Here is a 56,656-nt window from a genome sequence, read left to right on the forward strand (position 1 = left end):
TCCTGCGGATGCGACCAGAGTGCCACCTTGTCGCCGCCGATGCCGATGGCCTGACCGGTGATGCCGCGGGCGGCCTCGGAGGCGAGGAAGGGGACGAGGGCGGCGCAGTCCTCGGGGGTGCCGAAGCCCTCGCCCTTGCGCAGGAAGTCCGGCAGCGGCTCGCCGTTCTTCATGGCCTCGACGTACGGGGCGAAGGCGGGGATGGTCTCGGTCATGGCGGTGGCGGCGACCGGCACGATCGCGTTCACGGTGATGCCGGCGCGGCCCAGCTCCATCGACCAGGTGCGGGCCATCGCGGCGATGCCGGCCTTGGCGGCGGCGTAGTTCGTCTGCCCGAAGTTGCCGCGCTGCCCGGCCGGGGAGCCGACCAGGATCAGGCTGCCGCCCTCGCCCTGCTCGCGCAGGCGGACCGCGGCGGCGCGGGCGCAGGTGAAGGTGCCCTTGAGGTGGGTGGTGAGCACCGCGTCGAAGTCGTCGTCGGTCATCTTCCACAGCACCTTGTCGCGCAGGATGCCCGCGTTGGTGACCAGGACGTCCAGCCGCCCGAACTCCTCGACCGCGCGGTTCACCAGCCGGTCCGCCGCCTCCGTGGTGCCGACCGCGACCACCTCGGCGACGGCCGTGCCGCCCGCCTCGGTGATGGACTTGACGGCCTGCTCGGCCACGGCCTCGTCGACGTCGTTGACCACCACGGACGCGCCGTGGGCGGCCAGGGCGTGCGCGTAGGCGAGGCCGAGGCCCCGGCCGCTGCCGGTGACGACGGCGACCTTGCCGGTGAGATCGATGCTGGACACGGGAGAGTCCCTTCACGAAGTGCTGCGTGCGATGCGGCCAGGTGCGGCCCGACTGCGGCTCGGTGCAGCCGACGGCGACCGGGTTGCAGCTGTTGCGGGTACGAGATCGAAGCTAAGAGCAATAATTGTTGACGTCAATAGTTGTTGCCGACCGACGGGGTGCGTCAGACTGGGGCCGGTAGCGCAGAACCGCCCCCGCCCGGGGCCTCGACCAGGGAGCCCGCCATCACCCGCCAGCACGCCACGAACCCCGTTTCCGTCGACGCGCAGGAGCCGTGGATGCGTACGCTGCACGCCGACACGGGCTATCTGCTGTACCGGCTGGGCCTGCGCTCGGGGCAGTTGTTCAACTCCTTCCTGCAGGAGTCGGGCCTGCGCCTGCGCCACTACGCGCTGCTGCGTTTCCTCGCCGCCGGCGACGGCGTCCTGCAGCGCGAGCTGAGCGAGCGGCTGGGATACGACCCGAGCGCGATCGTCGGCCTGGTCGACGACCTGGAGAAACTGGGCTTCGCCGAGCGCCGTCCCGCCCCGGACGACCGCCGCAGCCGGATCGTCGCACTGACCGAGGCCGGCCGCGCCTTCCTGCACGACACCGACGAGGCGAGTCTGCACGTCACCAACGAACTGCTGGCGCCCCTCGACCCGGCCGAGCGGGAGACCCTGCACGCCCTGCTCCAGCGGGCGGCGGAGGCGGGGCTCGGCGGAGAGACCCGGCCATGACCACCACGCGTTCCGCGCCCGACCGCCTGCTGTCGGTGCTGGCCGCGTTCGACCACGAGCACCCGGCGCTGTCCCTGACCGACATCAGCCGCCGGGCCGGACTGACGCTGACCACGGCGCACCGGCTGGTGGGCGCGCTCACCGAGTGGGGCGCGCTGGAACGGGACGCGACCGGCGTCTACACCGTCGGGCTCAGACTCTGGGAGATCGCGGCCCTCGCACCGCGCGGGCTCGCGCTGCGGCAGGTCGCTCTGCCGTACCTGGAGGACCTGTACGAGGCCACGCACGAGAATGTGCAACTGGCCGTGCGGGACGGATCGGACGTCGTCTACATCGAGTGGCTCTCCGGACGCTCGGCGGTCGGCGTCCACATCCGCGTCGGCGCGCGCTGGCCGCTGCACGCCACCGGCGTCGGGCTCGCGCTGCTGGCCCACGGCGAGCCGGAGTTCCAGGAACGGTACTGCGCGGGCCCGTTGGCGTCCTTCACGCCGTACACCCTCACCGATCCGGCACGGCTGCGCCGCGAGCTGGCCGAAGTACGGCACGCCGGAGTGGCGGTGAGCAACCGTCAGATCACCGACGACGCACTGTCGGTGGCGGCAGCGGTGCGCGGGCCGGCCGGTGCCGTGGCCGCCGCCGTGTCGGTCGTCGTTCCCCACGCCCACGCCCAGGTGGCGGTGTTGATACCGGCGGTACGGCTCGCGGCGCGCGGTATCTCACGGGCGCTCGGCTGGCGCCCGGACGCCCAGCAGCGGACCTGAACACGCCCGGCTCACCCTCACGACACCGATCGGCGCCAGGTCCGTACGGACGCCGCCGCCGGCCGGGGACGACGGCGGTCCCCGGCCGGCGGGCACGGCGAGCGACGCGGGCGACGCGGGCCGAGGCGCTCACTGCGCGTAGGTCAGCTGCTCCTGGTACCCGGTGACACGGACCTTCTTCCCGGACGGCGGCACCACGGCCATGGCCATCACCGACTCGGTGCGGGTGAGGTTCAGGATCGTGGTCCTGCCGTTCAGGTAGATCTTGGTGACGACGGGCAGGTCGTCGAGGTGCAGTTCGCTGCCGGGGCACTCGGCCTTCGTCCAGTTCTTGTAGACGAACCCGAAGTCGTAGAGGACGAGCGCGCCGCCGTCCTCGGTCTTCACGCCGTACGCCGCGTCCGCGCCGCCGGCGCCGGCCTCGTAGCTGCCGTCGACGCAGTCGTCCTTGAAGGACGCGCGGTGGGCGTAGGCCTTCTTCCAGGCCTTGACGGAGTCCGTGCCGGTGAAGGTACCGGCGGCCTTCTTGCCGCCGGTCACGTAGAAGTCCTGGGACAGCCCGACGAGGTCGCCCGGCGTCAAGGCGCCGACCTTGTCGGTCGCCGCGACCGGGGTGGCGAGCCCGTGGCCGTCCTCGGCGACGGCCGGCAGCCCGTCGGTGATCTCGCCGACGGCGACCGCCTTCCAGGTCTTGCCGCTCTTGGCCTTCTCGTCGACGACCTGCTTGAAGGCGAGCAGCCGGCGGCGGCCCTTCTCGATGCTCGCACCGGTGATCGGAGTGTCCACCATGAAAAAGTCGGCGGATCCCTTCGGCGGGATGTAGAAGTGGGCGTCCGCCACGGGATAGGAGAAGGGGGCCTCGGAGTCCGCCTGCTCCTTCTTCGTCCATGCCGGGTACTGCTGGAAGGACGCCTGGCTCTGCGACAGCAGCGCGCCGCTCTCCACGGTCGCCGTCTGCTCGGCGTCCTGCGTGGTGTTCGCCGCGTTGTTGACCTTCACGTAGGTGCGCAGGACGTTCTTCGCGTCCGCGAGCGAGATCACTCCGCCCGTGCCCGTGCCCTTGCCGTCCTTGGCCTCGGACGATCCTCCGTCGCCCGTGCCCGAGCAGGCGGTGAGGGCGACGGCGCAGAGGGCGGCGCAGACGGGCAGCAGACGGTTACGGCGCAGACTCATGGTTCCCCTGTCGTGGTCCGAGCGTGATCGCGACAGGTTAGCGAGTGCACACATCCTCACGGAAATCTCAGGTCGCAAACGGGTAATTCAAAGGATCGCCCCAGGTGGGAGTCGCAGGATGCACCCGCATACGTGGACATCTCAGGAAGGCGAACCGTGGGCGTCTCGCACATATCGAACCGGTCCGAGCAGTTGCCGGAGCGGTGGTCCCGGCGTGGGGTCCTCGCGATCCTCGGCGCCGTGTCGGGTGCCGCGCTGACCGGCTGCAGCAGCGGAACGGCGGACGCCTCGGAGGGGACGTCGGCGACCGCGAAGGCGGCGGCGACGAAGAAGCCGGTCGTCTCGGTCACGCCCGCCGACGGCACCAAGAAGGCCGGCTTCACCAGCCCCGTGGAAGTCACCGTGACCGACGGCACCCTCGCGGCCGTGACGGTCACCGGCAACGACGGCTCCACCCTGGCCGGGTCCTTCAACGACGCGAAGACCAGGTGGACCTCGGCGAAGAACCCGTACTCGGGCACCAAGTACACGGTTACGGCGCAGGCGCAGGGCGCCGCCGCCCGGACCACGACCTTCACCACCAAGTCGCCCGGGGAGACGTTCGTCGGCTACTTCACGCCCGAGGCGAACTCCACCTCCGGCGTCGGCATGCCCGTGTCGATCAACTTCACGCACGCGGTCGTGGACCGGGCCGCCGTCGAGAAGGCGATCACGGTGACCGCCGAGCCTGCCGTCGAGGTGGTCGGCCACTGGTTCAGCGACACCCGGCTCGACTTCCGGCCGGAGACGTACTGGGCGCCCGGCACGAAGATCACGCTCGGTCTGCGGTTGAAGGACGTCGAGGGAAAGGATGGTGTCTACGGTATTCAGTCGAAGGACGTCACCTTCCACATCGGCCGCGAGCAGATCACCACGGTCGACCTCTCCAGCAAGCAGATGACGGTGCAGAGGGACGGCGCGACCCTCGCCACCTACCCGGTCACCGGCGGCGACTCCGACCACACCACCTGGTCCGGGATCATGGTGATCAGCGAGCGGCTCAAGGAGACCCGCATGGAGTCCTCGACGGTCGGGCTCGGCGACGAGTACGACATCGCGGACGTCCCGCACGCCCAGCGCCTGACCACGTCCGGCACCTTCATCCACGGCAACTACTGGGCCTCCACGTCGGTGTTCGGCAGCGAGAACACCAGCCACGGCTGCGTCGGCCTGCACGACGCCAAGGGCGCGAACGACTCCTCCGTGGCGGGCTACGAGTTCTACGACAGCTCGATGCTCGGCGACGTGGTGATCGTGAAGAACTCGGGCGAGAGGACGGTCACCCCGTCCAACGGCCTCAACGGCTGGAACCTGTCATGGGCGGACTGGAAGGCGGGGAGCGCGCTCTAGCCCCTTCACGCGGTCGTACATTCACGCATTCACGCATTCAGGGGGTGAACTCCCCTGCGCCAGAAGGATTTTCTCGGTTTCACCTCTTGACGACCGGAGTGACAGGGAGCACATTGGCCGCACTTTGAGAGCGCTCTCAAGACTCCGGTTGCTCCAACTGCTCCAGCTGGAGCAACCGGACCAAGTGCACTCGCGCACTTCACTCCGTACCCGAGAGGCCCCCATGAGCGAAACCTCCGGCATACCTGGAAGACGGCGCCCCGTCCGGCGCGCCCTCGTCGCCGTGTTCGGCACCCTCGGCCTGGCGGCGGCCGCCGCCACGGTCGCCACCCTGCCCGCCAACGCCTCCGCGCCCACCCCGCCGTCGGGCTGGACGCAGGTCTTCCTCGACGACTTCAACGGCACCGCCGGCTCCGGCGTCAACACCGCCAACTGGCAGTACGACACCGGCACTTCGTATCCCGGCGGCCCCGCCAACTGGGGCACCGGCGAGATCGAGACGATGACGTCGAGCACGAACAACGTCTCGCTCGACGGCAGCGGCAACCTGCGCATCACCCCCGTGCGCGACTCCGCCGGCAACTGGACCTCGGGCCGCATCGAGACCACGCGGACCGACTTCCAGCCCCCGGCCGGCGGCAAGCTGCGCGTCGAGGCCCGCCTGCAGATGCCCGACGTCACCGGCACCGCCGCCGAGGGCTACTGGCCCGCGTTCTGGGCGCTCGGCGCGCCCTACCGTGGCAACTACCAGAACTGGCCGGGCGTCGGTGAGCTGGACATCATGGAGAACGTCCAGGGCCTGAACAAGGTCTGGGCCACCATGCACTGCGGCACCAACCCGGGCGGCCCGTGCAACGAGACCACCGGCATCGGCAACTCCGTCGCGTGCCCGAACACGACCTGCCAGTCCGGCTTTCACACCTACACCATGGAGTGGGACCGGTCGGTGAGCCCCGAGGCCATCCGCTTCTCCGTCGACGGCGTCAACTACCACACCGTCACCGCGAACCAGGTCGACGCGACGACCTGGGCCAACGCCACCAACCACGGCTACTTCCTCATCCTGAACGTGGCGATGGGCGGCGCCTTCCCGGACGCGTTCGGCGGCGGCCTGGACAGCGGCACCGAGTCCGGCCACCCGATGGTCGTGGACTACGTGCAGGTGCTCCGGTCGACGGGAAGTGGGAGCGGTACCACACCCCCGCCGTCCGGCAACCGCGACGCCTACAGCGCCATCCAGGCCGAGTCCTACGACAGCCAGTCCGGCACCAGCACCGAGACCACCACCGACACCGGCGGCGGCCAGGACATCGGCTCGCTCGCCAATGGTGACTGGGCGCTGTACAAGGGCGTCAACTTCGGCTCCACGGCGGCCACGCAGTTCTACGCCCGGGTCGCGAGCGGTGCCGGATCGGGCGTCAGCGGTCTGATCGAGGTACGCCTGGACAGCCGTACCAGCACACCCATAGGCAGCTTCGCGCTCGCCAACACCGGGGGCTGGCAGTCCTGGCGGACGGTCCCGGCGAACATCAGCTCCGTGACCGGCACCCATGACGTCTACCTGACCTTCACCAGCGGCCAGTCCGCGGACTTCGTGAACGTCAACTGGTTCGACTTCGGCCACTGACACAGATGTCGTGACCGACCGTCGGCGGCGCCGGACTGCTTGACCTTCACGTATGCGTCAGCCTCTGGCGTCGCCGGCATGAACACCTCTTCGTCCGCTTCCTCGACGCCGATCTGCCCGAGGTGTTCGCGTACTCGGCGTCGTGCGCCGCCGACCACGCCGTCGGCGCCCAGCGCGTCGCCGAGTGGGAGGAGCGGATCGCGGCCCTCAGCAGGATGCGCGACACGCTGGTGCGCCGGATGCCCTGGCTGGGCGGCCAGGTCGCTTCGCGGGAACTGTCGTAGGCGCCCCGCCCTAGCGCAGCTCCGCCCGGAACGCCGCCGGCGTCAGGTCCGTGTGCTGGTGGAAGAACTTGGAGAAGTTCGCCGCGTCCGGGAAGCCGACGGCCACGCCCACCCGGCCGATCGGCAGGTCGGTGTGGGCGAGCAGGCGCTTGGCCTCCAGGACGACACGCTTGTCGATGAAGCCCTTCGGGGTCTCGCCGGTGGCGGCGCGGACCGCGCGGACGAGGGTGCGGCGGGAGTAGCCGAGGGCGTCGGCGTAGGCGCTGACGCTGTGGTTGGTGGCGAAGTGCTGCTCGACCGCGTCCCGGAAGAGGGTGAAGGTGGTGTCGGCCTGGCGGCGCGCCGCCTCGGCGGAGCTCGCCGCGAGATGGGCCAGCCGCAGCAGGAACGCGGTCAGGGAGTGCCGCAGCACCGCCGTGTGCAGGCTCAGCGGCAGGGTCGCGGTGTCCTCGTACTCGCGCTCCAGCTGGGCCAGGGCGGCCCTGAGGCCGGCGAGCTGTGCCGCGTCGGGGCGGAGCAGGGGCGGCAGGTCGTAGCGGTAGAGGCCGGTGGCCTCGACGGTGGCGCGGGGCAGGAAGCCCGGCTGCATGGTCAGGACGGTTCCGCGGTACTCGCTCGTCCTGGAGAAGCGGTGGATCTGGCCGGGGCGGATCCACAGCACGTCGCCGGCCGCGGCCTCGTACTCGGCGAAGTCGATCATGTGGTGTACGGGGCCCTCGTCGAAGAGCATCACGACGTGGAAGTCGATGCGGTGGACGCGTTCGAGGGGCGCGTCGGCGTGCCAGGTGCGGTCGGTGCCCATCGGGCCGGTCTGCATGCCGACACCGCAGACGCTCAGATCGACCGGGAAGGGGAAGGTTCTGATCCCGTCATCGCCGCCGCCGCTGTCCGCGCCCCTGCCCTTGCCCCGGGTGCCTGCGCCTTGGGTGGTTGTGTCCGCCATGTCCTTCTCGTGCCGCCCTGGTCATGCTGCCTGTGTCCCACTTTCACCACAGGCTGGCACACCACCACCTTCCTTCGTAAAAGTCAGACTTTTAAGGTTCAACACATCAGACGATAGATACCGCTCCCATCGAGGATTTCTTGAAGATGAGCACGCAGACACCCGACAGCTTCGAGTGGACCGAACTCGACCGGCGTGCCGTCGACACCGCCCGCCTTCTGGCGGCGGATGCCGTACAGCGGGTCGGCAACGGCCATCCCGGCACCGCGATGAGCCTGGCGCCGGCCGCATACACGATCTTTCAGAAGGTGATGCGTCACGACCCGGCGGACCCCGAGTGGACCGGCCGTGACCGCTTCGTCCTGTCCCCCGGCCACACCTCACTGACCCTCTACACGCAGCTCTTCCTCTCCGGGTACGAGCTGGAGCTGGACGACCTGAAGGCGTTCCGCACGCAGGGCTCGAAGACGCCGGGTCACCCCGAGTACGGGCACACGGCCGGCGTCGAGACCACCACCGGCCCGCTGGGCCAGGGTGTCGCGAACGCCGTCGGCATGGCGATGGCGGCCCGCTACGAGCGCGGCCTGTTCGACCCGGACGCCCCCGAGGGTGAGTCTCCCTTCGACCACACCATCTGGGCGATCGTCTCCGACGGCGACCTCCAGGAGGGCGTCTCCGCGGAGGCCTCCTCCCTCGCCGGCCACCAGAAGCTCGGCAACCTGGTCTTCGTCTACGACGACAACCACATCTCCATCGAGGGCGACACCGCCACGGCGTTCTCCGAGGACGTGCTGAAGCGGTACGAGGCCTACGGCTGGCACGTACAGCGGATCGAGCCCACCGTCGACGGGGACATCGACGTCCACGCGTTGCACACGGCGCTGGTGGCGGCGCGGGCCGAGACCGGGCGCCCGTCGATCGTCGCGATGCGCACGATCATCGCCTGGCCGGCCCCGAACGCGCGGAACACCGAGGCCTCCCACGGCTCCGCCCTCGGCGCGGAGGAGGTCGCCGCCACCAAGCGCGTCCTCGGTTTCGACCCCGAGCAGTCCTTCCAGGTCGACGCGGACGTCCTCGCCCACACCCGTACGGCCCTCGACCGGGGCGCCGAGGCGCACGCCGCCTGGGACAAGCGGATCGAGGAGTGGCGCGGCACCGAACCGGAGCGCGCGCAGCTGTTCGACCGGATCGTCGCCGGTCAGCTGCCGGAGGGCTGGGAGGATGCCCTGCCGGTCTTCGAGGAAGGCAAGGCGGTCGCCACCCGCGCGGCCTCCGGCAAGGTGCTCCAGTCCCTCGGCGCCGTGCTCCCCGAGCTGTGGGGCGGCTCCGCCGACCTGGCCGGGTCGAACAACACCACCATCGACAAGACGTCGTCCTTCCTCCCCGCGGGCAATCCACTGCCGGAGGCGGACCCGTACGGCCGTACGATCCACTTCGGTATCCGCGAGTTCTCGATGGCCGCGGAGATGAACGGCATCGCCCTGCACGGCAACACGCGCGTCTACGGCGGCACCTTCCTGGTGTTCTCCGACTACATGCGCAACGCCGTCCGTATGTCCGCGCTGATGCAGCTGCCGGTGACGTACGTGTGGACGCACGACTCCATCGGCCTCGGCGAGGACGGCCCGACGCACCAGCCGGTCGAGCACCTGGCCTCGCTGCGCGCCATCCCGGGCCTGAACGTAGTCCGTCCGGCCGACGCCAACGAGACCGCGATCGCCTGGGCCGAGATCCTGCGGCGGCAGGGCAGCGAACCGGCCCCGCACGGGCTCGCGCTCACCCGTCAGGGTGTACCGACGTACGCGCCGAACCCGGACGCGGCGAAGGGCGGTTACGTCCTTCGGGAAGCGTCGACCGAGGCCCCTGACGTCATCCTCCTCGCCACCGGCTCCGAGGTCCATCTGGCCGTCGCCGCTCGCGAGTTGCTTGAGGCGGAGGGGATCGGCACCCGCGTGGTGTCGATGCCGTCCGTGGAATGGTTCGACGAGCAGCCGCGCGCGTATCGCGAGAGCGTCCTTCCGCCGTCCGTGCGGGCGCGGGTCGCGATCGAGGCGGGCATCGCTCTGACGTGGTACCGGTTCACAGGGGACGCAGGACGCATCGTCTCCCTCGACCACTTCGGCGCCTCCGCCGACGCGAAGACCCTCTTCGCCGCCTATGGCTTCACCCCCGAGAACGTCGCCGCAGCCGCCCGGGAATCCCTGGCCGCCGCGCGCGGTTGATCCGATCGCCAGAAAGAAGATGATCACAGTGACCGAAGCAACCGCGACCGCGGGAGCCCTTGAGCGCCTCAGCGAAGAAGGCGTCTCGATCTGGCTGGACGACCTCTCGCGCAGGCGGATCACGTCCGGCAACCTCGCCGGACTCGTCGAGAACAAGCACGTGGTGGGTGTCACCACCAACCCGTCGATCTTCCAGGCCGCCATCGGCTCCGGCGAGGGCTACGAGGAGCAGCTCGCCGACCTGGCCGTGCGGGGCGTCACCGTCGACGAGGCCGTACGGATGATGACGACCGCCGATGTGCGTGCAGCCGCCGATATTCTGCATTCTGTATACAGCGCGACCGGTGGCCGCGACGGCCGGGTCTCCATCGAGGTCGACCCCCGCCTCGCCCACGACACCCAGGCCACCATCGCCGAAGCCAAGCAGCTCGCCTGGCTGGTCGACCGCCCCAACGTCATGATCAAGATCCCGGCGACGAAGGCCGGCCTCCCGGCCATCACCGAGGTGATCGGCCTCGGCATCAGCGTCAACGTCACGCTGATCTTCTCGCTGGAGCGCTACCGCGAGGTCATGGACGCCTACCTCGCCGGCCTGGAGAAGGCCCAGGCGGCCGGCCTGGACCTGTCCACGATCCACTCCGTGGCCTCCTTCTTCGTCTCCCGCGTCGACAGCGAGATCGACAAGCGGCTGACGGTCATCGGCACGGACGAGGCCCTGGCGCTCAAGGGGAAGGCCGCGCTGGCCAACGCGCGGCTCGCCTACGAGGCGTACGAGGATGTCTTCAGCGGCGGCCGCTGGACCGCCCTCGGGGGCGCCAAGGCGAACAAGCAGCGCCCGCTGTGGGCCTCGACGGGTGTGAAGGACCCGGCGTACAAGGACACCCTGTACGTCGACGAGCTGGTCGCCCCCGGCACCGTCAACACCATGCCGGAGGCCACCCTCGACGCCACCGCCGAGCACGGTGACATCCACGGCGACTCGGTGACCGGCGGCTATGTCCAGGCCCGCGCCGACCTCGCCGCCGTCGAGCGGCTCGGGATCTCCTACGACGAGGTCGTCAAGCAGCTCGAGGACGAGGGCGTCGCCAAGTTCGAGGTGGCCTGGCAGGACCTGCTGGACGCCGTGACGAAGTCCCTGAACAGCAAGGGAGTTGACGCATAATGACCAGGACTCCTGACCAGGAGACCAAGGAGTCGGCACCGGCCGAGGTGCGGATCCCGGTCGTCCCGGCGTCGGAGTGGGTGAACCCGCTGCGTGACCCGCGCGACCGCCGCCTCCCGCGGATCGCCGGCCCGTCCGGGCTCGTCATCTTCGGCGTCACCGGCGACCTCTCCCGCAAGAAGCTGATGCCGGCCGTCTACGACCTCGCCAACCGCGGCCTGCTGCCGCCGGGCTTCTCGCTCGTCGGCTTCGCCCGCCGCGACTGGGAGGACCAGGACTTCGCCGAGGTCGTGCACGACGCGGTCCGCGAGCACGCCCGGACGGAGTTCCGCGAGGAGGTCTGGCAGCAGCTCGCCGAGGGCATGCGGTTCATCCCCGGCGACTTCGACGACGACACCGCGTTCAAGCAGCTGCGCGAGGCCGTCGAGGAGCTGAACGCCTCCCGGGGCACCGGCGGCAACTTCGCCTTCTACCTCTCCGTACCGCCGAAGTTCTTCCCGAAGGTCGTCCAGCAGCTGAAGAAGCACGGCCTCGCGAAGGCGCCGGAGGGCTCCTGGCGGCGCGCGGTCATCGAGAAGCCGTTCGGCCACGACCTGGCCAGCGCCCGCGAGCTCAACCGGGTCGTGCACGACGTGTTCGAGCCGGACCAGGTGTTCCGCATCGACCACTACCTGGGCAAGGAGACCGTCCAGAACATCCTGGCGCTGCGCTTCGCCAACCAGATGTACGAGCCGATCTGGAACCGGTCCTACGTCGACCACGTGCAGATCACCATGGCCGAGGACATCGGTATCGGCGGCCGCGCCGGCTACTACGACGGCATCGGCGCCGCCCGTGACGTCATCCAGAACCACCTGCTCCAGCTGATGGCCCTCACCGCCATGGAGGAGCCCATCGCCTTCGACGCCGAGGCGCTGCTCACCGAGAAGCTCAAGGTGCTGAAGTCGGTACGGCTGCCCGAGGACCTGGGCAGTCACACCGTCCGGGGGCAGTACGAGGAGGGCTGGCAGGGCGGCGAGAAGGTCATCGGCTACCTCCAGGAAGACGGCATCGACCCCAAGTCGAAGACCGACACGTACGCCGCGATCAAGCTGGAGATCGACAACCGCCGCTGGGCGGGGATCCCCTTCTACCTGCGCGCCGGCAAGCGCCTGGGCCGCCGGGTCACCGAGATCGCGGTCGTCTTCAAGCGCGCCCCGCACTCCCCCTTCGAATCCGCCGCCACCGAGGAACTCGGCCAGAACGCGATCGTCATCCGCGTCCAGCCCGACGAGGGCATGACGGTCCGGTTCGGCTCCAAGGTGCCGGGCACGTCGATGGAGATCCGGGACGTGACGATGGACTTCGCCTACGGCGAGTCGTTCACGCAGTCCAGCCCGGAGGCGTACGAGCGACTCATCCTGGACGTGCTGCTCGGCGACGCCAACCTGTTCCCCCGTCACCAGGAAGTGGAAGAGTCCTGGAAGATCCTCGACCCGATCGAGGAGTACTGGACGGAGCACGGCAGGCCGGCCCAGTACCGGTCGGGCAGCTGGGGACCCGAGGAAGCCGACGAGATGCTCGCACGAGACGGACGGAGCTGGCGCAGGCCATGAAGATCGACCTCACCGACACCACGGCAAGCAAGATCAACAAGGCGCTGGTGCAGGGCCGCCGCGCCATCGGCACCCCCGCCGTGGGCATGGTCCTGACGATGGTCATCGTCACGGACGAGGAGAACGCCTACGACTCGATCAGGGCGGCCGAGGAGGCCTCGCACGAGCACCCCTCGCGCACCCTGGTCGTCATCAAGCGGCACGCTCGCACCCCGCGCGACCGCACCAACTCCCGCCTCGACGCCGAGGTCCGGGTGGGCGCCGACGCCGGCACCGGCGAGACGGTCGTGCTGCGCACCTACGGCGAGGTGTCCGACCACGCCGGCTCGGTGGTGCTGCCGCTGCTGCTGCCGGACGCCCCGGTCGTCGTGTGGTGGCCGGTGGACGCGCCCGAGAACCCCGCGAAGGATCCGCTGGGCGCGCTGGCCCAGCGCCGGATCACCGACCTGTACGCCGTCGAGCACCCGCTTCAGGTACTGGAGACGCGCGTGAAGTCCTACGCGCCCGGCGACACCGACCTCGCCTGGACCCGGCTCACCCCGTGGCGCTCGATGCTGGCCGCGGCCCTGGACCAGGCCCGGGCGAAGATCACCTCGGCGGCCGTGGAGAGCGAGGCCGACAACCCCAGCGCCGAGCTGCTCGCCCGCTGGCTGGAGGCCCGGCTGAAGGTCAAGGTCGACCGCGTGGTCAGCGGCGGTCCGGTCGTCACGGCCGTGCGGCTCGGCACCGCGGCCGGCGAGATCGTCATCGACCGCCCCGAGGGCCCGCTGGCCACGCTGACCCTGCCGGGCCAGCCGTCGCGCACCCTCGCCCTGAAGGTCCGCTCCACCTCCGAACTCATCGCCGAGGAGCTGCGCCGCCTCGACGCCGACGAGATGTACGCCGTCGCCCTGCGGGGCGAGGGCACCAAGGAGACACCCTCACATGTCTGACTCCCCCAGGCTCACCCGGCGCCCGGAGTGGACGGCGCTCGCCGACCACCGCGCCGAGTGGCAGCCGCATACGCACCTGCGTGAGCTGTTCGCCACGGATCCCGGGCGAGCAGAGCGCTACGTGGTGCGCGTGGGCGATCTGCGGATCGACTACTCCAAGCACCTCATCACCGACGAGACCCTCGCCCTGCTCCAGGAACTGGCCGCCGCCACCGACGTGTTCGGACTGCGGGACGCCATGTTCCGCGGCGAGAAGATCAACGTCACGGAGCGGCGGGCCGTGCTGCACACCGCGCTGCGGGCGCCTCGGGACGCGGTGGTCGAGGTCGACGGCACGAACGTGGTCCCGCAGGTCCACGCGGTCCTCGACAAGATGAGCGACTTCGCGAACCGCGTCCGCTCGGGCGAGTGGACCGGCCACACCGGCCGGCGGATCCGCAACGTCGTCAACATCGGCATCGGCGGCTCCGACCTCGGTCCGGCGATGGCGTACGAGGCGCTGCGTGCCTACACCGACCGCGATCTGACCGTGCGTTTCGTCTCCAACGTGGACGGCGCCGACCTGCACGAGGCGGTACGGGACCTGGACCCGGCCGAGACGCTGTTCATCGTCGCGTCCAAGACGTTCACCACGATCGAGACCATCACCAACGCCACCTCGGCCCGGTCCTGGCTGCTCAGGGGGCTCGGCGGGGAGGACAAGGCGGTCGCGAAGCACTTCGTCGCCCTGTCGACGAACGCCGGGAAGGTCACCGAGTTCGGCATCGACCCGGACAACATGTTCGAGTTCTGGGACTGGGTCGGCGGCCGCTACTCCTTCGACTCCGCGATCGGCCTCTCCCTGATGATCGCCATCGGCCCGGACCGGTTCCGCGAGATGCTCGACGGCTTCCACCTCGTCGACGAGCACTTCCGCACCGCCCCCGCCGAGGCCAACGCCCCCTTGCTGCTCGGCCTGCTGGGCATCTGGTACGGCGACTTCTTCGACGCCCAGTCGCACGCGGTGCTCCCCTACTCGCACTACCTCTCGAAGTTCACCGCCTACCTGCAGCAGCTGGACATGGAGTCCAACGGCAAGTCGGTGGACCGCGACGGCAACCCGGTGGACTGGCAGACCGGACCGGTGGTCTGGGGCACGCCCGGCACCAACGGGCAGCACGCCTACTACCAGTTGCTGCACCAGGGCACGAAGCTGATCCCTGCCGACTTCATCGGCTTCGCGCGACCTGTGGACGAGCTGAGCGGCGAACTCAAGGCGCAGCACGACCTGTTGATGGCCAACTTCTTCGCCCAGACCCAGGCGCTCGCCTTCGGCAAGACCGCCGAGGAGGTCCGCGCGGAGGGCGTGTCCGAGGAGCAGGTCCCGCACCGCACCTTCAAGGGCAACAAGCCCACCACGACCATCCTGGCGCGCGAGCTGACCCCGTCGGTCCTCGGCCAGCTGATCGCGCTCTACGAGCACAAGGTGTTCGTCCAGGGCGCGGTGTGGAACATCGACTCCTTCGACCAGTGGGGCGTCGAGCTCGGCAAGGTCCTCGCCAAGCGCGTCGAACCCGCCCTGACCGAGGGCGCGGACGTGCCCGGTCTGGACCCCTCCACCACGGCCCTCGTCGCGGCCTACCGCACGCTTAGGAAGTGAACTGACATGCAGCTCGGTCTGATCGGTCTCGGCAAGATGGGCGGCAACATGCGCGAGCGGATCCGCCGCGCGGGCCACACCGTCATCGGCTACGACCGCAACCCCGAAGTCTCCGACGTGAGCAGCCTGGCCGAACTCGTCGACCGGCTCGAAGCGCCGCGCACCGTCTGGGTGATGGTCCCGGCCGGCGTCGCCACCCAGTCCGTCGTCGACGAGCTCGGCGGCCTGCTGGAGGCCGGCGACACGGTCGTCGACGGCGGCAACTCCCGCTGGACGGACGACGAGAAGCACGCCACGGAGCTCGGCGCCAAGGGCATCGGCTTCGTCGACGCGGGCGTCTCCGGCGGCGTGTGGGGCCTGGAGAACGGCTACGCCCTGATGGTCGGCGGCGACAAGAAGCACGTCGACCGTCTCCAGCCGATCTTCGAGGCGCTCAAGCCGGAGGGCCCGTACGGCTACGTCCACGCGGGCAAGGTGGGCGCCGGCCACTTCTCCAAGATGGTCCACAACGGCATCGAGTACGCCATGATGCAGGCCTACGCCGAGGGCTGGGAGCTCCTGGAGGCCGTGGACTCGGTGACGGACGTCCGCGAGGTGTTCCGCTCCTGGCAGGAGGGCACGGTCATCCGTTCCTGGCTGCTGGACCTGGCCGTGAACGCCCTCGACGAGGACGAGCACCTGGACAAGCTGCGCGGCTACGCGGAGGACTCCGGGGAGGGCCGCTGGACCGTCGAGGCGGCCATCGACAACGCCGTACCGTTGCCGGCGATCACCGCCTCCCTCTTCGCGCGGTTCGCGTCCCGCCAGGACGACTCCCCGCAGATGAAGATGATCGCCGCCCTGCGCAACCAGTTCGGCGGTCACGCCGTCGAGTCGGCGAAGTAGGCCCGGCCGTGGGGGATCTCCTGCTGGTCCGCCACGGCGAGACGGAGTGGAGCGTGTCGGGACAGCACACCAGCTACACCGACCTGCCCCTCACCGAGCACGGTGAGGAACAGGCCAAGTCCCTCGCTCCCCTCCTCTCCGTCCGGACCTACGCACTCGCACTCACCAGCCCGCTGTACCGCGCGCAGCGCACCGCCGAACTCGCCGGTGTGACCGGGTCCGTCCCCGACCCCGACCTGCACGAGTGGGACTACGGCGGCTACGAGGGCATCACCACCGTCGAGATACACCGCACCCGCCCCGACTGGTACCTGTGGACCGACGGGGTCCCGCCCGGCCCCGAAGGCCACCCGGGCGAGTCGCCCGAGGAGGTCGGCCGGCGCGCCGACCGGCTGCTGTCCCGGGTCGACGCGGCACTCGCGAGCGGCGACGGCGACGTGATCCTCGTCGCCCACGCCCATTTCCTCCGGGCCCTGACGGCCCGTCGGCTGGGACTGGCCCCGGCGGACGGCCGGCTGTTCCAGCTGGCGACGGGAACGGTCAGCCGGTTGTCGACGGAGCACGGGCGTCCGGTGATCGCGGAGTGGAACACCAGGCCGTAGTGCCATGAGCCATGGCCCGGTCCGTTCGGTGAACGGACCGGGCCATGGCCGTACTTGGTTGACAGTCGGCGCGGGTCACGTCAGAGTCCCCGCTGATGGAGATCAACGATCTGACGGCGGCCGAGGAGCGGGTATGGCGGGCGTTCGCCACGGGCGCGGGGGTCGACTTCCGCGAGGGAGCCGAGGGGGACGCGGCGCAGGGTGACGGCTGGGGGCCCGAACGGACCGTCCGTGCCGCCGTGTTGCGGGCTCTTCTGCTCAACGGACCCCAGGAACAGGGCGAGATAGCCGCACTGAAGCTGGCGGGTGCGCGCATCACCGGTGTACTGGACCTTCGGTACGCGACGACCGACCACGCCGTGCGCCTGAGCCACTGCTTCTTCGACGACGTCCCCCAGCTGTACGGCTGCCGGATCCGGCAGCTCAACCTGAGCGACTCGGTGCTGCCCGGGCTGACCGCCGCCACGCTGCGGGTGGACGGCGTCCTGCGGATGACGGGCTGTCGGTTTCACGGTCCCGTACGGCTCGGCGGGGCGCGGATCTCCGGGGCGCTGTTCATGGACCGGGCTCAGGTCACGGCGCCGGACGCTGCGGAGCCGGCGCTCCAGCTCAACCAGGTCACGACAGGCGACGACCTGTGGGCGCCGGAGCTACGCGTGTACGGCGAAGTACGGCTGACCGGCGCCGGCATCACCGGGGCGGTGAACCTTCACGAAGCCGAGTTGTACCGCCCTGGCGGCACTGCCCTCAGCGCGGAGGCCCTCGACGTGGGAGCCGATCTGGTGCTGCGCAAGGCACGTACACGGGGTCTGCTGGAGCTGCAGGGCGCCCGTGTCGCAGGGCGTCTCGTCCTGTCGCGCTCCCGTCTGTCGAACCCCCACGGCACTGCTCTGCACGCCACCAGCTGCACCATCGCGGAACTGTGGCTCCGCAAAGGGACTCCGGTGGAGGGAGCCGTCAACCTGCGTCGCTCCCAGATCGAAGTCCTTTACCTGGAGCCCGAGATGGTGCCGGGCCAGGTCCGCCTCAACAGCCTGACCTACACGGCGCTCACCCCGCACGAGCCCGCCGAGCGCCGCCTGCCCATGCTGGAACGGGACGGCGACGGCTACGTCCCGCACGCCTACGAGCAGCTGGCGGCCGCCTACCGCCGCATCGGCGACGACCAGGCCGCCCGGCTCGTCCAGCTCGCCAAGCAGCGCCGCCACCGCACCACGCTCCCCTGGTACGGCCGCCTGTGGGGCCACCTCCAGGACGTGGCCGTCGGTTACGGGTTCCGTCCGCTGCGCGCCGCCGTCTGGCTGCTGTCGCTGCTCGCCGTCGGTTCGGTCACGTACGCCCTGCACCACCCGCGCCCGCTCAAGGCGGCCGAGACGCCCCACTTCAACCCGGTGTTCTACACGTTGGACCTGCTGCTGCCGGTGATCTCCTTCGGACAGGAAGGCGCCTTCGCGCCGGACGGCTGGTACCAGACGCTGTCCTACGTCCTCATCATCACCGGCTGGATCCTGGCCACGACGGTCGTCGCGGGCGTGACCAGGTCCGTCAGCCGTCAGTGAGTGACCGTCGCCGTCACCGCGCGGTGTGCTGCGCGGCCAGGCGCACGGGGGCGTTCTGGGCGCCGTAACCGCGGTAGCCGCCGTCGCGCTGGACGAGTTCGAAGAAGACACGGCCGACGGTGCGGGTGTAACAGTGGCGGAAGACGCCGTGGGCGTCTCGGTCGTAGAGGATGCCGAGGTCGCGGTAGGTGGCCAGCTCGTCGGCGGGGAGGTCGTGGCGGGCGGCCAGGTCGTCGTAGTAGTTGGCGGGGACCGGCAGCAGGCGGCCGCCGGCCGCGCGGAAGCGGCGGGCCGCGGCGACCACGTCCGCGGTGGCCAGCGCGATGTGCTGGGCGCGGACCTCGTCCTCCGCGGGGGCCGGGCCGACGGCGAGGGCGATACGGACACTGCCGTCGGTGTTGGTGACGGCGCGGCTGCGGAAGAGACCGTAGGGGTCGGCGACGTCGACGCTCTCCTGTGCGTGCAGGCCGAGGACGCTGCGGTGGAAGAGGGCGGCCTCGTCGAAGTGGTGCCAGGGCTGGGTGAGGGCGAGGTGGTCGATGCGGGTGATGTCGGTGGCGGTCGGGCGCCGGCCGGTGTTCTCGAAGTCGGCGCGCCAGCTGGGGAGTTCGGGGTGGTCCGTCGCGCAGAAGAAGAGTTCCGTGCCGTCGGGAGCCGCGACCGCGTCGAGTGGTGCGTCCTGCGGGGCGCGGCGGCGCGGCAGTACGGGTGCGAGCAGGGCCTCGGCGCGGCGGGCGGCGCCGGCCGGGTCGGGTGACTCCAGACCGATCGCGGCGAGCCCGGTGCCGTCGCGGCGTGCGGCCGGTCCGGTGTTGACCAGGAGACGGGCCTCGCCCTGCTGCCACAGGTCCACTGGTTTGCTGCGGTGGCGGGCGGTGCGGGCGAAGCCGAGGGCGCCCAGGAGCGCCGCGACGGGTTCGGCGTCGGGGGTGAGCAGTTCGGCGAAGGCGACGCCGGTGGGGACGACCGGGGCGGGTGGGCTGGTCAGGCCGACGGTTTCCTGAAGGACGCGCAGGGAGCGCTGGGCGTCCACCGCCGTCGGGCCCGCCTCGGCCTGCCGGAAGACGTCGTTGAAGACCTCCAGGGAGAGCGGGCCGTCGTAGCCGGTGCGCAGCACGTGCCGGACGAGTCCGGCGACGTCGAAGCCGCCCTGGCCGGGGAAGCAGCGGTAGTGGCGGCTCCATTGGAGGACGTCCATGGCGAGGAGCGGCGCGTCGGCCAGCTGGAGGAAGAAGATCTTCTCGCCGGGGATGTCCTCGATGCCTTTGGGGTCGGAGCCCCGGGAGAGGATGTGGAAGCTGTCCAGGCAGGTGCCGAGGGCCGGGTGGCCGGCCGTCTCCACGATGCGCCAGGCGTGGTCGTAGGTGCTGACGTGGCGGCCCCAGGCGAGCGCCTCGTAGGCGACGCGGATGCCGAAGTCCTGGGCGAGATCCGCGAGTCGGCTCAGCTGCCCGGCGGCGAGCGCGTCGTCGTCCGCGGCGCGGGGGGAGACGCTGGAGCAGACGAGGACGGTGTCGGCGCCGAGTCGGCGCATCAGCTCGAACTTGTGCCGGGCCCGGCGCAGGTTGCGGGCGAACTCGTCCTCGGGCACGGCCTCGATGTCGCGCATCGGCTGGTAGAGGTCGATTCCGAGGCCGAGGTCGGCGCAGCGGGTGCGGATCTCCTCGGGGGTGAGGGGGCTGGCGAGCAGGTCGTTCTCGAAGATCTCGACGCCGTCGAAGCCGGCCCGGGCGGCGGCCGTGAGCTTCTCGGTGAGGGATCCGCTGAGGGAGACGGTGGCGATGGAGGTACGCATCCGGGTGCCTCTCTACTTCGGTGCGACTACGGCGTCGGCCAGCTCGGCGATGTCCGCGAGCATCCGTGCGCTGTCGGGTTCCCGCCCGGTGAACAGGCGGAACGCGTCCACGGCCTGGAAGGCGGCCATGCCGGCTCCGTCGAGGGTGGCGCAGCCAAGCGCGCGGCCGGTGCGCAGCAGTTCGGTCTCCAGCGGCCGGTAGACGACCTCGGCGACCCAGAGACCGGGGTGCAGGAGTTCGGCGGGGAAGGGCAGGCCGGGGTGGGCGGCCATGCCGGTGGGGGTCGCGTGCACAACGCCGCCGATGCCGTCGGCGTGCGCGAGCAGCTCCGGCAGCCGGTCCGGGGTGGCGCAGGCGGCCCGGCCGTCGCCGAAGTGGCGGTTGAGGGAGTCCGCGAGCGCGGCCGACCGCTCGGGCATGGCGTCGACGAGGGTGACCCGCCCGGCGCCGAGGGTGAGCGTGGCGTGCGCGACAGCCGCGCCCGCGCCGCCGGCGCCCAGCTGCACGACCCGCTCCAGCGGGGCGTCGGGCAGCCCACGTGCGAAGGAGGCGGCGAAGCCGGTGACGTCGGTGTTGTGCCCGACCGCGCGGCCGTCCTCGAAGACGACGGTGTTGACCGCGCCGAGAGCCTCGGCCTGCGGGGCGAGCGCGTCGAGATGGGGGATGACGAGCTGTTTGCACGGGTGCGTGATGTTGAGCCCGTCGAAACCCAGGTCGCGCGCGGCCCGCACCAGATCGCCCACCGCCTCCGGCGGTACGCCGAGGGTGTCGATGTCGATCAGCCGGTACAGGTAACGCAGGCCCTGGCGGTCGGCCTCCCGCTCGTGCAGGGCCGGGCTGAGCGAGGGGCCGATGCCGGAACCGATCAGTCCGACGAGAAACGAGTCCTTGGTCACGACGGACCTCCTGAGCGGCGCATGGTGACGAGAAGCAGATACGAGAAGCAGATGCGAGAAGCAGAACGCTAATGTACGAACTAGTACGTTAGCTATATCAGCTCGACGGGTTCCCGGGAAGACCCCGGCCGCGGCGCCCGGCCCTGCTTCTAGAATCACCGGCACTGGCCCTACGCCCGAAGGAACCCGATGACCAGCGTCGACGAACCGGCACGACCCAACGGGCGCATCCGCGACGCCGCCCGGACCCAGGCCGAGATCCTCGACGTCGCCACGCAGGAGTTCGCCCGGGCCGGCTACGACGGCGCCCGCGTCGACGAGATCGCCGCCCGCACCCGCACCACGAAGCGGATGATCTACTACTACTTCGGTGGCAAGGAGCAGCTGTTCACGGCCGTCCTGGAGCGGGCGTACGGCGTGATCCGCGAGGCCGAGCAGGAACTCGACGTCGAGCATCTGGACCCGGTGGCGGCCATCCGGCGGCTGGCGGAGGTCACCTTCGACCACCACGAGCAGCACCCCGACTTCATCCGCCTGGTGAGCATCGAGAACATCCACGGAGCCGAGCACATCGCGGCCTCCGAGAAGCTGGGGAAGATCGGTTCGCCCGCGCTGGACGTGATCCGCCGCATCCTGGCCTCGGGGCAGGAGTCCGGCCTGTTCACGGCCGACGTCGACGCGGTCGACCTGCACGCGATGATCAGCTCCTTCTGCTTCTTCCGGGTCTCCAACCGGCACACCTTCGGCGCCCTGTTCGGCCGCGACCTGGTGGATCCGGCCCGGCGCGGGCACTACCGCGCCATGCTCGGCGACATGGTGATCGCCTATCTGACGGCGGAGCGCACCGCGGACTGAGCACGACGCGACGGCCACGGAGGGAGGGTCGTCCGGGGAGCCTCGGCGAGATCCATCGGGAGATCCCTCGGCGCGACCTCTTGACACCCGGGAAACGTGGGCGCAACATCCGTAGCCAACCGCTACTAACTATCCAGTGGGTTAATTAGCCGGGTAGCGCCCGGTGCAGCCGACCCGTCACCCCAGGGATCCGGCACTTCTCCCCTTCCGCTCACTCCACCTACGTTGGAGTCCCCCCGAAGGAGCAAGCCGTGTCCGTCCCCGCCACGCCCAGCGACTCCGCCGCACCGCCCGGCCAGCCGAAGAAGGCCGCCACCGCCGCCTGGATCGGCAGCGCCCTGGAGTACTACGACTTCTTCATCTACGGCAGCGCGGCCGCGCTGATCTTCCCGAAGATCTTCTTCGACGAGTCCGACCCGGCGACCGCGACCCTGCTGTCGCTGGCCACGTTCGGTGTCGCCTACGCCGCCCGTCCGGTCGGCGCGCTCTTCCTCGGCCACTTCGGCGACCGGCTCGGCCGCAAGAAGATCATGGTCTTCACGCTGATCCTGATGGGCCTGTCGACGTTCCTCATCGGCTGTCTGCCCACCCGGGCCCAGGTCGGCGGGCTCGCGCCGGTCCTGCTGGTGCTGTGCCGGGTCCTGCAGGGCATCTCCGCGGCGGGAGAGCAGGCCAGCGCCAGCTCGATGACGCTGGAGCACGCGCCGCCGGGCCGGCGCGGCTTCTTCACCAGCTTCACCCTCAGCGGCACCCAGGGTGGCCAGCTGATCGCCACCCTGGTCTTCATCCCGGTTGCCGCGCTCCCCGAGGACCAGCTGCTGTCCTGGGGCTGGCGGCTGCCGTTCTGGCTGAGCGTCGCGGTCGCCGTCGTCGGCTACGTCATCCGCCGCAAGCTCCAGGAGACGCCGGCCTTCGCCCAGCAGGCCGCCGGCGAGGGCGTCGCGAAGCTGCCGCTGGCGGTGCTGATGCGCGAGCACTGGGCGGACGTGCTGCGGGTGATCGCGGGCGCGCTCGTCGCCTCGGTCAGCACGATCTTCACGGTGTGGGCGCTGGCGTACGCGACCAGTGACGCGGTCGGGATGAGCCGCTCCTCCATGTTGTGGGTGGGCGCGCTGGCCAACCTGGTCGCGCTGGCGGCCATCCCCCTGTGGGCCACGCTCTCGGACCGCGTCGGCCGCCGCCCGGTGTACCTGATCGGCGCCGCCGGCAGCGCCGTGATGATGTTCGCGTACCTGTGGGCGATCTCCACCGGCTCCTACCCGCTGATCCTGGTGCTCGGCATCGTCGCCTTCGGTGTCGTCTACAGTGCCGCGAACGGCGTGTGGCCCGCCTTCTACGGCGAGATGTTCTCCACCCGGGTCCGCCTGTCCGGCATGGCCATCGGCACGCAGATCGGCTTCGCCGTGGCCGGGTTCGCCGTCACCTTCGCCGCGCAGATCGCCGGCCCGGACGGCGACGACTGGTCGTCGGTGGGCCTGTTCACCGCCGCCCTGTGCGTCCCGCCGGTGATCGCCGCCCTCTCGGCCCGCGAGACCCACCGGGTGCCGACGGAACTCCTCGGCGAGCGCTCCCGCATGGAGGCGTCACAGCCGGAGACCGTGACGGCCTGACGATCGCACGCGAGGGCGGGGCGCCGGACACCGCGGCCCGTCCTCGCGCGCGTCGACCTCGCGCACGTCCACCTCGGCGACCAGGGCTCGGTGGACCACTCCCCCGCCGCGCTCGACATGCCGATGTCGCTGGGCTCCGCACCCCGGCACACCGGCCCCCGACGGTCCCGCGCGCCCGACGGACCGGCAACCGGCCCCGAAGGTCCGTGCACCCGACCGCCGGCCCGGCCACGACTTGAACCTGACACCAGTGTCAGGGTCGAGCCTACGGGCATGCGAAGCCGAACTCACCTCGCCGGCCGGTCGCCCGTCACGGCGGCCGAGAACCTCCGACTCCCTCTCCCCGCCCTGCTCGCGCTCGCCACCGCCGTGTTCGTCACCAGCCTCACCGAGACCCTTCCCGCGGGGCTGCTCCCCGCGATGAGCGCCGGTCTCGGTGTCGGCGAGTCCGCGGCGGGACAGTCGGTGACCGTCTACGCGGCCGGTACGGCGCTCATCGCGATCCCCCTGTCCACGGTCACGGCCACCTGGCCGCGCAAGCGACTGCTGCTGGCGGCGACAGCGGGGTTCGCCGTCGCCAACACGGTGACGACGGCCTCGCACAGCTACCCGCTGACCATGGCGGCCCGCTTCGTGGCGGGCGTGGCCGCCGGGCTCGCCTGGGCGCTGCTGGCCGGGTACGCCCGGCGGCTGGTGCCGGTGCCTCTCCAGGGCCGGGCGGTGGCGGTGGTCATGACCGGGATTCCGGTCGCGTTGTCGCTGGGGGTGCCCGCGGGGACGTACCTGGGCGGACTGCTGGGCTGGCGGGCGGCGTTCGCGCTGATGACGGTGGTCGCCGTGGTGCTGCTCGGCTGGATCGGGCTCGCGGTACCGGAGCGGCCAGGGCAGCCGGGCGGCGAACGGTCCCCGATGCTGCGGGCGCTGTCCGTTCCCGGTGTCGTGCCCGTCCTGTTCGTGACCCTGGTCCTCGTCCTGGCGCACACGGTCCTGTACGCCTACATCGCCACGTTCCTGGACCGGTCCGGCATGGGCGGCTCGGCGGACCTGGTGCTCCTGGTGTTCGGCGCCGCCTCCCTGGCCGGCGTGTGGGGCGTAGGGGCCCGCATCGACCGTGCGCTGCGCGCGCTCACCCTGGCGAGCACGTCACTGGTGGGTGCGGGGGCGGGCCTGCTGGCCCTCTTCGCGGGCAGCCCGGCCCTCGTGTTCGTGGCGGCGGCGCTGTGGGGACTCGGCTGGGGAGGTGTGCCCACACTGCTCCAGACCGCCGTGGCCGACGCGGGCGGGGCCCGCGCGGACGCCGCGCAGGCCATGCTGGTCACCCTGTGGAACGCGGCGATGGCGGTCGGGGGCGTGGCGGGCGGAGTCCTGCTGGACACGTTCGGCGCGCGGGCGTTCCCCTGGACGGTGCTGGTGCTGCTCGTACCCGTGCTGGCGGTGGTGACGAGCGCCCGCGCGCACGGGTTCCCGGTTCGACGGGTCGGGGCATGACCGGCGGGGGACGACCGCCGGACATCGGGCGCCGGACATCGGGCGCCGGACATCGGGCGCCGGGGCGTGGGCCTCCGGCCCACGGGCGTCCGGCTCCCGGCTCCCGGCGCTCCCCGGCACTAACGCCGGAGGACCCCGTACGCCCGCTCCACCCGAAGCCGCAGTACGAGCCGGAGGTCGCGGACCATGGCCGCCCGGTAGTCGTCCCAGTCGGGGTGCTCGCCCTGGACGTCGCGGTAGAGGCGGATGAGCTCCTCGACCGTGTCGTCGTGGGGGTCCTTCGCGACGGGCGACAGATCGGCCGCGCCCTCGGCGACCGTGTAGGCCCACCGGTCGTCGCTGGTCACGTGGTAGGAGGCGCGCGGATCCCGGCGCAGATTGCGGGTCTTGGCGCGGTCGTCGGTGATCGAGACCCGGATGATGCGCTCGTCGGGGTAGTAGAAGTGGGTGACGTTCGACAACTGCGGGCGGCCGTCGCGCTTGAGGGTGACCAGTACCCCGCCGTGGCTCTCGGAGAGCAACTTGAGCAGTGCGTCCTGCGTCGCGTCCTGAGTCATGCCTCCGTAACCGCACTCTTTGAGCGGGGTATTCCCGGACGGGCGACACGTCGGACCGGTGCTGGGCGTGGCCGGGGCGGTGGCGGGACGTGCGCTGCCCGCGTTCCGTAACGGCGGCCGTCGAACATCGCGCCGAGGGGCTCCGTTCTCGTATTTCTACGCGACCATGATGAATGAGGTGGTCGAGGCCGGGTATGCCCGACGGCACCTCGAACGCGCGCGACGGAGGAGAGCGATGGCACAGCTGCGACAAGAGGTCGACCCGGTTGAGGCCGGACTGGATCCGAAGGTGCTGGACCGGCTCGACCGGCACTTCGCCCACCACGTCGACGAAGGGCATCTGCCCGGCTACCTCGTGGCGGTCTCCCGCGGCGGCCGCGTCGCCCACCTCACGACGTACGGTCACCGCGATGTCGCCGCCGGTCTGCCCGTCGAGCCCGACACCCTGTACCGGATCTACTCGATGACCAAGCCGGTCACCACGGTCGCCGCGCTGCTGCTGGTGGAGGAGGGCCGGCTGTCGCTCGACGACCCGGTCGCCCGCCACCTGCCCGCCTTCGCCGACCCGCAGGTGTACGTCGGCGGCGACGGCGAGGAGATCAGAACCCGGCCGGCCGCCGGGCCGATCCTGATCCGGCACCTGCTCACCCACACCGCGGGACTGACCTTCGCGTTCTACCACTCCCACCCGGTCGACGCCCTCTACCGCGCGGCCGGCCTGGAGTCGTCGGTGCCGCCGGGCGCGGACCTGGCGGAGACGATCGACGTGTACGCGAGCCTGCCGTTGCAGTTCGAGCCGGGCACGGAGTGGAACTACTCGGTCGCCACCAACGTCCTGGGCCGGGTGATCGAGGTGGTGTCGGGGCAGCCGCTCGACGCGTTCTTCGCCGAGCGGATCTTCGGTCCGCTCGGCATGACGGACGCCGGGTTCTGTGTCACCGACGAACAGGCGGGCCGGCTGGCCGAGTTGTACGGCGAGGCCGACGACGGCCGTATCGAGCCGATCGCGGGGCTGCCGCTGCACGGCCGGCCCCGGTTCCTGTCCGGCAGCGGCGGCATGGTGGCGAGCGCGTACGACGTCCACCGCTTCATGGAGCTGCTGCGCCACCGCGGTGAACTCGACGGCACCCGCCTGCTCGCCCCCGAGACCGTGGACCTCATGACCACGAACCACCTTCCCGGCGGCGTCGACATGCGCACCTTCGGCAGCCGGCCGGCCCATGACGAGCCCGGCAACGAGGGCGTCGGCTTCGGCCTCGGTGTCTCGGTGGTGATCGACCCGGCCCGTACCAAGGCCGCGACCGGTCTCGGCACGTACGGCTGGAGCGGGGTGGCGACGACGACGTTCTGGGTCGACCCGAGCCGCGATCTGACCGTGCAGTTCCTGACGCAGGTACGGCCGCGGACCTCGCACACGCTCTTCCAGGACCTGAAGCGGCTCGTGCACGAGGCCGTCGCGGACTGAGGCGCCCGGGCAGGACTCAGCTGTCGACGCGCAGGGTGAAGTCGACCCCTTCCCGCGCGAGTTCACCCAGCCATTCGTCCGACCGCACGGCCGTCTCGGCGGCCCGGTTCAGGCCCGTCGGCAGGGAACCGTCCAGGATGTGGCGGACGCCGAGGGCGAGGGGGCGGGAGACGCAGCGGGCCATCGCGCTCTCCTCGGCGTCCCCGACGAGGTCGAGGAGGTAGCGGCCGGACCAGGTCCGCCCGGCGCCGCTCACGTCCAGCGACACCGCGAGGACCACGCGGTCCCGGTCGGCGTCCGTGGTGGGGTAGGTCTGCGCCAGCTCCCGTGCCAGGGCGGCGATACGGGCATCGTCGCCGCCCTTGAGCTCCTCGAACACGGCGTCCCAGGCGTGCAGCCAGCCGTCCAGGCGCAGGGTGCCGCGTACGAAGGTCCGCGGCTGCCAGGCGGCCGGCAGGCCGTACTGCTCGACGAAGGGGACGCTGTCCCGGTTGGGGTAGACCTCGAAGGTCTCGCCGTCGACGACGTGCCGCCGGGTGACCTCCCAGGGGCGCTCGGCGGTCGTCTCGGCGCCGTCCTCGATGTAACGGGCCGGTGAGCGCAAGGCGCCCAGGACTCCGGCGGGAGCCCAGCTGAAGCGGTACCGGAAGTCGTTCGGGACCGCCGGGACGCCTCCGCAGTACGAGGTGAGGGTGTACGAGGCGGCCGTGGTGTCACCGATCGCCTCCCGGGCGCGGGCCACGAGGCTGTGCGCGAAGAGGTGGTCGATGCCCGGGTCGAGCCCGGCCTCGGTGAGGACGACGAGGCCCGCCTTCTCGGCCGCCGGGACCTGCTCCAGCACCGCGTCCGACACATAGCTGGAGCAGGCGAAGTGGGCCTGCCCGCGCACGCACTCCGCCAGCAGCGCCGGGTGCTCGGGCGCGGGCAGCATCGACACCACGACGTCGCCGGGGGCCAGCTCCGCGGTCAGCGCCGGAAGCGTGTACGCACGGGGTTCGGCCCGGCCGGTCAGGCCCAGCCGGGCGAGGGCGTCGGCCGCGCGGTCCTCGGTGCGGTGCCACAGACGTACCCGGTCGGTCGCCTCGCACAGCGCGGCCAGTCCGCTGCCGGTGGACAGACCGGCGCCGACCCAGTGGACCGTACCGCTCGCGGGAGCCAGTTCAGGCACGACGGAAATCCCCCTCTGTGATGCCGAGTTCACGGCAGGCCTGGTGGAACCGGTCCAGACAGCGCCCCCACGGCCCGCCGGTGGAGAACTCCAGCAGTTGGGGCAGCAGGGCCGCGGAGAAGTCGGTACTGGACTCGCGCGGCAGCAAGGAAGGCAGGTTGTCGATGGCGATGAGGTCGAACGGGGGCTCCTTGCGCAGCCGGCGCACCGGATCCGTCCAGTCGGTGGTGCGGTCGTAGACGGGCAGGACGTTCAGTGGGGAGCCCACGTCGCAGGTGACGTCGCAGACCGTGCGCAGCCGCCGGGAGGTGTCGTCCAGGTCCTGTTCGCGCAGGAAGGGCGGGACGGGGGTGGTGGCGAGGACGGCGTTCACCATCAGGTCGTGGTGCAGCAGGGCCCGGCGGTCCAGGTCGCGGGTCTCGGCGAGGTCCCAGTTCGTGGGCTCGATCCCGGCGGCGTGGAAGGCCGTGCGGGCGCCCCGGCCGCTGCGGCCCAGGGCGCCGACGACCAGTGCGGTGAACTCCTCGTCCCCGGCGGCCGGTCGCAGCGTCTCGTCCAGCTCCTCCTTCTCCGTGGGCCGCAGCGGTGCGGCGAGCCGGCCCCGCTGGTGCAGCACCGCCAGGGCCGCGCCCAGATAGCCGGCCCAGAAGCCGAAGGCGGCGAGCCGGCGTCCGTCGTCGTCCACCAGGTACTCGAGGTCGAGCAGCACCCCTCCCCCGGCGGCGAACCGCCGGAGCAGTTCGGCGGCCCCCGGCTGCCGTTTGTAGGCATGCCCGAAGGAGATGTGACGGTGAATCAGTTCACCGGGCTCGTCGGGGAGTTCCTTCAGTCCGATCACCACGGCGTCGCGCGGCGCCTGCGACACCCAGGAGCCCGTGGGCGCGACCCGGCAGCCGGCCGCCTCGTACTCCTCGATCGGGAAGATCCGCTGCGGGGACTCCTCGACGGTCAGGCGCACGCCGCTGTCCACCAGCCGGCGGGCGTCCGTCGGCACGATCGGGGTGCGCCGTTCGGTGGTGCGGACCTCGTGGCGCAGCCACAGGTGGAGTTCCCCGAGATTCTCGAGTCTCCTTGCTTCCTGGGGTTCCTGGGGTTCCGTCATACGCAGTTGACCTCCGGGCGCGGCGCGTCGGCCGCGAAACGGCCGGCGCTCAGGGGACCGACGTCCACGAAGGGTACGCGGCCCAGGTACAGGTCGCGCATGACCTCGCCGACGGCTGGTCCCTGCAGGAATCCGTGCCCGGAGAAGCCGGTCGCGTACAGGAAGCGGGAGGGCCCGGGCGCCTCGCCGATCAGTGCGTTGTGGTCGGGGGTGATCTCGTACAGGCCCGCCCAGCCGCCGGTGCGGCGCAGCTCGGTCAGGGCCGGGGCGCGCCGCTCCATCGCCGCGTACAGCCGGGGGATCCAGCGGTCGTGAGTGTCGGTGGCGAAGCCGGGGCGCTCGTCGGGGTCGGACATGCCGATGAGCAGGCCGGGGCCCTCGGCGTGGAAGTAGAGGGTGCTGCTGAAGTCGATCGTCATGGGCAGGTCGGGCGGCAGTGCGGTGACCGGTTCGGTGACCGCGATCTGGCGGCGCAGGGGTCGTACCGGCAGGTCCACGCCGACCATCGCGCCGACCGCCCGCGACCAGGCGCCGGCCGCGCAGATCACGGTGTCGGTGGTGATCCGGCCCAGCGTGGTCGTCACGGCCGCGATGGTGTCGCCGTGCAGTTCGATGCCGGTCACCTCGGTGTGCCGCAGGATGCGCACGCCGTGGCCGCGGGCGGCGGCCGCGTAGCCGTGGACGACGGCTTCGGGGGTGCAGTGCCCGTCGTCGGGCGAGAAGGCCGCCGCCGACAGCCCGTCGGTGCTGATCAACGGGGAGAGCCGCCGGGCCTCCGCCGGATCGATCATGCGGCTGGGCACGCCGAGGGAGTTCTGCAGGCGCACGCCCGCCTCGAACGCGTCCACCTCCTCGGGTGTGGACAGCAGGAAGAGATAGCCGACTCGATGCAGCCCGATGTCGTACCCGATCTCCTCGCCGAACCGGCCGAACGCCTCCAGGCTGCGCGCCCCGAGCTGCACGTTGAGCTCGTCGGAGAACTGCGCCCGCACTCCGCCGGCGGCCTTCGACGTCGAGCCGGAGGCGAGTTCGTCGCGTTCGAGGAGGACGACGTCGCGGACACCGGCGGCGGCCAGGTGGTAGGCGATGCTCGTGCCCATCACTCCGCCGCCGATGACGACGACCGAGGCATGCGTGTTCAAGGCTGCGGCTCCTTTTGACGGGCGGCCCCGGCGGGGGAAGCCGGGGCCGTTGCCGACGCTGGACCTGTCGCTGTCGCTGTCGTATCAGGACACCGCCTGGAGCGCGCGGTCAGGACCAGTGCGCCACCGCGTCCAGGTGGGGCAGATGGTGGTCGAGACGCTCCCGCTTGGTCCTGAGATAGGTGATGTTGTTCTCGCACGGCGGGATCAACAGCGGTACCTGCTCGGCGACTTCGATGCCGTGTCGCAGCAGGTCCTCACGCTTGCGCGGGTTGTTGGACATCAGCCGGACCGAGCGCACACCCAGGTCACGCAGGATCCCGGCGGCCACGCCGTAGTCACGGGCGTCCACCGGCAGGCCCAGCGCGAGGTTCGCCTCGACCGTGTCCAGGCCCTCCGCCTGCAGGGCCATCGCACGCAGCTTGGCGAGCAGGCCGATGCCCCGGCCCTCATGCCCCCTCAAGTAGACGACGATGCCGCGCCCTTCGGCGGCCACGGCGCGCAGCGCGGAGGCGAGCTGGTCGCCGCACTCGCAGTGCTGGGAGCCGAAGGCGTCACCGGTCAGGCACTCCGAGTGCAGCCGGGTGAGGACGTCCTCGCTGCCGATGTCGCCGTGGACCAGGGCCACTTGTTCGTCGCCGCGGTCGTGGTCGAGGTAACCGATCGCCTGGAATTTCCCGTACACGGTGGGCAGCGGGGCATTCACAACGCGTTCCACGCCCGTGCGCTGTGGGGACTTCTTGCCGAGTACGCCGATTTTTTCTGTCATGATCTGATTCCTAAGCAGAGACGAAAGGCCGTGAAGAAATGAGTGGTTCGGGCGCGCGTACGGCGGCATACGGTCTGGTGCCGGCGGACACTACGGAAGACGTACGGACGCGGGGGGCGGGCGTCTCAACGCAGGTCGCCGTTCTTCCCGTCGGCAGCTTCGAGCAGCACGGTCCGTTCCTGCCGCTGGCGACCGACACCCTGGTCGCCTGTGCCGTGGCCCGGGAGATCGCCGACGCGTACCCGGTGCACCTCCTTCCTCCGGTGACGATCTCCTGCTCGCACGAGCACGCGGCCTGGCCGGGAACCGTCAGCATCTCCTCCGTGACCCTTCACGCGGTGGTACGGGACATCGCCGAGTCGCTGCGCCGGTCGGGCGTGGACGCCCTGGTGGTGGTCAACGGACACGGCGGAAACTACGTCCTGGGCAACGTCGTTCAGGAGTCCTCCGCGCGCGGTGAGCGGATGGCGCTGTTCCCGGCCGCCGAGGACTGGGAAGCGGCGCGGGAGCAGGCCGGGGTGCGCACCTCGCTGCTCACCGACATGCACGCGGGGGAAATCGAGACCTCCATCCTGCTGCACGCTCATCCCGAATTGATCCGTCCTGGTTACGAGTCCGCGGATTTCGTCGCGGACGACCGGCGTCAGCTGCTCACCACGGGAATGTCCGCCTATACCGATTCGGGCGTCATCGGCCGTCCTTCCCTGGGGTCCGCGGAAAAGGGAAAGGCACTGCTGGCCAGCCTGACCGATTCCTTCGGCGCGTATTTCACGCTGCTCGGGGAGGCGGAAGGGAAAGCGGACGGGCGCGAGTAGTGCCCGTCGGGTGAGCGGGCGGCTGCCGGGTCCGCTACGACGGCCCCGGTGGCCCGCACGCCCTGGTACCAGCGGGCGACCAGGACCAGCGCACCGGGCAGCGCGGCCACGAAGCTGAGCACCCCGTACACGACGGCGACGGCCAGCCCGGTGCTCGCGCCGAGTCCGGCGGCGCCGAACGCCCAGACGGTGACGCCCTCACGGGGGCCGAATCCGCCGATGTTCAGCGGCAGGCCCATGGCGAGCAGGGCGAGGACGGCCAGCGGCAGCAGCACGAGGACGGGGGCGCCGGACCCGGCGACGCGGGCGGCCAGCACGAACATCGCGAGATGACCTGCCAGTACGACCACGGAGGACACCGCGACACCCGGCCCGTTCCGGCGGGACAGCAGCCCCTCGCGTGCCTCGGTCAGCGTCGCCCGCAGCGCCCGCCCGCGGCGGGAGGCGGAGGGCGCGCGGTTCATGCGCACGGCGAGGACGACGGCCAGCGCGCCCAGCGTCGCAAGGGCGGCGAGCGGCACGAGGTGCCGGGTCTCGGCCATGACCGGGGACGGCAACGTGAGCAGGACCGTCACTCCGGCCACGGCGAGCGCGATCTGCCCCGCGACCCGCTCCAGCACCACCGCCCGTACACCGCGGCCGACGTCACCGGCGCTCTGCCCGTGCCGTACGGCCCGGTGCACATCGCCGAGGACGCCGCCGGGCAGGGCCGCGTTCAGGAACAGTGCGCGGTAGTAGTCGGCCACCGCCGGGCCGAGCGGCAGCCCTATGCGCAGGCCCCTGGCGACGAGCGCCCAGCGCCACGCGCTGAACACCGTCGTGACCGCGCCGATCCCGACCGCCGCCAGCAGCGTCACCGCGTCGATCCGCCGCAGCCCGTCCAGAAAGACACCGGTGCCGAGCCGCCACAGCAGGATGGCGAGGATGACGACTCCGGCGACGGTACCCAAGTGGGTGCGGGCCGCACGGGAGTTGAGCCGGGAGAGGACGGTGCGGGCGCGCTTCGGGGTGGCGCAGGCCTCGGGGGCGGCGGGGGTGGACACGGCGAGGACGGCCGGGTCGGCTGGGGCGGCCGATCCAACGGCCTCGACGCCGGCACCCGCCCCCGCCCCGGAAGAAGCGGCCCTGCCCGGCGCCTCGGACACGATCACCCCGATGCGGGTCCGGGACACGGCCACGGCGGCCCGCGTCGTCGGACGGCGCGCGCCGGTCCGGATCGCCGGCGTCGCCGGCTTCGTCTCCGCGGCGGCGAGCTGCGCGCTCACCGTCTCAGCGCTCACCGTCTCGGCGCTCATCGTCTCCGCGCTCATGTCGACGCTCCGCCCGTCGGCCGGGCCAGCGCCAGCAGGTCGCTGTGGTGGACGACGACGCGCAGCTCGCCGGCGGCGCAGGCGGCCAGCCGCGCCGCGAGGTACCTCTCGGCGCGTGCCGCCAGTTCGGGGCGCTCCTCGACGGCGGCGCCGACCCAGCCGCGCAGCCACTGGGCCGTCAGCGCGGACTCCTCGGGGCCGAGCCGCCAGGCGCTCGGGTGCAGCTTCACCGTCGCGCCGTGCTCGGCGAAGGCCTCGCACGCCGCGGTGACGGCGTCGGGGCCGAGCAGGCCCCCTCGCCTTTGGTGGGCGTTGAAGGCCGCGGTGATCTCCGCGTCCAGCGGGTCGCCGGGGGTGAGTTCGACGCGTCCGGCGACGGAGAGCGTCAGCAGGGCCGGGCAGCCGGCGCCCGCGCAGGCTGCGGCGAGGGTGTCGATCTCCTCGCGGGTGAGGACGTCCAGCAGTGCCGAGGCCGTCACCAGCGAGGCACCGGCGAGGGCGTCCGGGGTCAGCCGGGCGACGTCGCCGCGCCGGGTCTCGACGGTGACCCGGCTGCCGTCGGCGGCGGAGCGCGGGGAGGCCACGGCGGCGAAGTGGAGGAGGTAGGGGTCGCGGTCGTGCAGGATCCAGTGCTGGGCGCCGTCGAGGCGAGGGGCGAGCCAGCGGCCCATCGAACCGGTGCCGCAGCCCAGGTCGTGGATGACCAGCCCGGCCCGTCCGGGCAGGTTGGCGAGCCGGATGCGCAGCGGGTCCAGAAGGGCCGACGACCGCGCGTCGGCGTCGGCGCTCTCGCGCAACTCCAGCCACTCGGGGGCGTAACGAGGCGGTTCGTCGGGCCCGGTCTCCCGCAGCCGCACGGTGGCCCGCTCCCCCGGCCGGCCGACGGGCCCGGCACCCGCGATCACGACGTGCGACACATCTGCTGCATCTGTCACATCTCCCGTATCGGTCGTGTCCGCCGTGCCCGCCGCTTCCCGCGGCCCGGGTTGTGCGGGGATGACCCCCCTGCCGCGCCGTGCCAGGTCCGCCGGTGTCGCCGTCGTCTTCCTCATGCCGCCCTCCGGGGTTCGCTGGGGAGCCGGCCCAGTACGCCGGCGAGGCTCCTGGCAGTGGCCGCCCAGCCGCCGAGTGCGGCCCGTCGGCCGCGGGCGGCGGCCTTGAGGCGGCGCCGTACGTCCGCCTCCCCGAACCAGCCGCGCAGTTCGGCGGCGAGGGCGGCGGGGTCCTCCGGCGGGACGAGGATGCCGGGGACGCCGCCGTCGGGGGCGCGACCCACCGCCTCCGGGAGGCCGCCGACGTCGGTCGCCAGCACGGGGATGCCGCGCGCGAGCGCCTCCGTCACCGCCATGCCGTACGTCTCCGCGTAGGAGGTGAGGACCATCAGGTCGGCGGCGGCGTAGCTGGCGTCGAGTTCGGCGCCGGCCTGCGGTCCGGCGAGGTGGAGGCGGTCCTCGAGTCCGTGCTGACGGATCAGCGTCCGCAGATGGGCGACGTACTCGGGGTCCTGGCCGAGCCCGCCGACGCACACGCAGCTCCACGGCAGGTCGGCCGCCGCGGCGAGGGCCTCGACCAGCCGGTGCTGGCCCTTGCGCGGGGTGACCGCGGCGACACACAGCAGTCGTGACACGCCGTCGGTGCCGGAGGCGAGGGGGGCGATGTCGGCGCCTGGCGCGGCGACGTGGACCCGGTCGGGGGCGAGGCCGTGGTGGGAGACGAGGCGGCGGACCGCCCAGTCGCTGGTGGCGATCACCGCGGGGACCGCCCGCAGGACCGTGCGTTCACGGGCGTCCAGGTCGGCGGCCACGTCGGGCGCGAGCCCCGTCTCGTCGCCGAGCGGGAGGTGGACGAGGACGGCGAGCCGCAGGCGTGAGGCCTCCGGGACGACGATCTCGGGGACGCCGCAGGCGACGATCCCGTCCAGGAGGACGACGGACCCGTCGGGCAACTGGCTGAGGGTGCGGGCCAGTTCCGTGCGGGCAGTCGCCCCGGGCCGGGGCCAGCCGCCGTCCACGGCGTGCTGGTGGACCTGCCAGCCGAAGCCGGGCAGGTCCAGGCTGACCCGCCGGTCGTAGGCGTTGCCGCCGCTCGGCGTGGCCGGGTCGTCGACGCCGCCCGGCAGCACGAAGTGCACGGAGCGCAGGGACATGGGGATGATCTCGCCGTTCTTCCGGGCCGCGGACTGCAGGGGCACGTAGGCGAGGGGTGCCCGGTCGATGGTCGTGTCGGTCACAGCGCACGCTCGTAACTCGCCCAGGCGACGTGCGACTCGTGCAGGGTGACGGAGATGCCCGTCAGGCCCCGGGCGCCCTCGCCCAGCGCGCCCTTGTGAACCCGCTCGGCGAGCCGGTCGGCGATGACCTTCGCCAGGAACTCCGTCGAGGTGTTGACCCCGGCGAAGTCGGGCTCGTTGTCGAGGTTTCTGAAGTTCAGCTCGCTGACGACGGCGCGGAGTTCCTGGGTGGCCAGCCCGATGTCGACGACGATGTTGTCGTCATCCAGCTCTTCGCGCCGGAAGGTGGCGTCCACCAGGAACGTCGCCCCGTGCAGGCGCTGCGCGGGTCCGAAGACCTCACCGCGGAAGCTGTGGGCGATCATGATGTGATCGCGGACGGTGACACTGAACAACGGACGACCCTCCAGGTGCGGCGCGTCTGGTCCCCGGCCCATGCTCGCCGGAGATGCCGTGTAGTACGGCTCTTCGCTTCCCCGTGTTCAGCGCTGTCTCACTCTTTTCTCAGGTCAGGCGCTCTTGTCGTAGCGGATCCGGTGACACAGGGCCGGAATCTCCCCGGAGGCGAGCTTCGGCATCACCTCCGGGAGGTCCTCGAAGGCCGACTCCCCGGTGACGAGCGCGTCCAGCGCCGGGTCGGCGAGCAGGTCGAGGGCGAGGGCGAGCCGGTCGGCGTAGGTGCGGCCCGCGCGGGCCGGGGAGACGGTTCCGACCTGGCTGCTGCGGATGACGAGCCGCCGGGAGTGGAAGGCCTCGCCGAGCGGGAGGGTGACCTTCCGGTCGCCGTACCAGCTCAGTTCGACGACCGTGCCCTCGGCGGTGAGCAGTTCCAGCGACCGGGCGAGGCCCTGCTCGGTGGCGCTGGCATGGACGACGAGGTCGCATTCGCCGAGTGCCCGCTCGGGCGTGGCGAAGGCGATGCCGAGTGCCTCGGCCACCGCGGCCCGCGCCGGGTCGGCGTCGACGAGCTGGACGCGTACGCCCGGGAACCGGGCGAGCAGAGCGGCCACCGAGCAGCCGACCATGCCGCCGCCGACCACGGCGATGCGGTCGCCGACCAGCGGTGCCGCGTCCCACAGCGCGTTCACGGCGGTCTCCACCGTGCCGGCGAGCACGGCCCGTTCGGCGGGCACGTCGTCCGGCACCGGAGTCACGGCGTTCACCGGAACGACGTAGCGCGTCTGATGCGGATAGAGGCAGAAGACCGTACGGCCGATCAGCGCATCCGGTCCCTGCTCCACCACGCCGACGTTGAGGTAGCCGTACTTCACCGGCCCCGGAAAGTCGCCCTCCTGGAACGGCGCCCGCATGGCCGTGTGCTGGCTGACCGGGACGCCGCCGCGGAAGACGAGCGTCTCCGTGCCGCGACTGACCCCGGACCACAGCGAACGCACCGTCACCTCGTCCTCGGCGGGCTCCGGAAGGGTGACGTCGCGCAGCTCGCCGTGGCCCGGCGAGCGGAGCCAGAACGCGCGGGCGGAACGGTTCATCGGCATCCTCCTGAACGATCGACACGTGGTTCACGTACCGAGATGTGCACAGGCCGCGCACAGTACGCGGCGTTGATCGACTCTGTCACTCGGCCGGAGGATGTGCGGTGGCCCTGAACAACACTTACGACGCGAGGCTGGTCCAGCAGGAGACCGCTGTGGGAGCGGGCGTGCAGATCCTGTTGCTGGCCCTGCTCGGTACGGCGATCGGGATGGGGCCGGCCGGCTGGCTGACCGGCCTCGCTTTCGCGATCGCCACCTGGGCGGTGCTGTCGCGGGCCCTGCACCGCTCCCGGCTGCGTTCCTTCGGCCCGGCCAACCGGGTCACCCTCGGCCGGGCGACCCTGGTCGGCGGGGTGACCGCGCTGGTCGCGGACTCCTTCGAGAGTTCGCCGCCGGTCACCCTGCTCGTCGGCCTGACGGCCGTGGCCCTGATCCTGGACGGCGTCGACGGCAAGGTGGCGCGCCGCACGGGCACGTCGACCGCGCTGGGCGCCCGGTTCGACATGGAGGTCGACGCGTTCCTGATCCTGGTGCTCAGCGTCTACGTCTCCACGCAACTCGGCCCCTGGGTGCTGCTCATCGGCGGTATGCGCTACGCCTTCGTGGCCGCGGCCCGGGTGTGGCCGTGGCTGAACGCCGCGCTGCCGCCGAGCACCGCCCGCAAGACGGTCGCCGCGCTCCAGGGCATCTGCCTGCTGCTGGCCGGCGCCGAACTGCTGCCGCACATGGCCAGCTTCGGGGTGGCGGTGCTGGCGCTGGGGCTGCTGGTGTGGTCGTTCGGCCGGGACGTGCGCTGGCTGTGGCGGACCTCCCGCAGGACCGAGCGGACCGCTCCGGCCGCTCCGGCCGCTCCGGCCGCTCCGGCCGCAAAGGTGCTGGAGCCGGCCGCACGCTGACCCGTCCGGACCGACGGACGGACGGATGACCGAAGGGCCCGGACCACTGGTGGTGGTCCGGGCCCTTCGGCTTCGGTCGCTAGGAATCCGCCTTGCGCGTGCGTACGACCGCGAAGGCCGCCGCGGCCAGCCCGAGCACGCCGACGACCAGCCCGACGGTGCCCAGACCGCGGGCGGTGGAGTCACTGGCGGAGACCGCCTGGGCGGAGTTCTTCGTGGAGCTCTTCGCGGCAGGTGCCGGGGTGCTGTCGCCGCTCGCCGTCAGCTTGAGCACCGGCGCCGGGTTCTCCGTCTCCTCGCCGCCCGACTCGGCCTCCTCGATCCAGCGGGCGACATGGCCGTCGGAGTAGGTCTGGAGCGTCTTGAAGGTCAGTTCGTCGGCGTCGTCGGGCAGTTGACCGAAGGCGACGTCGAAGTCCTCGAACTGGCCGGCGCCGATCTTCCCGCCGGTCCAGGTGATCTCGGAGACGGCATCGGTGATGGTGCCGTCGTCGGTCTTGACCGGCGTCTTGAGCTTGGTGGTGGTCACCTTCGCGGTCCAGCCGTCGTGCGGGCTGACGAGCACGCCGAGGACGGGATGGTCGGTCGGCAGGTACACCTGCACCTTGGTGGTGCTCGCGGTGTCCTCCTCGTTGGGGACGCGGAAGGTGAGCACACCGTCCGTGGCGCCCTTGGCGTAGCTCTCGGGGTGGACGGTGACGTGCGCGGAGGCGGCGCCGGCCGCCACGAGGACTCCGGCGGCGGCGAGCACGGTCACGAAGCCGGCGCGGCGCAGGGTGGTGCGTGTGGACATGGGTGAGTGGATCTCCGTACAGGAAGGATGTGTTGGGGAGTCAGATCGCGTACGGGATCCGGGTGGGCGGCCCGCGACGGCTCACCGCGTGCCGGAGCAGCAGCGTCCGGGGCGGTACCGCGTCTGCCGGCGCGCGGCCGGCGGCGGGCAGGGGAAGCGGGGCGAGTGGGTCGCGCCACCAGGCCGCGAGTCCGGGCAGGAACGCGGCCGCCCAGCGCAGCAGCGACCAGAGGGCGGCCTCCCCGCGCCGCAGCCACCAGGAGGCGACGAGCGCGGCGAGGACGTGGGCGCCGACGGCGTGCGGGGTCATGGCGTGGGTGTGGGCGGCGACCGCGTGCGCGGTCATGGTGTGCGTCTGGGCGACGGCGTGGCCGTGCATGTGCGCCATGTGCATGGCGGGCCCGGCAGTGGTGGTCCGGGAGAACGCGACGTGCAGCCCCGCCTGGGTGGCGAGCATGGCCGCGCCGATGCCAGGCAGGGTCCGTTCGCGGCCGCCGAGCAGCCATCCGGTCGCGAAGACGGCCAGGAATCCCACGCCGTCCGCCCACAGCGGCGGGACGTGCCCCGTCCCGAGGCCGTGTCCGGCGACGGCCAGCAGCACGCACACCGCGGCGAACACCGCGGCGCGCAGGCTCCGTACCGCCGGGGACGCGCTCATGGTGAGGGATCCTCCCACGGACGACTCATACGCGTGGCGCCGATCCCGCGTTCAGTCGCGGCGCGGCAGGAGCCCGATCACGAGGACAACTACGGCGGCCAGGACCAGCCAGGGGACGGCGGGCGGCAGTCCGCTGTCGAGGGGGGCACCGGTCGCCGCACTACCGGCCGGCACGACGAAGCCGGAGACCGAGGAGAGCGCCCCGGTGTACAGGCCGAGCCGGCCCTTCTCGGCGCGGTCGGGCACCCAGGCGCAGGCGGCGGGCGCGAAGAGCATCTGGACACGGTCCGCACGTCCCTCCCGTACGACTACGACCTGATCGCCTCCCTGGCCGCCGAACTCTGGGACGACACAGCCGACTTCACCACAACCAGACCCCTCCAGTCCGAGCAGAAGCGGGGTCAGCTCCTGCGCGCCCTCGTCGGCGACGCCATCCGCGGCAGCCTGGAGCGCCACTTCGGCGTGACTCTGGGCTGAGCCGCCTCAGGCCCGATCGCCCGTGCTCAGGAACGCGGCGGTCGTCGACGTGAACTGCTCGGCGTCGTCGCGCCACGGAAAGTGCCCGGCGCCGGGCTGGAGGACGAACTCGGTGTTCGGGAACAGCTTCGTGTACTCCCGCAGGGCACATGGTGGCCCGGCCAGGTCCGCCTCTCCTACGAGTACGAGAACCGGCGACGGAAACCTGGCGAGGGCGAAGCGGGTGGCGTCCGGAGCGAAGGCGCCTTCGGCCGCGTAGCGGGACGCCGCCTCGGGGTTCCTCTGCTGGGCGCCGGCCGCGTCGAAGGCACGGGCCGCCTCGTCCCAGCGGCGGTGGTAGAAGGGGGCGACGGCCTGCCAGGAGTCGGCCGTCGCCCTCCCGGCGGTGATCTCCTCCAGCGCCACGTACGCGGGGCCGAACCACGGCTCCTGCCGGCGGAGTCGGGCGGTCGACAGGCGGTCCTCGGCGGTGACCTCGATGCCGACCGCGTAGACGCTCGGGGTGACCAGCACGAGCCGGGACACACGCTCCGGGTGGCGGGCGGCGTACAGGACGGCCAGGTTCGCCCCGGCGGAGTGCGCGAGCAGGTCGATCCGGTCGAGACCGAGGTGCTCGCGCAGGGCTTCCACGTCGTCGACCTGGCGGTCGCAGCGGTACGTCGCGGAGTCCGCCGGGATCTCCGAGTCGCCCGTGCCCCGGAGGTCCAGGGCGATCAGGCGGCGGTGTGCGCCGAGGCCACCTAGGTCGCCCAGGTAGGCCGAGGACTGCATGGGGCCGCCGGGGAGACAGACCAGGGGTGGCCCCTCTCCCGTCTCCTGGTAGGCGAGGCGGGTTCCGTCGGGGGCGGCGAAGGTCGGCATGGGGCGAGCGTCGCAGCGTGCGGGGCGGCGGGCAACCGGATTCCCGGAGCGACGATCCGAGGTCGGACGGAGCCGAGGACTCCGCCCGACGACCGGGAGCCTGCCCTGAGACCTTCTGCTCCAGCCGAGAACAAAGCCTCTCGACGGTGGCGAGGAATGCGACGACACCGACGAGTTCACCTACAACGACTGCGACGCCCGCACACCGACCGCCCGACGCCGCGACGGCTTTCAGAGGCCCGTCCGCGCCAGCAGCACCGGCAGGGCCTCCGGCTTCACCTTCTGCACCGACCGCACCTGTCTGAGGCCCAGTTCGTCGCGGCTCACCGGTTCGCGGTACAGCGCCTTCGTCGCCTCGGGCAGCAGGGTCACGGCGACCAGATACGAGACGTCGGGGTCCTCCGGGTCCTCCCAGGGCTCCTCGTCGACCTCGGCCACCGCGGCGACCGCCGACTCCGGGCGGGTGAAGAAGAACCAGAGGCGGTCGCCCGGCTGCATGCGGTTGCGGCGGCTGAGCCACAGCTCCAGTTCCGGCTCCTCTTCGGCCAGTTGGCGCATCGTCTCCTTGTCGGACGGCTCCCCGTCCAACGTGTCCTTGTCGGGATCGAGGATGTAGATCCAGTCCGCCACGGCTTTCCCCTCGGTCAGGACACTCGGCCCGCGAAAACACAGCTCGGTGCAGCGCCTCATCGTGCCAGGCTCCCGGGACACGCGCGTACACATTTTCGAGTATGCGAGGGCGAGTCGACTTCTGCCGGTGCTCACAAGCATCCCTCAGGCCTGTTGCGCGAACACGCGCAGCGCCTGCCACAGCTGGTCCTCCCCCTCGCGAAGTCACCAGGTGTCCTGGCCGCAACTTGCTGTCGTGCTTGACACACGAGGGGCAGCACCTGCGCCTTCGCGGCGGGCGCGGGTCCCGTGCCCACGCCCACCGCAGGGGTTCAGGGCCTCAGGCGGCCCGGCGCGCCTCCTCCCGGTGACTCCGGATGATCTCCGCGTAGTGGTGGCCGGTGCCCTTGATGGTGCGGGCCTGGGTGCGGTAGTCGACGTGGACGAGGCCGAAGCGCTTGTCGTAGCCGTACGCCCACTCGAAGTTGTCCAGGAGCGACCAGGCGAAGTAGCCGGCCAGCGGGGCGCCCTTGCGGACGGCCGAGGCCACAGCGGCCAGGTGCTCGACCAGATAGTCCTGGCGCTCGGGGTCGTCGACGGTCCCGTCGGGGCGTACGACGTCCGGGTAGGCCGAGCCGTTCTCGGTGACGTACAGCTTGCGCGCGCCGTACTCATGGGTCAGGCGGAGCAGCAGGGTCTCGATGCCGCTCGCGTCGATCTCCCAGTCCATGCCGGTGCGCGGGACGTCCGGGCGGCGGACCGAACGGACGCGGGGGGCCGGGCCGTCCGGGTCGTCGGCCACGTACGCCGGGAAGTAGTAGTTCAGGCCCAGCCAGTCCAGCGGGGCCGCGATCGTCTCCAAGTCGCCCGGTTTCTCGGGGAGTTCGGCGCCGTAGGCCTCACGCATGTCGGCCGGGAAGCCGCGGCCGTGGACGGGGTCCAGCCACCAGCGGTTGACGTGCCCGTCGTGGCGGCGGGCGGCGGCCTCGTCCTCGGGGCGGTCGGTGGCGGCGTACACGGTGGAGAGGTTGTTGACGATGCCGACCTCGGTGTCCGGCGCGGCGGCACGGATCGCCCGGACGGCGAGGCCGTGGCCGAGGAGCAGGTGGTAGGAGGCACGGACGGCTGCGGTCAGGTCGGTGAAACCGGGGGCCATCTTGCCCTCGAGGTGGCCGATCCAGGCCGAGCAGGACGGCTCGTTGAGGGTGGCCCAGTGGGTGACGCGGTCGCCGAGGCGTGCGGCGACGGTGGAGGCGTACGCGGCGAAGTGTTCGGCGGTGTCCCGCTCGGGCCAGCCGCCGCGGTCCTGGAGTGCCTGGGGCAGGTCCCAGTGGTAGAGGGTGACGGACGGGGTGATGCCCGCCTCCAGCAGGCCGTCGACCAACTCGTCGTAGAAGGCGAGGCCCTTGGGGTTGACCGGGCCGTCGCCGCCGGGCAGCACGCGCGGCCAGGCGATCGACAACCGGTAGGCGTTGGTGCCGAGTCGGCGCATCAGGCCGATGTCGTCGCGCCAGCGGTGATAGTGGTCGCAGGCGATGTCGCCGTGGTCGCCGTTGTCGATCTTTCCGGGGGTGTGCGAGAAGGTGTCCCAGATCGACGGGGCGCGGCCGTCCTCGGCGACGGCTCCCTCGATCTGGTACGCCGCTGTGGCCGTGCCCCACAGGAAGTCGTGCGGGAGCGCGGCGAGGTCGATACGGTCGGACACGGAAGTCCCTTCGGAACGGGGGAAGTCGATCACTTGACGGCGCCCGCCGTCAGCCCGGCGACGAGGTAGCGCTGGAGCAGCAGGAAACCGGCGACCACGGGAACGCTGACGACGAGCGAGGCGGCCATGATCTGGTTCCAGTACACGTCGTTGAGCGTGGAGTAGCCCTGGAGCCCGACGGCGAGCGTTCGGGTGGTGTCGTTGGTCATCACCGACGCGAACAGCACCTCGCCCCAGGCGGTCATGAAGGCATACACGGCGACCGCGACGATGCCCGGGATCGCGGCCGGGACCACGACCCGCAGCAGTGCGCCGAGCGGGCCGCAGCCGTCCACGAGAGCCGCCTCGTCGAGTTCACGCGGCACCGAGTCGAAGTACCCGATCAGCATCCAGATCGAGAACGGGAGGGAGAAGGTGAGATACGTGAGGATCAGGCCGCCCCGCGAGCCGAACAGGGCGATGCCGGTGGCGTTGCCGATGTTGACGTAGAGGAGGAACAGCGGAAGGAGGAAGAGGATGCCGGGGAACATCTGCGTCGACAGGACGGTGACCGTGAACACGCGCTTGCCGCGGAACTCGTAGCGGCTGACCGCGTACGCGGAGAAGACGGCGATCACCACCGAACAGACGGTGGCCGCGCCCGCCACGATCAGTGAGTTCACGAAGTACCTGGCGAGCGGGACGGTCGACCAGATGTCGATGTATGGGCGGATCGTCAGGCCGCTCGGCAGCCAGCGGAACTCTCCGGTGACGTCCGCGAGCGGCTTCAGGGAGCTGGAGACCATCACGTAGACCGGCACCAGCACGAACCCGGTGAGCAGGGTGAGGAAGACCCGCCGGGTCCAGAGGAACGAACTCGGCCGGGCCATCGGGGAGTTACGCATCGGCAGTCCTCCGTCCGCGTGAGGTGGCGGCGAGGTACACGCCGGTGACGAACAGCAGGAAGAGCAGGAGGAGAACGGACATCGCGGATCCGGTGCCGAAGTTCCAGGTGACGAAGGAGGCCTGGTAGATGTGGACCGAGATGAGGTCCGCGGCCTCGGGGGCGGCCTTGCCGAACAGGACGTACGGCGTGTTGAAGTCGTTGAACGTCCACAGGAACAGCACCAGGACCAGCACCTGGTTGACGGGGCGCAGCGACGGCAGGGTGATGCGGCGGATCTGCTGCCACACGCCGGCGCCGTCGAGGGCGGCCGCCTCGTACAGCTCCCCGGGGATGTTCTGCAGGCCGGCCATGACGATCAGGAAGGCGAACGGCCAGCCCTTCCAGACGGACACGGTGAGCAGCGCGTAGAAGCTGTTGTCGCCGATCAGCCAGAAGGACGGCTTGTCGGTGAGGTGCAGTTGGTCGTGCAGGACGTGGTTCACCAGGCCGTTGTCGTGCTGGAACATGAACACCCAGGTGATGACGGCCGCGTAGACCGGCAGCGCGTACGGGACCAGGAAGAGCGCCCTCAGCAGGCCGCGGCCGCGGAAGGTGTCCTGCATGCAGATCGCGGCGGCCGTGCCGATCAGCCAGCACAGGCCGACCGACAACAGGGTGAAGGCGACGGTGACGAGGAAGGAGTGCAGCAGCGCCTCGCCGACGGGCGCGTCGAAGTCGACCGACACCTTGTAATTGTCGACGCCGGACCAGGGCGCGGCGCCCCAGTCGCGGATGAAGAACTGGGTGAGCTCCTTGAAGCTCATCACGATACCGATCACCATCGGCACCAGGTGGACCAGGAGTTCGAGGACCAGCGCCGGCAGGAGCAGGAGGTACGGAAGGCCGACGCGCCGGATCCGCCCGGTGCGGCGGCGGGGGTCGCGTGCCGACGCACCGGTGGCGTCCTTGCGCACGGTCCGCCCGCCGGCCTCCGTGGAGACAGTGGTCGTCATCGTGCTCACTTCGCCGGCATCTGCTGCTGGGCCTTTTCGAGCTTGGCCTTCACCGAGTCGGCGGTGACCGGGCGTCCGGCGGCCGCGTCGGCGAACAGGTCCTTGATCGCCGTACCCACGGCCGTCTCGAACTGGGACTCGTCGGCGACCTGTGGCAGCGCGGCGGCGCTTTCCGCGAGGGTGTCCTTCAGGACGGCGTTGGCGGGGGTGTTGAAGGCGGCGTCCGCCTGCGCGGTGGCGACCGGCGGGATGGAGCTGTACGCGGTGTTGAGGACCTTCTGTTCCGCGTCGCTCGTCATGAACTTCACGAACTCGGTGGCGCCGTCGAGGTTGTCGGTGTTCTTGAAGACGGCCAGGTTGATGCCGGCGACCATCGAGTTGACGTTCGTGCCCGCGCCGGGCGTCCCGGACTGCACGGGCACCGGGGCGATGCCGTAGTCGTCCTCACTCATGCCCTGCGACGTGAGGTTGGCGGACGCCGACTGCCACAGCAGCATCGCGTTCTTGCCCTTGGCGAAGTCGCTGACGGACTGGTTCTGGGCGTACTCGGCGTTGCCCGGCGCGATGATCTTGTCGGTCGCCATCAGGTCGACGTACTGCTTGACGGCGGTGACCACGCCGTCGGAGGTGAAGTCGGGCTTGCCGTCGGCGGTGAAGAAGTCGGCGCCGTGCTGCTTGGCGAAGACGAAGGCGTGATGGATGTTCTCCGACAGGTTCGAACCCTCCGCGCCGATGCCCCACTTGCCGCCCTTGGAGAGCATCTTGCCGTCGGCGATCAGCTCGTCCCAGGTGGCCGGCGGCTTCGCGATGCCGGCGTCGGCGAACATCTTCTTGTTGTAGTAGAGCGCGTACGCCATCGAGTAGAGCGGCACCGCGGCAGGGTCCTTGCCCTGTGCGCCCGTCGAGCCGAGCGCCGAGCCGACGAAGCGGTCCTTGCCGCCGATCTTCTCGAAGTTCTTCGCGTCCCACGGCAGCAGCGCCCCGGTGGCCTGGAGCGAGGCGCTCCAGGTGTTGCCGATGTTGAGGACGTCGGGGCCCTGGCCGGAGGTGGTGGCGGTGAGGATCCGGTTCAGCAGGTCCGACCAGGGGACGACCTCCAGTTTCACCTTGATTCCGGTCCGCTTCTCGAACTTGTCGAGTTCGGGCTGGAGGACCTTCTTGTCCACCTCGATGCTGGCGCCCTGGTTGGAGGCCCAGTAAGTGAGCGTCTTCGGCGAGTCGTTGGACCCGCCGCCCGTCGCCGATCCGCCTCCGCAGGCCGAGGCGGCAAGGGCGAGTGACATGGTGACGGCGCCTACGGCCGCGGCTCGGATGCTACGCATGGCTCCTGGTGTCCCTTTCCTGGAGTCGTGACCCCGAGGCAGACCGCGGAAGCGACACCCCGTTCGACTCCCGAAGCCCCTCATGGCTTAATTTAGGACGTGAGTTAAACCTCGGGAGACAGGCGCGTCAAGACATCCGGCAGGGTCGCCCGAGGGAGGCAGCGCACAACGAGGGGGCCGGGCGGGGGCGCGCACCGGCCGGACAGTCTGTGACCTGCGAGGGGAGGGCCGCGGGGGCCCTGTGCAACGGTTGTATTTCACTCGTCACGACGACGCGCCGCCGTACCGTTCGGCGGCGCGTGATGCGCTGTGAGTGCGGGGAGCGCCGCGACGCCGGGTCACGCGGTTTTCTCGCACCGCCGACCAGGCACCGCCGACCAGGCACCGTCAACCGGCAGCCGCGTAGAAGTGCGCCCGCACCCGTCGCAGCCATGCGTCGGCCGCCGCCTCGTCCGGCTGCTCCGGCAGCACGCTGCGGGTCTCCTGGAAGTCCTCCTCGAACCGGCGCAACAGGGGCAGGGCGGTCACGGGGTCGGCCGCGGCCTGCTCGCCGAAGCGGTGGTAGCTCTCGGGGTCCTCGACCCGGATGCTCAACCGGCCGGTCGCGTAGAGCTCGTAACCCTGTGCGCACAGTCGTTTCAGGTGGCGGGCGTGCTTGGCGGTCCGTTTGCGGGTGTCGGAGGAGAACGATCCGTCGCCGCGGCTCTGCAGCTTCCTGAACTGCTGGGTGGCGTAGCCGAGGTAGGCGTCGCGGACCCGTCGGGCGCTCAGGAACGACGCGCGGATCGCGATGAGTTCGTCCCCCAGCGGGGTGCGGACCTCGTACAACTCGTCGGGCAGCCAGGCGAGTTCCATCACGGTCGGATTGCCGCCGAGGGCCAACCGGCACCACTTGGCGGCCTCGTGCAGCGTGCGGTCCGGTGCCGTGCTGACGTGGGACTCCTTCGGTGTGCGCAGGCCGTGCAGGTCATCGGTGGGGGTCGCGAACAGGCCCAGCCGGTCCACGTCGGAGCCCTCGCGGGCGAGTCCGTACGCGGTCGAGCCGACGACGCCGGACAGCAGGATGTTCGTCACGGTCACAGGAGCCCCCGGTGGTGGTCGTGTCTCCGACGCAGGCCGTGCGTGCGGCCACGGGCGCCGTCCCGTGTCCCGCCCCGGGTGCCAGGGCGGCGGGACAGCCATGATGCCGTGCCACGGCCGCCTGTCACCTCGGAATTTCCGGCGCGGCCAGGCGCCTCACGGCCTGCGGGGGCCCTGTGTCCGGCCCTCGTCGTGCCGGCCGGCGTCGGCGAGCAACCGCTCCAGCCGGTCGAAACGCTCGTGCAGGGCGCGCGCGGCCTCGTCCGCCACGCGGTGCGCGCGTCCCCGACGGTCCCGCTCACGGCGGACGAACCAGGTCGCGAGCGCCGCGGTGACCATTCCGTACGTCGTGATCCCGACGATCATCACCACCGAGCCGACGACCCGCCCCCACGGTGTCACGGGGAAGAAGTCGCCGTAGCCGACAGTTGTCGCGGTCTCGATCGACCACCACAGCGCCCTCGGGTACGTGGTCAGGTTGGCGTGACGCGCGCCCTCCTCGGCGGCCACGACGGCCCACGACCCGAGGAGCATCACGACGAGGAGCGCAGTGAGGGCGCCGCCGGCGGCCCTCAGGTGCAGTGACCGTCCCTCGCGGGCGAGCAGCAACTCCATGGCCCTGGCGAGAATTCCGGGCAGCATCCGCACTCCTTCGGCCACTCGGCCCGAGCCCCCGCTCCGGTCCGCTCCGGTCGGCTCTGCTCCGCTCCGGTCCGCTCTGGTCCGCTCCGGTCGGCTCTGCTCTGGACCGGTCCGCTCTGGTCCGCTCCGGTCGGCTCTGCTCCGGACCGGTCCGCTCTGGTCCGGTCCGCTCTGGTCCGGTCCGGTCCGGTCCGCTCCGGTCCGGTCCGGCTCGTTCTGCGTCAGTGTCGGGCGGGGGCCGGGCGGCGGCCTGCCGGGCGTGGCGTTCGAGTTGCAGGGGCGCGGCGCGCGGAGTGCGCTTGAGGAGCGGCGTCGGCGAGAGGACCGTACGCATGTCCATGTCCGACGCGGATCCCGGACCGGTGTCCGAGACGTTCGCGTTCACCTGCGGCGACTGCGGGCACGTCTGGGAGACCGTGTTCCGCGTCATGTTCTTCACCGACCCGACCGACGCCTCGGGACTCACCACCCAGGAGTACGTCGACGAGGAGGGCCGGGCCGTCAGAACGCCCTTGTCCGAGGCGGTCTGCCCCGACTGCGGCAGCCGCAGGGTGCGAGTGACGTCACCCGGTGGCGGCGCGGGCCGAGGGGGCTCCGGGAGCGCGGGCTGAGGGGAGCGGGGAGTCGGGGCGGGGAGTGGGGAGCCGGGGGCGCGGGTTGGGGAGCCGGCGCGCGGAGTGCGGGGTTCAGGTCCGGCGCGCGTTCACCCTTTCGGCGCCGTGCACTGGTCGCCCGCCGGGGCCGGTGGTGCCGTGGTGAAGGGAGCGAACACCAAGCACCTCGGTGGAACATCCACTTCCTCAGGAGGCATCCGTGATGACCCCTCGTCCGTCCCGCCCCGTCCGCGCCCTCGCCTCGGCTCTGGCCGTCGGCACGCTGCTGACCACGGCCGCCTGCTCGGACGGTCACGGCGGTGACGCGGGCGGCCCGGACGTGGTCGCGTCCCCCGTGGCGAAGGAGGCCGGAGAGACCAGGGAGGCCGACACGGCCAAGAAGTCCCCGACCCCGACCCCGACAGCCACGGCGGCCCTCACCAAGGCCCAGGCGCAGACCGCGCTGATCACCGCGGCATTCCTGGAGGACGGGTGGACCCAGGCCAAGGACGCCGACACCTGGCACAGCTCACTGCTCACCGGCAAGGTCGACGCGTCCGCGTTCACCACCGACAAATCGGCCGCCGCCGACTGCCAGCGTCTGATCGACGGCCTCTACGACGAGGACCTCCTGGGCAAGCCGTCCGGGGCCTCGGCGCTCACCGGATTCACCGAGGGCAACTCCCGTCTCCTCTACCAGGTCGCCGCTTACAGCAAGGACGACCTCGACAAGTCGCTGCCCTGGCTGAAGAGCCTCCCCACCAAGTGCGACCAGTTCACCGTGAACAGCTCCGAAGGCGACCGGACCGTTCAGGTCGTGGCGGCACCCCTGCCGAAGGGGAGCGATGTCCGGCAGGCCGTGACCGTGACGGTGCAGGGCAGCACGGGCGGTACGCCCGTCACCCTCGCCCTGGACGTCGCCGCCGTGCAGGTCGGCCCGAACGCGATCACGGTCACCAACGGCGGTGTGGACGGCGTCGATCACGACAGCACGGGGGACGCGGTGCTGTTCGGCACCCAGCGTCTGAAGGACGTGCTCGCCGGGAAGTCGCCCGCGCCCTCACCCAGCCAGTTCGAATGACGCCCTGGACCAGACACCGCCGGAACCTGCAGGACATTGCGGGAACACCAGGAACACCGCCGGAACACCGAGGGACTCCGGCAGAAACCGACCGGATACGGCCGCTTCCCGCCGCTCCGTGTTCGGTGATGCCCTGTGAAGGGCATCGTGCATACAAGGCGGTGCGGCAACGGTGCCGTCCCGCGCGACCATCCGGGGGCAGGAACGTCAACTGCCGTACTCGAGGCTGGTGTCGTGCTTCCGGCGCGGTATCACGGACCCCTACGATTCACCTGCCCCACGGCTACGGACGCGCGGCGGCCGCGGGTGCCGTGTGTGCGATGCGTCCTCGGCCGTGCCGGAGACCGTGCGGGCCCACGACGGAGGGGGGACGAGCCATGGCGACACCGGGACGCGCCCGTCTGCGGTGGCTGCCGGAGTCGGTTCCCACCGTCGTGCTGGGCGCGGCGGGCACGCTGCTCGCCGGTGTGCTGGTCGGGCTGGTGGTGGACACCTCGGCCCTGGTGGACTCGGGCGGCTACCTGTTCGGCGCCGGGTTGCTGCTCGCCGTCGGCCTGTACGGGAGCACGTACGCGATCGATCTCAAGGCGCTGCGTGCCGACCTGACGGGTGTGCTGGCCGCCGTGACCGTGGGTGTGGTGCTGAAGGCGGGGCTGATCGCCGGGACGATGCTGCTCGTCTTCCGCCGGCCCGAGGCGCTGGTGCTCGGTATCGCGGTGGCCCAGATCGATCCGCTGTCCGTCGCCGCGCTCGGCCGCGGCGGGCGGATGTCGCCGCGTGCGCGGTCGTTGCTGTCGGCGTGGGCGTCGTTCGACGATCCGATGACGGTGCTGCTGACGCTGTACCTCGCGGGATACGCGTACACGGCCGCGGGACACGAGGGTGCGCCCGAGGTCGCGGGCGGCGGCGGGGGCGGATATCTGACCGGGCTCGGTCTCAACGCCGCGTTGCTGGCCGGGGTGTCGCTGCTGTGGTGGGCGGGGCGTCGGGTGGCGGGCCGGGTGCCCGACACCGGGTCCGCCCGGCGGACGAAGGGCGCCGCGACGGTCCTGCTCGTGGTGGCGATGCTGGTGCTCGCGGCGGCGCGGCAGTTGATGCTCGCGGTGGCGTTGGCTGGGCTGGTGGTGCGTTCCACGGTCCTCGGCAGGGCCCTGGAGCGTGCGGTGGGTGGTGCGTTCCTCGCCGCGTTCCTGGCGCTCGGACTGCTGCTCGCGCACGGGGTGTCGTGGTGGCCGGGATTCGTTCTGGGTGCGGCGGCGTTCGGGGCGCAGGCGGTGGTGGCCCTTGGGGTGATGCCGCTGTTCGTACGTGGTCTGGAGCGCCGTGACCGGATCGCGCTGGGCCTGGGACAGCAGAACGGCATCACGGCCGTGCTGATCGCGCTGACCCTGGAACGTGACTTCCCCGGTACGGCCGCCACGGTGGGCCCTGCCGTCGTCACGGTGAACGTGCTGCACGGCGCCTCCCAGGCGCTGCTGGCCCGTTCGCCCCGGCTGCGGTGGCCGCTCGCCCGTGGGGAACTCGGCGCGGCCGATGCGCGTCACTCCCGGCACGACCGGCGGGGGGCGGACGAGAAGTCGGTCGCGTAACCGCGGCGGGCGGCGGCCGGGGGGCGTGGGCGGTCCCCGGCGGCGAGGGTCGTACGAAGTCAGCGATGTCGACAGGGCCGACGGGGCCGACGGAACCGACGGATCATACGAAGCACCGGTGCCACGGGGCGGCCGGACGGGGAGAGGCGTATGAGGCAGGGGACGGGACACGGTCGGCGGGGGGCACCGAACGGTGGCCGCGCGCCCGGCATCCGGCCGACGGAGCGCGCCACCGCACCGCCGCGCGGGTCACGGTCCCCTGCTCGCCGCGTCCACGGGTTCACGGCGGTCCGCGGGGCGGCAGTGTGCGGGGCGGCGCTGCTGCTGGCCGCCGCGACCGCTCCGGCGTCCGCCGCTCCGTGGTCCGCCACTGCGGCGGCGTCCGGGGAGCGGGACGTGCAGTTGGTGTACTGTCTGGCCGCCGCGCATCGCGACGATCTCGTCGCGGCCGCGGTGGCCCTGGGGCTGCTCGTGCCGGGCGGAGCGGCGGGGCAGGACTCGGTTCGCCCCGTGGGGTCCGGCGGGCGCATGACGCTCCAGCGGTGGGCCGAGCGGCGTGAGAAGGACTTCTCGCGGGCCTGTTCGGCGTTGATGGCGGCCGGGGCCGACTCCCGGGAGCCGGCCGCGCAGGGCTCCGACGGCGACGGCTGGTTCGTGACGTTCCTGAAGGGGCTGCCCGTGCTGGCGGTGGGTGCGCTGCTCACCCTGGGCGGTCAGTTGTCCGAGCGTGTCTCGTCCGAACGACGGCAGCTGCGGCAGCGGTTGCGGACCGACGAGGCGGCGTTCAGGGGGGCGGCGCGGGCGTATCTGGCCGCCTACGAGGATGATGCGGACGCGGACCACGCGGCCGTCCGGTCGGCGCGTGAGGCGTTGGCCGGGACGCTGTTCCAGGTGCCGGGACCGGCGGCGCGGCGGCGGGCCGCGGGGCTGGCCGTCGAGGGGCTTCCGCTGGCGGAGCCGCTGCCCTCGTCGCGTGAGGGCCTGGTGCTCGGTACGGAGGACCGCGCCCGTGAGGCGCGGGCGGCGGGCGATGCCGTGGACCGCGTGCCGCGCTCGGTGTCCGGCCTCGACCGCGGTGTCGCGCACTGGGGTTGGCGCACGGTACGCGAGTGGCGGGTACGCCGTCTCGAGCCGGGAGCGGCCGTATGACCCGGCCGGTTCAGGACAACCCGTACGGCGTGTACGTGCCGGGCAGCAAGGACAGGCTGCCGTGGCTGCCGCCGCCGCTGCTGGACGACCATCCGCTGGTGCCGTGGGCGGAGGAGAGCCACGCCGGTCAGTGGGTGGACGTCGATCACGCGCTGGATCAGGTGAAACAGTTCGAGCAGTGTCTGGAACGGCTGCCGGAGATGATCCTGCCGAAGGTGGACATGGGGCACCTGGTGGTGGTGACCGGTCCGGTCGGCATGGGCAAGACCACCCTGATCCACCGGTGCGTACATCTCGCCCGGCAGCGGCTCGAGCACTTCGCCCGGCTGGCACCGCCGAACTCCGGGCGGCCGGGGGTCATCCGGCCGCCCCGCCCGTATGTGGCGATGACCGGCGGGTACGACAACCGCGCGAACGGCATCAGCACGGACGCTCGGGGGCAGTTCGCCTCGACCCAGGACATCAACACCGCCCTCCGCAACAAGATCGTCGAAGAGCTGGGCGGCCACTTCCCGGACAAGGCGTTGCAGCGGGTGCGGACCGAACAGGACGTCCACCAGGCGTTCCTGGGGCTCAGCAGGCTGCTCGCGCAGCAGGACGCGCTGCTGCTGGTCCTGGTGCCGCACATGGACTGGCGGGACGACATGGGATCCGTTCGCACGGACTTCCTGAGGACCTGTCTGAAACATGCGCGGAGCCGGATCGTACTGTTCGTCGAGGTGTGTCACCACGATCCCGAGAGGGCGCACGAAGTGGTCGAGGAAGTCTGGCCCGACACGGCCCTCACCCATCTGAAACTCGGCAGCCTCACCTCGGAGGACACCGTGAAGTTCAGTCAGTCCGCCGTCCGCGGCGAGCACCCCGACCCCGACGCGCCGAGCCACTCCAGGGAGTGGCTCACCTCCGACGTACGGCAGTTGCGCAAGAGGTACTTCAGCATCGCGGAGGAGCGGAGACGCACGGGTGGCGAGGTCCAGGTCACCGCGGCCGACCTCGGCGCCCCCGCTCTGGATGTGACGGCCATGGCCCGCAATCCGTCCGCCGTCGTCCCACCGCCCAGACGGCACGATGCCCCGCCGGGCTCCTGACCCGGCCCAGCACCCCCGCGTCTTCCCGCGGTCCCCGCGATTCCCGCCCCCAGCGATCCCCGCATCCGCCCGCCGCTCGGAACGCCGAAACCGGACACACGAGGAGTGCCATCGTGGCCCCAGACACCAACGCGGCCCTAGACAGTGGAGACCTCTGGCACGAGAACCCCTTCCCGCAGATCCCGGTCGTGCGCCTCGGTCCGGCGTCCGACCTGGGAAACCCGGCGGTGCGGGGGGCCGACTCGGGCAACGCCCACATCAGCACCCCGCTCGTCGAGGACCTTCGGGCGCTCGTCGACGACTACTTCGCGCCACCCGCCGCGCCCGGTCGGCGCGGCCGGGCCGTAGCCCTGGTGGGCGGGTTCGGCCTGGGCAAGAGCCATGCGCTGCGGCGGACGTACCAGACGGTGCGCGAACGGCATCCCGAGGCGGCGATGTGGATCGTGGACGAGCCGGCGCAGGACATGGGGCGCCTGTACCGCGACCGGCTGCGCGGTCCCGGCGACTCGGCGCAGGGGCGTCAGGCCTTCGAGGAGCTGGTGCGGGACTACTACGCGTACGTGACGGCGGGCTGGGTGAGTGCGCAGGACGACGATCCGCGCCGGGACACGCTCCAGGAGATCGCGACCGGGCTGCGCGAACGCGCGCTGGATCCGGACAAGGTGGTGGCGGCGCTGCGCTACGACCCCGAGGTGATCCACGCCGATCTGCGGGGCACGCTCGGCGAGGTCACGGAGCATCGCAGGTTCGCGACCGCGTTGGCGCTGCTGCTGGAGGCGCCGTTCAAGCGGATGGTGTGGAACTGGCTCGGTGGCGAGGAGCCGGCCGAGCCGCTGCGCGAGCGGGGTATCACCGAGGCGATCGGCCCGTCCGGCGGCGGGTCGGGCAACGCGGCCGGGATCGACCGGGTGTTCGACGCGCTGGCGGTGCAGGGCTTCCTGCACGGCCGGGTCGGCACCGCGTACGTGCTGCTGCTCGACTCTCTGGAGAAGGTGCTGGACTGGCCGGAGGAGAGCCGGCGCACCTTCATGGACGCCTTCGAACGTCTCGTCAACATCTACACGAGCCATGGCGGTCTGCTGGTGTTCTGCACCTCGCCCGAGGGGCTGCGGGCGCTGCGGCCGAGCATGCACGAGCGGGTGGTGCAGTTGTGGCCGACGGGCCTGAGCGACGAGCACACCCGGGAGCTGGTGGCGAAGTACCTCGCGGCGAGCGGGGAGGGGGCCGCCGCCGGGACGCCGGCCACGGGACCGTTCGAGGAGGAGGCGCTGCGGCTGCTGCACGAGCTGACCGAGGGCGTGCCGCGCGAGGTGCTCAAGGTGTGCCGGCTGGCATGGCAGCTCAGCGAGGAGCCCGAGCATCCCGACGACACCGGGGACACCGGGGATCCGGACGACTCCGAGAGCCCTCGGGTCCTGGTGGTGCGTCAGGTGACCGGGGCGACGGTGCTGAAGGCGGTACGGCAGCTGCACGAGCAGGTGTCGTACCGGCAGGTCCTCAACGATGTGCACGACGCGCTGGACCTGGGGCAGTGGCGGATCGCCTCGCGCGATCCGGTGCCGGCGCGGCTGTCGCGTTCACCGGGCGGCCTGGACGAGGTCGTCCACTGGCTGTCGCCCGCCCCGAACGCGTACCTGGCGGTGATCCACACCCGGTCGGTGCTGCTCGCCGGCGACGCCGAACGCATCGCGACCCATGTACAAGGGCTGCGCAGCGCGGTACGTCCGGGGCGGTTCGAGGCGCTGCTGGTGGTCAACGGGCTGGTGTCGCAGGCGATGCAGGACCGGCTCGGCCGGTCGATCGGCTCACGGCCGCTGGTGTACCGGCAGGGCGGGTTCGCGCAGAGCGTGCACGAGGCGCTGTTGCAACTGGAGCGGCGCCTGGTGGAGGAGCAGCGGGAGGGCGATCTCGCCGAGCTGGGCGAGCGGATGCGCCGCGACCTGGAGCAGCAGCAGACGGCCCACCTCGACGAGCTGCGTCGCGCTCTCGCGGCGCTGACCGCGGAGGCGCAGCCGGGGGCGGCCGTCCCGTCGGCGGCGACGGCGTGGCCCGCGGGTGAACCGGACGGCGGTGTCGCGGAGTTGCCTGTTCCGGTGCGGCGCAGGTTCCGTGACGCGCTGGCGATGCTGGAGACGGTGACGCGGCGGGTGGCCGGCCGGGCGGTGAACCGGCGGGCCGCGGCGACGCCCGCGGATCTCAGCGTCCTGGGCTGCGCCACGCTGGTGCGGGAGCTGACGGAGGACTTCCGGGGTGCGGTCGCGGCGTGGGCGCGCAGCGCGATGCCGGGTGCGCCGACCGAGCTCCAGCTGAGCGAACTGCGCCGGATCTGCCGGGAGTACGAGTGCGCGGTCGAGGTGCTGCCGGTGCATCTGCTGGGTGGCGCCGAGCACCGGCATCCGCTGACGCCGGCGCGCACCGTGGAAATCCTCGCGGAGGAGGTGTGGGGCTCCCTCAGCGCGGCCGGCGTGCCGTGAGCCGTCCGGCCGTCCGGAGTTTCGACGGGATGGCCGTACGGCGGATCGACGCGATGGCCGTACGGTGGTTCAACGGGCCGGCGGTGTCGTGACGCCGCCGACGGCTCCGGCCAGGCCCCACAGTCGGCGTTCGGCGTTGTCGACCTGCCGCTGGTCGAGGGTGACGCCGAGGACGAAGGCGCCGGGCGAGGTCCAGTGGACGTACACGGCGCCCTCCTGTACGTCGAGGACGAGCCGGTCCACGGGGGCACGGCCGGGAACGGGCGGAGCGACCAGGGCGAGTGCGTCGGTGAGGCGGACCAGGTGGCCGCGCAGACTGCGCGAGAGGTCGCGGTAGGCGGTGCGCCGGGTGCGGACGCTCACGCCGATGAAGCGCGGGCCGAGTTCGTGGGCGTCGAAGACGTCGCCGACGCAGACCAGGCTCCAGTCGCGGTAGTAGCCGGCGTACTGCAGGTCGGTGGTGTTCACATGGGTGCGCCACAGCCCTCTGAGCCGCTCCTCGTACACGGCGTCCGGTTCGGCGGCCGTTCCGAAGTCGACGTGCGGGCCCTCGGGCCCCGCTCCCGTGCGCAGGTGCGCCTTGGCCTGGGGGTCGCCCCCGGGCAACTCGTCGGGCAGCGAGTGGACCTCGGTGCGGATGCGGGTGACGAGGTGGTTCATGGCGGCGTCCATGGCCGGCACGCCGTCGGGCAGGTCCGTCACCGCGGCCAGGAACTCGCCGGGGCGGGCGCGTCCGCCCCACAGGCCGCCGCGCGCGTTGCCGACGACGGTGCGCATC

51 protein-coding genes and 2 pseudogenes (2 of these 53 running past the window's edge) are annotated in these 56,656 nt (G+C 71.5%); 26 read left to right on the forward strand and 27 right to left on the reverse strand.

Annotated features, from left to right (window positions below; genetic code table 11):
- A protein-coding gene (locus ACFY16_RS17635; protein WP_390648000.1) for an SDR family NAD(P)-dependent oxidoreductase crosses the window boundary here: on the reverse strand, positions 1-794 show its 5' portion. Its footprint begins 124 nt before the window's first position; the window shows 794 of its 918 coding nt (coding positions 1-794); it begins with the start codon at positions 792-794; its stop codon lies off the left edge, out of view.
- A gap of 279 nt (positions 795-1,073) precedes the next feature.
- Here ACFY16_RS17635 and ACFY16_RS17640 point away from each other — a divergent pair, with 279 nt between their 5' ends.
- Both ACFY16_RS17640 and ACFY16_RS17645 read left to right on the forward strand, forming a co-directional pair.
- A complete protein-coding gene (locus tag ACFY16_RS17640) occupies positions 1,074-1,514 on the forward strand; it encodes a MarR family winged helix-turn-helix transcriptional regulator (RefSeq protein ID WP_390648001.1) in 441 nt (146 codons plus the stop codon).
- Positions 1,511-2,275, forward strand: coding sequence for an IclR family transcriptional regulator (locus ACFY16_RS17645; RefSeq protein ID WP_390648002.1), 765 nt, complete (start codon positions 1,511-1,513; stop codon positions 2,273-2,275). The genes ACFY16_RS17640 and ACFY16_RS17645 overlap by 4 nt, the downstream gene beginning before the upstream one ends.
- Before the next feature lie 129 nt (positions 2,276-2,404).
- Here ACFY16_RS17645 and ACFY16_RS17650 read toward each other — a convergent pair whose 3' ends face one another.
- On the reverse strand, positions 2,405-3,448 hold the full coding sequence (locus ACFY16_RS17650) for a hypothetical protein (protein ID WP_390648003.1): 1,044 nt from the start codon (positions 3,446-3,448) through the stop codon (positions 2,405-2,407).
- Positions 3,449-3,604: 156 nt separating this feature from the next.
- On the opposite strand from ACFY16_RS17650, the gene ACFY16_RS17655 reads away from it, so the two are divergent.
- The 3 genes from ACFY16_RS17655 (at position 3,605) to ACFY16_RS17665 (ending at position 6,748) form a co-directional block, all read left to right on the forward strand.
- Positions 3,605-4,837: an Ig-like domain-containing protein gene (locus ACFY16_RS17655; RefSeq protein WP_390648004.1), complete on the forward strand. Its 1,233-nt coding sequence runs from the start codon at positions 3,605-3,607 to the stop codon at positions 4,835-4,837.
- 223 nt (positions 4,838-5,060) lie between these two features.
- On the forward strand, positions 5,061-6,464 hold the full coding sequence (locus ACFY16_RS17660; RefSeq protein ID WP_390648005.1) for a glycoside hydrolase family 16 protein: 1,404 nt from the start codon (positions 5,061-5,063) through the stop codon (positions 6,462-6,464).
- A gap of 122 nt (positions 6,465-6,586) precedes the next feature.
- Positions 6,587-6,748: a hypothetical protein gene (locus ACFY16_RS17665; RefSeq protein ID WP_390648006.1), complete on the forward strand. Its 162-nt coding sequence runs from the start codon at positions 6,587-6,589 to the stop codon at positions 6,746-6,748.
- A 10-nt stretch (positions 6,749-6,758) separates the two neighbouring features.
- Here the strand turns inward: ACFY16_RS17665 and ACFY16_RS17670 are convergent, their stop codons facing one another.
- A complete protein-coding gene (locus tag ACFY16_RS17670) occupies positions 6,759-7,691 on the reverse strand; it encodes a helix-turn-helix domain-containing protein (RefSeq protein ID WP_390648007.1) in 933 nt (310 codons plus the stop codon).
- 146 nt (positions 7,692-7,837) lie between these two features.
- On the opposite strand from ACFY16_RS17670, the gene tkt reads away from it, so the two are divergent.
- From tkt to ACFY16_RS17710, 8 genes are all read left to right on the forward strand, one after another.
- On the forward strand, positions 7,838-9,913 hold the full coding sequence (tkt, locus tag ACFY16_RS17675; protein WP_390648008.1) for a transketolase: 2,076 nt from the start codon (positions 7,838-7,840) through the stop codon (positions 9,911-9,913).
- 19 nt (positions 9,914-9,932) lie between these two features.
- Complete coding sequence (gene tal, locus ACFY16_RS17680; RefSeq protein WP_390648009.1) at positions 9,933-11,075, forward strand: transaldolase; 1,143 nt, start codon at positions 9,933-9,935, stop codon at positions 11,073-11,075.
- The gene (gene zwf / locus ACFY16_RS17685) at positions 11,075-12,670 is read left to right on the forward strand and encodes a glucose-6-phosphate dehydrogenase (RefSeq protein WP_390648010.1); all 1,596 of its coding nucleotides are present in this window, start codon (positions 11,075-11,077) and stop codon (positions 12,668-12,670) included. The genes tal and zwf overlap by 1 nt, the downstream gene beginning before the upstream one ends.
- Positions 12,667-13,602, forward strand: a complete 936-nt coding sequence (gene opcA, locus ACFY16_RS17690) for a glucose-6-phosphate dehydrogenase assembly protein OpcA (protein ID WP_390648011.1) — start codon at positions 12,667-12,669, stop codon at positions 13,600-13,602. The genes zwf and opcA overlap by 4 nt, the downstream gene beginning before the upstream one ends.
- Entirely contained in the window at positions 13,595-15,241 is a 1,647-nt protein-coding gene (pgi, locus tag ACFY16_RS17695) for a glucose-6-phosphate isomerase (protein WP_390648012.1), read from the forward strand. The genes opcA and pgi overlap by 8 nt, the downstream gene beginning before the upstream one ends.
- A gap of 6 nt (positions 15,242-15,247) precedes the next feature.
- Entirely contained in the window at positions 15,248-16,126 is an 879-nt protein-coding gene (gene gnd, locus ACFY16_RS17700; protein WP_390648013.1) for a phosphogluconate dehydrogenase (NAD(+)-dependent, decarboxylating), read from the forward strand.
- Positions 16,127-16,134: 8 nt separating this feature from the next.
- Positions 16,135-16,728, forward strand: coding sequence for a histidine phosphatase family protein (locus ACFY16_RS17705; protein ID WP_390648014.1), 594 nt, complete (start codon positions 16,135-16,137; stop codon positions 16,726-16,728).
- A gap of 95 nt (positions 16,729-16,823) precedes the next feature.
- On the forward strand, positions 16,824-18,287 hold the full coding sequence (locus ACFY16_RS17710) for a membrane-associated oxidoreductase (protein WP_390648015.1): 1,464 nt from the start codon (positions 16,824-16,826) through the stop codon (positions 18,285-18,287).
- A 13-nt stretch (positions 18,288-18,300) separates the two neighbouring features.
- On the opposite strand, the gene ACFY16_RS17715 is transcribed toward ACFY16_RS17710, so the two are convergent.
- The gene (locus ACFY16_RS17715) at positions 18,301-20,082 is read right to left on the reverse strand and encodes a bifunctional sugar phosphate isomerase/epimerase/4-hydroxyphenylpyruvate dioxygenase family protein (RefSeq protein WP_390648016.1); all 1,782 of its coding nucleotides are present in this window, start codon (positions 20,080-20,082) and stop codon (positions 18,301-18,303) included.
- 12 nt (positions 20,083-20,094) lie between these two features.
- Complete coding sequence (locus ACFY16_RS17720; RefSeq protein ID WP_390648017.1) at positions 20,095-20,979, reverse strand: shikimate dehydrogenase; 885 nt, start codon at positions 20,977-20,979, stop codon at positions 20,095-20,097.
- A gap of 189 nt (positions 20,980-21,168) precedes the next feature.
- On the opposite strand from ACFY16_RS17720, the gene ACFY16_RS17725 reads away from it, so the two are divergent.
- From ACFY16_RS17725 to ACFY16_RS17735, 3 genes are all read left to right on the forward strand, one after another.
- On the forward strand, positions 21,169-21,834 hold the full coding sequence (locus ACFY16_RS17725; RefSeq protein ID WP_390648018.1) for a TetR/AcrR family transcriptional regulator: 666 nt from the start codon (positions 21,169-21,171) through the stop codon (positions 21,832-21,834).
- Between the two features lie 251 nt (positions 21,835-22,085).
- Complete coding sequence (locus ACFY16_RS17730; RefSeq protein WP_390648019.1) at positions 22,086-23,444, forward strand: MFS transporter; 1,359 nt, start codon at positions 22,086-22,088, stop codon at positions 23,442-23,444.
- Positions 23,445-23,717: 273 nt separating this feature from the next.
- Complete coding sequence (locus ACFY16_RS17735) at positions 23,718-24,932, forward strand: MFS transporter (RefSeq protein ID WP_390648020.1); 1,215 nt, start codon at positions 23,718-23,720, stop codon at positions 24,930-24,932.
- 119 nt (positions 24,933-25,051) lie between these two features.
- Here ACFY16_RS17735 and ACFY16_RS17740 read toward each other — a convergent pair whose 3' ends face one another.
- The gene (locus ACFY16_RS17740) at positions 25,052-25,489 is read right to left on the reverse strand and encodes a PPOX class F420-dependent oxidoreductase (RefSeq protein ID WP_390648021.1); all 438 of its coding nucleotides are present in this window, start codon (positions 25,487-25,489) and stop codon (positions 25,052-25,054) included.
- A gap of 235 nt (positions 25,490-25,724) precedes the next feature.
- Between ACFY16_RS17740 and ACFY16_RS17745 the strand changes: the two genes are divergently transcribed.
- Positions 25,725-26,954: a serine hydrolase domain-containing protein gene (locus ACFY16_RS17745; protein WP_390648022.1), complete on the forward strand. Its 1,230-nt coding sequence runs from the start codon at positions 25,725-25,727 to the stop codon at positions 26,952-26,954.
- A gap of 16 nt (positions 26,955-26,970) precedes the next feature.
- Here the strand turns inward: ACFY16_RS17745 and ACFY16_RS17750 are convergent, their stop codons facing one another.
- From ACFY16_RS17750 to ribA, 4 genes are all read right to left on the reverse strand, one after another.
- Positions 26,971-28,122 (reverse strand): saccharopine dehydrogenase family protein, encoded by a 1,152-nt coding sequence (locus tag ACFY16_RS17750; RefSeq protein ID WP_390648023.1) that lies wholly within the window; start codon positions 28,120-28,122, stop codon positions 26,971-26,973.
- A complete protein-coding gene (locus tag ACFY16_RS17755; RefSeq protein ID WP_390648024.1) occupies positions 28,115-29,224 on the reverse strand; it encodes a saccharopine dehydrogenase in 1,110 nt (369 codons plus the stop codon). The genes ACFY16_RS17750 and ACFY16_RS17755 overlap by 8 nt, the downstream gene beginning before the upstream one ends.
- Positions 29,221-30,366 (reverse strand): NAD(P)/FAD-dependent oxidoreductase, encoded by a 1,146-nt coding sequence (locus ACFY16_RS17760; protein WP_390648025.1) that lies wholly within the window; start codon positions 30,364-30,366, stop codon positions 29,221-29,223. Before ACFY16_RS17760 ends, ACFY16_RS17755 begins: the two co-directional genes overlap by 4 nt.
- 109 nt (positions 30,367-30,475) lie before the next feature.
- A complete protein-coding gene (ribA, locus tag ACFY16_RS17765) occupies positions 30,476-31,135 on the reverse strand; it encodes a GTP cyclohydrolase II (RefSeq protein ID WP_390648026.1) in 660 nt (219 codons plus the stop codon).
- A gap of 38 nt (positions 31,136-31,173) precedes the next feature.
- Here ribA and ACFY16_RS17770 point away from each other — a divergent pair, with 38 nt between their 5' ends.
- Positions 31,174-31,950 (forward strand): creatininase family protein, encoded by a 777-nt coding sequence (locus ACFY16_RS17770; RefSeq protein ID WP_390648027.1) that lies wholly within the window; start codon positions 31,174-31,176, stop codon positions 31,948-31,950.
- A gap of 152 nt (positions 31,951-32,102) precedes the next feature.
- Here the strand turns inward: ACFY16_RS17770 and ACFY16_RS17775 are convergent.
- The 5 genes and pseudogenes from ACFY16_RS17775 to ACFY16_RS17795 all read right to left on the reverse strand — a co-directional run.
- A pseudogene (locus tag ACFY16_RS17775) lies at positions 32,103-33,260 on the reverse strand (lysylphosphatidylglycerol synthase transmembrane domain-containing protein); the annotation flags it as partial.
- Positions 33,257-34,312 carry a class I SAM-dependent methyltransferase gene (locus ACFY16_RS17780; RefSeq protein WP_390648028.1) on the reverse strand — a complete coding sequence of 352 codons (1,056 nt, stop codon included), beginning with the start codon at positions 34,310-34,312 and terminating at the stop codon, positions 33,257-33,259. The pseudogene ACFY16_RS17775 and the gene ACFY16_RS17780, both read right to left, overlap by 4 nt.
- Positions 34,309-35,490, reverse strand: coding sequence for a glycosyltransferase family 4 protein (locus ACFY16_RS17785; RefSeq protein ID WP_390648029.1), 1,182 nt, complete (start codon positions 35,488-35,490; stop codon positions 34,309-34,311). Before ACFY16_RS17785 ends, ACFY16_RS17780 begins: the two co-directional genes overlap by 4 nt.
- A complete protein-coding gene (locus ACFY16_RS17790) occupies positions 35,487-35,885 on the reverse strand; it encodes a 6-pyruvoyl tetrahydropterin synthase family protein (protein WP_390648030.1) in 399 nt (132 codons plus the stop codon). The genes ACFY16_RS17785 and ACFY16_RS17790 overlap by 4 nt, the downstream gene beginning before the upstream one ends.
- Before the next feature lie 114 nt (positions 35,886-35,999).
- The gene (locus ACFY16_RS17795; protein ID WP_390648031.1) at positions 36,000-36,980 is read right to left on the reverse strand and encodes a zinc-binding alcohol dehydrogenase; all 981 of its coding nucleotides are present in this window, start codon (positions 36,978-36,980) and stop codon (positions 36,000-36,002) included.
- Positions 36,981-37,087: 107 nt separating this feature from the next.
- Between ACFY16_RS17795 and ACFY16_RS17800 the strand changes: the two genes are divergently transcribed.
- Positions 37,088-37,879, forward strand: coding sequence for a CDP-alcohol phosphatidyltransferase family protein (locus ACFY16_RS17800; RefSeq protein WP_390648032.1), 792 nt, complete (start codon positions 37,088-37,090; stop codon positions 37,877-37,879).
- Positions 37,880-37,958: 79 nt separating this feature from the next.
- On the opposite strand, the gene ACFY16_RS17805 is transcribed toward ACFY16_RS17800, so the two are convergent.
- From ACFY16_RS17805 to ACFY16_RS17815, 3 genes and pseudogenes are all read right to left on the reverse strand, one after another.
- The gene (locus tag ACFY16_RS17805) at positions 37,959-38,672 is read right to left on the reverse strand and encodes a YcnI family protein (protein WP_390648033.1); all 714 of its coding nucleotides are present in this window, start codon (positions 38,670-38,672) and stop codon (positions 37,959-37,961) included.
- A 40-nt stretch (positions 38,673-38,712) separates the two neighbouring features.
- Entirely contained in the window at positions 38,713-39,330 is a 618-nt protein-coding gene (locus tag ACFY16_RS17810; protein WP_390648034.1) for a hypothetical protein, read from the reverse strand.
- Between the two features lie 51 nt (positions 39,331-39,381).
- Positions 39,382-39,609 (reverse strand): annotated as a pseudogene (locus ACFY16_RS17815) (MFS transporter); the annotation flags it as partial.
- Positions 39,610-39,657: 48 nt separating this feature from the next.
- Between ACFY16_RS17815 and ACFY16_RS17820 the strand changes: the two are divergent.
- Complete coding sequence (locus ACFY16_RS17820; RefSeq protein ID WP_390648193.1) at positions 39,658-39,807, forward strand: hypothetical protein; 150 nt, start codon at positions 39,658-39,660, stop codon at positions 39,805-39,807.
- Between the two features lie 6 nt (positions 39,808-39,813).
- Here the strand turns inward: ACFY16_RS17820 and ACFY16_RS17825 are convergent, their stop codons facing one another.
- From ACFY16_RS17825 to ACFY16_RS17860, 8 genes are all read right to left on the reverse strand, one after another.
- Positions 39,814-40,668 carry an alpha/beta fold hydrolase gene (locus ACFY16_RS17825; RefSeq protein ID WP_390648035.1) on the reverse strand — a complete coding sequence of 285 codons (855 nt, stop codon included), beginning with the start codon at positions 40,666-40,668 and terminating at the stop codon, positions 39,814-39,816.
- Positions 40,669-40,899: 231 nt separating this feature from the next.
- Entirely contained in the window at positions 40,900-41,298 is a 399-nt protein-coding gene (locus tag ACFY16_RS17830; protein ID WP_390648036.1) for a hypothetical protein, read from the reverse strand.
- Positions 41,299-41,617: 319 nt separating this feature from the next.
- Positions 41,618-42,982: a GH1 family beta-glucosidase gene (locus ACFY16_RS17835; protein ID WP_390648037.1), complete on the reverse strand. Its 1,365-nt coding sequence runs from the start codon at positions 42,980-42,982 to the stop codon at positions 41,618-41,620.
- Positions 42,983-43,011: 29 nt separating this feature from the next.
- Complete coding sequence (locus ACFY16_RS17840) at positions 43,012-43,866, reverse strand: carbohydrate ABC transporter permease (protein ID WP_390648038.1); 855 nt, start codon at positions 43,864-43,866, stop codon at positions 43,012-43,014.
- Complete coding sequence (locus ACFY16_RS17845; RefSeq protein WP_390648039.1) at positions 43,859-44,860, reverse strand: carbohydrate ABC transporter permease; 1,002 nt, start codon at positions 44,858-44,860, stop codon at positions 43,859-43,861. The genes ACFY16_RS17840 and ACFY16_RS17845 overlap by 8 nt, the downstream gene beginning before the upstream one ends.
- A gap of 5 nt (positions 44,861-44,865) precedes the next feature.
- Positions 44,866-46,182: an ABC transporter substrate-binding protein gene (locus ACFY16_RS17850; RefSeq protein WP_390648040.1), complete on the reverse strand. Its 1,317-nt coding sequence runs from the start codon at positions 46,180-46,182 to the stop codon at positions 44,866-44,868.
- Between the two features lie 387 nt (positions 46,183-46,569).
- Complete coding sequence (locus ACFY16_RS17855) at positions 46,570-47,262, reverse strand: DNA polymerase beta superfamily protein (RefSeq protein ID WP_390648041.1); 693 nt, start codon at positions 47,260-47,262, stop codon at positions 46,570-46,572.
- Between the two features lie 156 nt (positions 47,263-47,418).
- Complete coding sequence (locus ACFY16_RS17860) at positions 47,419-47,904, reverse strand: potassium channel family protein (protein WP_390648042.1); 486 nt, start codon at positions 47,902-47,904, stop codon at positions 47,419-47,421.
- Between the two features lie 332 nt (positions 47,905-48,236).
- Between ACFY16_RS17860 and ACFY16_RS17865 the strand changes: the two genes are divergently transcribed.
- From ACFY16_RS17865 to ACFY16_RS17890, 6 genes are all read left to right on the forward strand, one after another.
- Positions 48,237-48,515 (forward strand): hypothetical protein, encoded by a 279-nt coding sequence (locus tag ACFY16_RS17865; RefSeq protein WP_390648043.1) that lies wholly within the window; start codon positions 48,237-48,239, stop codon positions 48,513-48,515.
- Between the two features lie 205 nt (positions 48,516-48,720).
- On the forward strand, positions 48,721-49,578 hold the full coding sequence (locus tag ACFY16_RS17870; RefSeq protein WP_390648044.1) for a hypothetical protein: 858 nt from the start codon (positions 48,721-48,723) through the stop codon (positions 49,576-49,578).
- Between the two features lie 377 nt (positions 49,579-49,955).
- Entirely contained in the window at positions 49,956-51,167 is a 1,212-nt protein-coding gene (locus ACFY16_RS17875) for a hypothetical protein (protein ID WP_390648045.1), read from the forward strand.
- Between the two features lie 150 nt (positions 51,168-51,317).
- On the forward strand, positions 51,318-52,316 hold the full coding sequence (locus ACFY16_RS17880) for a hypothetical protein (RefSeq protein ID WP_390648046.1): 999 nt from the start codon (positions 51,318-51,320) through the stop codon (positions 52,314-52,316).
- Positions 52,313-53,404, forward strand: coding sequence for an AAA family ATPase (locus tag ACFY16_RS17885; protein WP_390648047.1), 1,092 nt, complete (start codon positions 52,313-52,315; stop codon positions 53,402-53,404). The genes ACFY16_RS17880 and ACFY16_RS17885 overlap by 4 nt, the downstream gene beginning before the upstream one ends.
- A gap of 113 nt (positions 53,405-53,517) precedes the next feature.
- Positions 53,518-55,878 carry a hypothetical protein gene (locus tag ACFY16_RS17890; protein ID WP_390648048.1) on the forward strand — a complete coding sequence of 787 codons (2,361 nt, stop codon included), beginning with the start codon at positions 53,518-53,520 and terminating at the stop codon, positions 55,876-55,878.
- A 69-nt stretch (positions 55,879-55,947) separates the two neighbouring features.
- Here ACFY16_RS17890 and ACFY16_RS17895 read toward each other — a convergent pair whose 3' ends face one another.
- On the reverse strand, positions 55,948-56,656 hold the 3' portion of the coding sequence (locus ACFY16_RS17895; RefSeq protein ID WP_390648049.1) for a hypothetical protein. It continues 305 nt past the right edge of the window; the window shows 709 of its 1,014 coding nt (coding positions 306-1,014); its start codon lies off the right edge, out of view; it ends in the stop codon at positions 55,948-55,950.

The sequence above is a fragment of the Streptomyces sp. NPDC001315 genome, assembly GCF_042896175.1.
GTDB lineage: Bacteria > Actinomycetota > Actinomycetes > Streptomycetales > Streptomycetaceae > Streptomyces.

Coding starts and splice junctions, on each gene's coding strand:
- ACFY16_RS17865 (WP_390648043.1), top strand. CDS start 48,237: ATGTCCATGTCCGACGCGGATCCCGGACCGGTGTCCGAGACGTTCGCG.
- zwf (WP_390648010.1), top strand. CDS start 11,075: ATGACCAGGACTCCTGACCAGGAGACCAAGGAGTCGGCACCGGCCGAG.
- ACFY16_RS17795 (WP_390648031.1), bottom strand. CDS start 36,980: ATGAACCGTTCCGCCCGCGCGTTCTGGCTCCGCTCGCCGGGCCACGGC.
- ACFY16_RS17875 (WP_390648045.1), top strand. CDS start 49,956: ATGGCGACACCGGGACGCGCCCGTCTGCGGTGGCTGCCGGAGTCGGTT.
- ACFY16_RS17670 (WP_390648007.1), bottom strand. CDS start 7,691: ATGGCGGACACAACCACCCAAGGCGCAGGCACCCGGGGCAAGGGCAGG.
- ACFY16_RS17805 (WP_390648033.1), bottom strand. CDS start 38,672: ATGTCCACACGCACCACCCTGCGCCGCGCCGGCTTCGTGACCGTGCTC.
- ACFY16_RS17650 (WP_390648003.1), bottom strand. CDS start 3,448: ATGAGTCTGCGCCGTAACCGTCTGCTGCCCGTCTGCGCCGCCCTCTGC.
- ACFY16_RS17880 (WP_390648046.1), top strand. CDS start 51,318: ATGAGGCAGGGGACGGGACACGGTCGGCGGGGGGCACCGAACGGTGGC.
- ACFY16_RS17885 (WP_390648047.1), top strand. CDS start 52,313: ATGACCCGGCCGGTTCAGGACAACCCGTACGGCGTGTACGTGCCGGGC.
- ACFY16_RS17715 (WP_390648016.1), bottom strand. CDS start 20,082: ATGCGTACCTCCATCGCCACCGTCTCCCTCAGCGGATCCCTCACCGAG.
- ACFY16_RS17735 (WP_390648020.1), top strand. CDS start 23,718: ATGCGAAGCCGAACTCACCTCGCCGGCCGGTCGCCCGTCACGGCGGCC.
- ACFY16_RS17660 (WP_390648005.1), top strand. CDS start 5,061: ATGAGCGAAACCTCCGGCATACCTGGAAGACGGCGCCCCGTCCGGCGC.
- pgi (WP_390648012.1), top strand. CDS start 13,595: ATGTCTGACTCCCCCAGGCTCACCCGGCGCCCGGAGTGGACGGCGCTC.
- ACFY16_RS17845 (WP_390648039.1), bottom strand. CDS start 44,860: ATGACGACCACTGTCTCCACGGAGGCCGGCGGGCGGACCGTGCGCAAG.
- ACFY16_RS17645 (WP_390648002.1), top strand. CDS start 1,511: ATGACCACCACGCGTTCCGCGCCCGACCGCCTGCTGTCGGTGCTGGCC.
- tal (WP_390648009.1), top strand. CDS start 9,933: ATGATCACAGTGACCGAAGCAACCGCGACCGCGGGAGCCCTTGAGCGC.
- ACFY16_RS17770 (WP_390648027.1), top strand. CDS start 31,174: ATGAGTGGTTCGGGCGCGCGTACGGCGGCATACGGTCTGGTGCCGGCG.
- ACFY16_RS17810 (WP_390648034.1), bottom strand. CDS start 39,330: ATGAGCGCGTCCCCGGCGGTACGGAGCCTGCGCGCCGCGGTGTTCGCC.
- ACFY16_RS17745 (WP_390648022.1), top strand. CDS start 25,725: ATGGCACAGCTGCGACAAGAGGTCGACCCGGTTGAGGCCGGACTGGAT.
- ACFY16_RS17840 (WP_390648038.1), bottom strand. CDS start 43,866: ATGCGTAACTCCCCGATGGCCCGGCCGAGTTCGTTCCTCTGGACCCGG.
- ACFY16_RS17740 (WP_390648021.1), bottom strand. CDS start 25,489: ATGACTCAGGACGCGACGCAGGACGCACTGCTCAAGTTGCTCTCCGAG.
- ribA (WP_390648026.1), bottom strand. CDS start 31,135: ATGACAGAAAAAATCGGCGTACTCGGCAAGAAGTCCCCACAGCGCACG.
- ACFY16_RS17870 (WP_390648044.1), top strand. CDS start 48,721: ATGACCCCTCGTCCGTCCCGCCCCGTCCGCGCCCTCGCCTCGGCTCTG.
- ACFY16_RS17780 (WP_390648028.1), bottom strand. CDS start 34,312: ATGAGGAAGACGACGGCGACACCGGCGGACCTGGCACGGCGCGGCAGG.
- ACFY16_RS17725 (WP_390648018.1), top strand. CDS start 21,169: ATGACCAGCGTCGACGAACCGGCACGACCCAACGGGCGCATCCGCGAC.
- ACFY16_RS17825 (WP_390648035.1), bottom strand. CDS start 40,668: ATGCCGACCTTCGCCGCCCCCGACGGAACCCGCCTCGCCTACCAGGAG.
- ACFY16_RS17755 (WP_390648024.1), bottom strand. CDS start 29,224: ATGACGGAACCCCAGGAACCCCAGGAAGCAAGGAGACTCGAGAATCTC.
- opcA (WP_390648011.1), top strand. CDS start 12,667: ATGAAGATCGACCTCACCGACACCACGGCAAGCAAGATCAACAAGGCG.
- ACFY16_RS17710 (WP_390648015.1), top strand. CDS start 16,824: ATGGAGATCAACGATCTGACGGCGGCCGAGGAGCGGGTATGGCGGGCG.
- ACFY16_RS17860 (WP_390648042.1), bottom strand. CDS start 47,904: ATGCTGCCCGGAATTCTCGCCAGGGCCATGGAGTTGCTGCTCGCCCGC.
- ACFY16_RS17640 (WP_390648001.1), top strand. CDS start 1,074: ATGCGTACGCTGCACGCCGACACGGGCTATCTGCTGTACCGGCTGGGC.
- ACFY16_RS17850 (WP_390648040.1), bottom strand. CDS start 46,182: ATGCGTAGCATCCGAGCCGCGGCCGTAGGCGCCGTCACCATGTCACTC.
- gnd (WP_390648013.1), top strand. CDS start 15,248: ATGCAGCTCGGTCTGATCGGTCTCGGCAAGATGGGCGGCAACATGCGC.
- tkt (WP_390648008.1), top strand. CDS start 7,838: ATGAGCACGCAGACACCCGACAGCTTCGAGTGGACCGAACTCGACCGG.